We start from the raw sequence: 54,443 nt of genomic DNA, 5'->3' as shown, positions 1-54,443 counted from the left end.
GAGTTGCCTACGCGTCACGACCGACTTCCTACCGGATCCGCCTTCCATGCGGATCCGGGTCAGCAAGATTGATCACGACGTCACACAGGCCCTAGCAGAACTGACCGGACGAAGGTGGGGGTCTCTAAATCCGGTCCGTAGCTCGTGCGGGCGCCGTTACCTTCGCGCCATGCCTTCCAGCGACGGCCCCAGCGCGGCCGACCAGCAGCTCATCGACCACGCGGCGCGTCACGGACTCACGGTCACGGCGAAGCAACTCGCAGGCTGGCGGCGTGCCGGGCTACTGCCGGGCAACGTCCCCGGCGGAGGCCTCGGCCGTGGCAGGGGCAGCACTTCCTCACCGCCGCCCGAGAGTTTCGACCTGGTCCTCGCTCTCGCCCGCTGCGCCGGCCGGGGCAAAAGGCCGACGGACCTGGCGCTGCTGCTGTTCGCCGACGGTCTCCCGGTACCGGAGGCGACGGTGCGTGCCGCCTTCCGCGCCGCAGTGGACACCGTCGCGCTGCCCGGAGAGGACGACAGTCCGGGCGACGGTCCGGACCTGGACCTCGTCGCCGACCGCCTCGCCGAGACCGGCCAGACCGTCACGCTCGTTCCCGCCCGGGCGAGGCGTATCGACGAGCGCATCGCCCGCGCTCTGGGCGAACCTCCCGCGGAACTGGCCGAGCTGGACAAGAACACCGAGCCGTCGCCGATGACTCCGCAAGACGCCTCGCTGGCCGCCGTGACGGCGACCCTCGGCGGCACTATGTCCGTGCAGGAGATCGGGGACCTGCTGCGCGCGATGAACCCGGGCTTGGCGGCTCATCCGTTCGCCTCGCTCGTCGAGACCACCCAGCAAGACGTCCCGGAGGCCGCGGACCTGGTTCTGGCCGACGACGGTTCGCTCACCTTCATCCCCGAAGGCGACGCCCGCGACCTTCTGCGGGGCCTGGCCGAGACGGCATCGCTGGAAGACCTCACCGTCGGCTGGCGGACGGCTCAGCAGGTGCGGGAGTGGGCCCTGGGCCTGTGCGAGCGGGTCGAAGCCGAGCTGGATGCCGGACAGCCCGGGGAAGCCGTCACAGAGTGGCTGCACGGGAGGGGGCTGCCGTCCGGGGTGTCTGTCCTGGAAACCCTGCGCGATCGCCGCTGGTCGCCGTCCAGCGGTGCCCTCTCGGCGCTGGGGTTGCTGTTCCAGCGTCAGATGTACGCAGTGCTCGATGGGCTGGTGCCTGGCTGTCAGTGGCACGTCCTGGAGATGCCGGCGGTGCTGCCGCCGCCCGTCCGCGACCTGATCCTGACAGCCGTCCGGCGGGAGACAACCCCGGCCGAAGAGGCTGCCGACTGAGCCGAACCGGCACCACGCTGCTGGCGGGCGGGCCCCAACAGCGCCCGGGCGTGCTCCGTATCCCACGACGGAAGGTCAGGCTCCGAAGAGAGGCAGTTGGTCGAGGGTGAGGTCTTCGCACACCCGCAGGAAGCGCACGGGGTGGCGGTAGCGGCCGTCGTCGACCGCGGTGTCCGCGAGGAACTCCACCACGACCTCGGCGTGTACGGGGTGGAACTCCAGCTCGTCGCGGGTGCCCCAGCCTGCGCTGAAACGGCCGAGCCCCAGCAGACCGATGACTTTCCGCCCGCGCCGGCGTCTACAGGCGCAACAGCCTGACCAACGGCGAGACGAGGCGACGAGACATGAGCACTGAGCAGACCACCGCGGCCAACGGCTTCTCCTACACGCTGACCCGAACGCTGGACGCCCCTGCGGCGAAGGTGTGGCGGGCGTGGACCACCCCCGACCAGTACGCGCAGTGGGCCTACGCCGCTGCCGGCTCCGTCGAGATGGACGTACGGCCGGGCGGAGCATGGAAGGCCACGATGGTCACACCCGACGGCGGGCAGTTCCCACTGACCGGCACTTACCTCGAGGTCGTCGAGAACCGTCTCCTTGTGATCGGCATGGACGTGCCCGGCAAGGCCGCGCCCGCCGCCATGACCATGGAACTCGACGAGCAGGACGACCACCACGCGCAGATCGTGCTCCGCCAGACCTGCGACACCGCCGAGGAACGCGACATGGCCGAGCAGGGCAGCACCATGCTCCTCGACAGCCTGAGCGCTTTCCTGGCCGAAGAGACAAGGGACTGAACGTCTCAAAAGCTCACCAATGAGCCGCTGGATCACGGGGCAGGCCGGGGTAGCCCGGTCCTGCCCCGGCCGACCGGCTTTGCAGTCTGGCCCTGGACACCGTCACCGGCGGGCACGTCGACTTCGCCCCCCGCTGCAAGGGCGACCGCACTTTGACCGAGTTGTCGTGGCGCATCTCCGACCACTACCCCCGGGGGTCGAATTCGTGATCGCCGCACAGTGACTCCAGCAGGCTCCAGAGGTGCTCAGTTCGAGGATGGTGGAAACGGACATGCGGACGCGGCTCCTGCGTGATCGAAGGCTTCGGACACCTTGATCGCCAGAGGTCGCGTCATGCGTCCCGGGACCTGCACTACCTCAATGAACCAGGACGACCACGGCCAACTGCCCATCGCCAGGCGAGAAGGCTTCCGCCCCGCCGAGAGCATGGTGCCCGCCGCCAGCCCTGCTGGAGTTGCAGGACACCATCCGCTACCCCGGTTGCTGACGCGATCCGAAGCCGTCATCACGGGAACGCCCGCCGGGCAGCGTGCAGTGGAGAGCCCACGGTCCTGGCTGGACGGGGGAGACCAGCAGGGCCGTGGGCGGTGACGTGCGGAGGGCGGTCGCCTCTCGGCGGAGGGCTCCATGGGGCTTCAGCCGGACGATCGTCCCCATGGGCTATGGGTGAGGCCCGGGGACACTGTCCCCTCCGCAGCCACGTATAGGTGAACGGTCAACCGTTCAGGCTTGTTCCCAGCCGGTTGTGGCTTCCGCTGTGAGCTGCGGCATGTTCTTCGCGGAAAGGGTCAGTGGACGAAGTCGGCGATGAGGGAGGCGAATTCGTCCGGGGTGGCCAGGCGGATGCCGAGGGTTTCGGCCTTGGCGCGCTTGGATCCGGCGCCGTCTCCGGCGACGACCAGGGCGGTCTTCTTGGAGACGCTGGAGGAGGCGCGGCCGCCGGCGCGTTCGATGAGTTCGTTCATCTGGTTGCGGCTGAGCTTCTCCAGTACGCCGGTCATCGCGCCGGTCACCACCACCGTCATTCCGGCCAGGGGCACCGCCCCGTCGGCCGTGACGGGGCTGTTGTCGGCGGTGTCCGCGGTCGCGGGGGAGGGCGGGGTGGCGCCGGGTTCGGTCATGTTCACTCCGGCCGTGGCGAGTTTGTCGATGAGCGGGGCGAGTTCGGCGAGTTCGGCGACGATGGGCGGGGCCTTCTCGGTGCCGATGCCCTCGACCTGCTGCATCGTTTCGGCGTCCGCGGCCCGGATGTGATCCATCGTGGCGAAGTGGCGGGCGATGCGGCGGGACATGGACCGGCCGGTGCCCCGCACCCCGAGCGCGCACAAAACCCGGGACAGCGGCCGGCCCTTGGCGGTGGTGAGGGCGGCGAGGAGATTGTCGGTGCTGGTCTCACCCATCCGCTCCATGCCCAGGAGCTCCTCGCGGGTGAGGGTGAACAGGTCGGCGAGATCGGCGACCAGGCCTGATTCGACGAGCTGGATGACGCGGGTCGCGCCGAGGCCTTCGATGTCGAGCTGGTCGCGGCCGGCGGCGTAGGAGAGGGCGGCCACGAGGTGGCAGTTGCGGCCGTTCTCGCACCGCCAGCGCTGCTCGCTGGTGTCGATGCCGGACCCGCACCGCGGGCAGACCTCGGGGAATTCGATGGGCTGTTCGTCGCCGGTGCGCAGGTGCGCGACGGGTGCTTCGATGCGGGGGATGACGTCGCCGGCGCGGTGGACCATGACGTGGTCGCCCAGGCGCAGGTCACGGCGGGTGATGTCGGCCGGGTTGTGGAGGGTGGCGTAGGTGATGGTGGCGCCGTCGATCTCGACGGGGTCCAGCACGGCGCGTGGGGCGATGATGCCGGTGCGGCCCACGTTCCACTCCACGTCCAGCAGCCGGGTGATCTTCTCGACGGCGGGCAGTTTGTAGGCGATCGCCCAGCGCGGGGCACGCGAACCCGAGCCCGCGGCCTGCTGGTCGGCGGCGAGGTCGGCCTTGATGACGATCCCGTCGATCCCGAACGGCAGCTCCGCCCGAAGGGCGGCGATCTCCTGAACGCGGGCCAGGACCTGCTCGACTGTATCGGCGGTGATGCCGGGCACCGCGGTGGCGGCGGTGGTGTTCATCCCGTACGCGGTGGCCTGCACCATCAGATCACTGTGCGCGAGCTCGAGGAACTGCTCCGCGAGCTCCGCCTCGGTGCCGGGCACGGGGAGGAGTCCGTAGCCGAAGAACGTCATGGGCACGGTGTACGCGCGGTCCCTGGCACGCAGGCTGCCCGCCGCCGCGCTGCGCGGGTTGGCGAACAGCTGCCCGCCGTGCGCGGTACGTATCTCGTTGGCGTGCTCGAACTGGACGGTGGTCATCAGGACTTCGCCGCGTACCTCCACCGTGACGGGCTCCGCCAGTTCCTGCGGCAAGCCCTCCATGGTGCCGATCGCGTGCGAGACGTCCTCCCCGGCCGTCCCGTCACCACGGGTGATCAGCCGGCTCAGCCGGCCCTGCGTGTAGCGGGCGGCGACCGCGAGCCCATCGAGCTTCGGCTCGACGCTGAACCGGGTGACATCGTGGCCGATCCGCCGGGACAGCGAGGCGGTCCAGGAGGTGAACTCCTCAGGGGAGAAGACGTTGTCCAGGCTCAGCATCGCCATTGTGTGGGGGACGTCCCCTCCACCGCGCCGCCGGCCACCTTCCCGGTCGGCGAGTCGGGCAGCACCTGGTCGGGATGCTCGGTCTCCCACGCTGCGATCCCGCGCACCAGCCGGTCGTAGGTCTCGTCGTCCAGCGGGGAGGTGCCGGCCTCGTAGTAGGCGGCCGCGGCCTTCACCGCATCCTCGACCGCCTGCGCGTAGGCGGCGGCGTCCACGATCTGAGCAGCTGGTGTCGTCATGCCCGTCATCCTGCCTGCCACCACTGACAATGCCCCGGCGCGCTATCGGCCACCGTGTCAGTCCCCGACCCTACGAAGGCCCTGACGGTGCGGCGTCGGGTCGGGGGGTCCGGGCCGGCCACCGGCTCGTCCCCGGCGCTTGCATGCCGCTTGTAACGCTGAGAGGCCGGCAGGCGGCCCATGTCGAGGCGGTTGAGGATGCGCCAGACGCCGGACTCGCTGATGGTAGTTCTGCCGCAGGTAGATGATCTTCTCGACCACCTCGACATGGGTCGCATTCGAAGAGGTCTTCGGTGCCTTGGAGCGCGTTCGCAGACCCTCAGCGCCCTCGGCCTGGTAGCGGCGGTATCAGGTGCAGTAGGTCTGCCGGCTGATCCCGAAGTACCGGCAGGACATCGCGACGTTCCTGCTGACCTCTTCGATGTGGCGTATCACCGCCACCCCGCCGCTTGGCCTCACGGTCAAGCGGCGGAATGGCGGGGGTGGACTTCGACATGTGGATCTCCGTAGTGATCGGAGACCCAGGTGTCAACAATGATCGTCAGTTTTGGACCACACTGGGTGCCGGTGTTGATGGCGGTAGTGCCCAGGACATCCTCTGGTTGATCGGCGGCCAGGGCGTTCGCTGCGGTGACCCGCAGAGTGCCTGGGTGCACGGCATCTTGCACGTGACCGCGTACGTCACTGCGTCACTCAGTGTGGTTTGGCGCCTGGCGCCTGGCGCCTTACAGGCCGAGCAGGCCGCCGAGCAGCCCGTGGCGGTAGTGGCCCTTGTCGTGCTCATGCTTGTCGTGCTCGTACTTGTCGTGTTTGTCGTACTCGTGCTTGACGTGTTTGTCGTGCTTGTCGTACTCGTGCTTGTCGTGTCCGTACTTCTTGTGCTCGTGCTTGTCGCCGTAGTGTTCGCTGCCCTTGTCGTCGGTGTAGGCCTTGGGGCATGCGCGCTCGGTGTACGCGCCGGGGAAGTCCGCAGAGGTGCCGTACGAGGAGCTGTCAGCGGAGGCCACGCCGGAGGCCATGAGCAGGACAGGGGCAGTGAGGGCGCCGGCTATGGCGACGCGGATGAGAGAACGCTTCACGGGGAGCGCTTCCTTTCGGTGAGTGCGGCCCGCCTCTTTGGCGGCCTGCCGTACTCGACGTTGCCCCACGCGCCCACATCAGGCACCGCGCGAGTCGGTCACCATGACCGGGCGGCCGGTCATTGTCGCTGGCCAGCTTGCTTTTTCGGTGACCCATCCCATGGCTGCTGAACGGGTGACGCAGTCTCAGCCGGCAGCTGTGCCAGGTCTCTCACGCCCGCGCAGTCTTTCTCACCGGTTTCCGTGTCTGTAGGACATGGTCGGCCGACATCGGTGAGAGGTGCCTGTGCCTGTCCCGGACAGTCGCAGAGGCTGGCTGATCCACCCTTGCTTGGGCCGCCTGGGGCCTGTGCATCGTCGTGTACTGCGACTTGGTGGCCTGTGTGGTCCTGGCGAAGGTGTGGGTACTGCATCGCGCCCCAACAGGACTCGGCTCCTGGGCGGCGCGAGGTGCTTATCCGCGCATCCTGGGACCGGCGGCTGCGGTCTCATCGGGCTCTGTCATTGCTTGCAGTCTTTCTACGTCTGGAGGTGTACACGCCTGGGGCCTGGTCCACCGCCTCGTAGACAACAGAAAGGCAGGCTGGGTCACACACCGGCGCGAAGTCGCGGCCACGCACGGGGATACGCACGCCAGCCCACGCTGCCCAAGTCGGCCCGCGCGGCCCACGTCAGTCCACCTCGGCCCACCACACATTTTCACGGGCCTAGGTCACGGCCCCGGTCCTGGATCCGGTTGCACGGCCTCGGTGATTCCGGCCCGGGCCGCTTCGAGCTGTGCGGCAAACGCGATGCCCAGGAACAGCGCCACACCGGTCAGGTTGGCCCACAGCAGCAGGGCGACGAACGCCGTCAGCGGTCCGTACACGGCGCCGAATGATCCGCTCTTGGCAACGTAGAGCGCCAGCAGCCACGTGGCCGTGATCCACAGGACCAGGTGGACCGCCGAGCCGAAAGCGAGCCATGTGTAGCCCGGCTGGTCCCTGCGCGGAGCCCAGCGGAAGATCACCGCCGACGCGACCCAAGCGAGTACCACGCCCAGGGGCACTTCGAGGGGCCTCCACCAGTCGAGCCGCTCCCGGGGCCAGCCGAGGGCCTCCACCACCGCGTTCCCGACGGCATCCCCCGCGACGAGCACGAGGAACCCCAGGACCATCGGCATGCCCGCTGCGAGGGCGAGGAGCAGGGACCGCCCGTACTTGGTCAGGAACGGCCGGTCGCGTTCGATGCCGTAGATGCGGTTGGCGCCTCGCTCGACCTGCCCCATCGCCGAGGCGAGGTTGAGTACGGCGAAGGCCAGTCCCAGCCACATGGCGACGGCGTTCCAGACTCCGGAACCGGCGCTGCGCGCGGTGGCGCTCAGAGCGTCGTTGACCAGACTCGCACTGGCGCCCGGCACGATCTGGCCCAGGGTGAGTTCGATGATCCGCCCCACGCTCTCCGTGTGCACGGTGGTCGCCACGCCGACCAGCGCGATGGTGAACGGCACCAAGCCCAGGACCACTTGGAACGCGAGCGAACGGGAGTTGGTGAAGCCGTCGGCGTAGCGGAACCGGGCGAACGCGTCGAGGAGCAGCCGGCGGCCTCCGTAGTGCCTCAGCGCGGTGAGCGCCTCGTCTCCGGAAAGCTCGTCCCCGATCATGTCCCGCGTCTGCGGGACGTGCACAACGGTCCCCATCGAGAACGTCTCCTCCTGTCGTTCGTACGGCCAGATGAGGAACGCGATCCTGCCGCCGGGAGAACCGTACAGCCGGACGACTGCGGCGGTCGGTCGTCAAGTGGATTCAGGGTGGCTGCCGGGCCCGCTGGTGCGGTGGGACACAGGAGTGGGCGAAAGAGTGGTGTCCTCCTCGCCGGGCTCCAGGAGGGTGTTGGCGGCGCCGACGATGAGCGGATCGGGGGTAGCGACCGCCTCGGGATCCTTGCTGGTGTAGTCCATGCGCGACAACAGACTGCGCATGGTTTCCTGCCGGGCGCGACGTTTGTCGTTGTTCTTGACGACGCCGAGGTCAGAAGGGCATGCGGCCACGGGTGCGACGGCCGGCCGAGCCGCTGCGGCCCACGGCGCGGGAACTCGTGTGGAACGGCTTGCTGAAAAGCCTGCCCAGTACGCCGGGTGCCTTGCCGCCGGCCCGTGCGCCGGCGCCGAGCGAACGCTGCGTGCCGCGTTCGGGGTGGCGGGAGAGACGCGGGACGAAGAAGGCCAGCGCGGCCAGGACCACACACACTCCAACAACTGCGGCAATGATCACGATTCGGCTCCCTCGACTGGTCGGGAGGACACGAGTGCCCCGTCACGTTCCTCCTATGTGACTGGCGCCCTGGGCAGCTTCTGCCGGCCGGTCGACGGCGGCCCGGCGTGGGCAGCTCGGCGGGCACCTCAGCCGGGTCGGGATACCGCATCAGCGGAGTCGCTGCGGTGGCGACTATCGGTAGGTTCGGATATTCGTCGGTGCGAAGTAGAATCTCAGGCGTTGTCGGTGAACAAGGGCAGAATGATCACATGCTCGGGCGTACCGGCTCAGATCAGCCCGTTCTCGCGGGCGTACAGTGCGGCCTGGGTCCGGTCGCGCAGGCCCAGCCGGCTCAGCACGCGGGAGATGTGGTTCTTGACGGTGCCCTCGCTGAGAAAGAGCCGGGCGGCGATCTCCTTGTTCGTGGCGCCCGCGGAGATGAGCCGGAGCACCTCCGTCTCCCGGGGCGTCAGCACGTCGGGCGCGGGGATGCCGGCCGCCAGCGCGGCGACGACCCCCTGATCGAACTGGGCGACGCCCGCGTGCGCCAGACGGACCGCCTGGGCGAGTTCCGCCGCGGGCAGGTTCTTCAGCAGATAGCCGACTGCCCCCGCCTTCAGCGCCCGGCCCACGTATTCGTCGTCGTTGAAGGTCGTCAGCATCACGATCCGGCACTGGGGCAGTTGGCGGCGGAGCAGCGCCGTGGCGGCCACCCCGTCGATGCCGGGCATCCGGATGTCCATCAGCACCACGTCGGGGCGGCACTGCTGGGCCTTCTCCACGGCCTCGGCACCGTCCCGCGCGCTGCCCACCACGTCGATGCCGGGCTGGATGCCGAGCAGTGCGGCGATGCCCTCGCGGACGAGGTCTTGATCGTCGACTACGAGGACGCGTACGTCCGGCGCCTCCTGCACCAGGGGCCCGTTCACCACGGCACCTCCACCCTGAGAGTGGTGCCCCGGTCCGAACTGCGCAGGTCCACCGCCCCGTCGGCCAGCCGGACCCGCTCCCGCAGTCCGGTCAGGCCGAAGCCCTCCTCGGTCCCGCCCAGTCCGCTGCCGTTGTCCGTGACGCACAGGCGCGCGCCCTGGTCGTCGTAGCGGACCGTCACACGGATCTCTGTTGCGCCGGAATGCCGACAGGCGTTGGTGAGGCCCTCCTGCGCCGCCCGGTACAGCACCAGCAGTGGCCGCCGCTCGGTGCCCGACACGTCCAGGGAGATCCGGCGGCCCCCGCCGTCCAGGTGATGGACGAGGTCGGCCAGCGCCCAGGAGAGGCCGACCGGCTCGGACTCCGCCTCGGGGCCCAGGGTACGCACGGAGGCCCGTACCTCCTCCAAGGCCCGGTTCGCCGACCAGCGGGCGCGTGACACGGCCTGCGCGGAGCCTGCCGGATCGAACGCGGCGAACGCCTCGGCCTTCTCCAACTGGATGCCGATCGCGGTCAGATGATGCCCGAGGCTGTCGTGGATCTCGCGGGCCAGCCGATTGCGCTCGCGGGCCGCCGACAGCTGAGCCACCTGCGCGAGGGTGCCCTCCAGCCGGTCGCGGGCCTGCTGCTCCCGCACGGCCACCGCAGCGGTCACCAGCGCCAGTACGACTCCCAGGGCGAACATCAGCAGGTCCGAGATGTACTCGGCGCGCACCTCCCAGCCCGGCACCCACAGGGTGAACGCGCCCGCCAGCAGGACCACACAGCCCGCGCCCAGTGCGATCCCGGCGGCCGGTCCGAACGCGAAGAACCCCAGGAACGGGATCAGCACGAACAGCACGCGCGAGAGCCCGGAGGCGTCGAGAGCGGCCACCGCACAGAGCAGCGCGGCCCTGAGAGCGAACACGGCGCCCGCCGGGATCCGCCACCCCCGCCCGTCCAGGGCTGCCAGCGCGCACAGCAGCGCCGCGAACGCGGCCGTGCGCGCGTCGAAGCCTGGACCGATCGCGGCATGGTAGAGGCCACCGGTGAGCACCACCCCGTACAGGACGGCGGATATCCAGGGCACGGGACGCGGCATCGGGCCTCCTCCTCGGGATCCCATGTACACGCACGGTCCCAGCAGCGTACGCGGGCGCGGCGGCGCATCCGCACCAGGCGGTCGACGGGGCTGCGAAGTGTGGCCGAAGGTCATGTGCCCTCCGGTCCCGCCCACCCCTGCCCTTTCGTACTTACCCCCGATGACCTGTGGCTCCTAGGTTTCTCGGCGTCACCTCGCACGAGATGAGGACCTATGTACCTACGCTCTCTGGCCATCGCACCCCTGCTGATGGCAACCGTCCTGGCCGTCCCGGCGGCCGCCCGGACCGGCCCCGTCGACGTACGGGTCCCCGGCGCCGAGTACACCGTCTCCGCCCGCCTGGCCGATCTGACCACCACGGGCACGAGGCTCACCGGGCACACCGATCCCGCCGACTGGGCGGGCCTGGAAGCCCCCGGGACCACGACTCCGTCCGCAGTCCCCGGCGTCCAGGTCGACGGCTACTTCCCCGACACCTCCAAGACCAACACCAACCACGGCTGGAACCACGACAGCCAGTTCGTCATCCGGCTGCCCGACCACTGGAACGGCGGGCTTGTCGTCGCAGGGCCGCCGGGGCTGCGCGAGCAGTACGCCAACGACCGGATCATCAGCGACCAGGTCCTCGCGAAGGGCTACGCCTACGCGGCCACCGACAAGGGGAACACCGGCCCCGAGATCTACAAGGACGGGGACCGCCCCGGCGACGCCGTCATGGAATGGCATCGCAGGGTCACCGAACTCACCGTCGCCGCCAAGCAGGTGACGGACCGGCACTACGGCCGCACCCCTCGCTTCACCTACGCCGCCGGCCTCTCCGCGGGCGGCTACCTCGTCCGCTGGCAGCTCGAACACCGGCCCAGCCTCTACACCGGCGGCCTCGACTGGAACGCCCTCACCTTCACCGCCGACGGAGGTCTGCTCGCCACCCTCCCCCCGGCCCTGCGCGCCTACCCCCGCGCCAAGGAGGGCGACCGCTCCGCTCACGCCGCCATGCTCGCCGCCGGCTATCCCGAGGGCTCCGAGCGTCAGTGGGAATGGCACCACAAGAACCAGTGGGACCTCCTCCAGCGGGTGGTCCGCGAGGAGCTCGACCCCGGCTACGACGGGCCCGCCCAGGCGGGCACCCCGCTCTGCCCCGAAGGCACCGGGGCCGGATGCGACACCGACTACCACTTCGCGTCCCGCCCGCGCGCGGTGCACAAGGCCGTGAAACGGATCGCGCTCACCGGAAGCATCCGGCGTCCGCTCATCAGCATCCAGGGCAGCCTCGACGCCCTCACCCCGCCGGCCGCCTTCGGCGACGTCTACCACCGCATGGTCACCAACGCGGGCCGCGCCGGCCTGCACCGCTACGTCATGGTCCCTGGGGGTGCGCACACCGACGGCCTCGTCGTGCTCGATCAGGACCACCTGCGCCCGATGCTCGGCAACTTCACCGCGGCCCTGAGCGACCTCGAGGCCTGGACGCGGCCCACCTCTACCTCCTGACGGCCCGACCCACCCCCTGGAACGACCTCCAGATATGCGACACAGGCCCCGGCCGGATTGACGACCGGGGCTTGTGCCTGCGTACCTCCGGGAAACGACCTCCACCTCGAAGAAATTCAGCAAAAGCGCGCATGATCGCGATTCCCGTTCAGCTGTACGCAGGCCACCGAAGAGCATTCCGTGCGTCTTCACGAGATCCAGCCACGTCGATGCCCTTGCGCCGCAGGGCGCGGGTGATCCGGCGGGCGCCACACCATGGCATTCCGTCTCACGGCCTTGGCGCCCGCTGCGGAATAGTGAAGTCGGCGCCCACTTCTGGGCCGCCGTGAGGCATTCGGCATCGAGGTGCAGTGTGGCTGAATAGGTTCCGGGATGAATCGGATGGTGGTGGCCGCGTGGACACGTGCTGCCAGGGTGCGCAGTGCGGCGTCGAAGGAGGTAGCGGTGGCGCCGGGGCGTGCAGTGAGCGTTGCGCACGAGTCACACCAGATCCATGACCAGCAACTTCAGGATGAAGAAACCTCAGTGGGGGCTGGTCCGACGCTGTGGGCCGTCGCCCGCCGGGGCGCCGGCCCGTCGGCGCTAGCGGGTGAGGGCGTGTGCCTCGTCGAGCAGTTCCCGCAGCGTCGAGGTGGGCGGTGCGATGGCGGTGGCGAGCAGTGCCGGGCCGTTGGCCAGTGGTGCGAGGACGGCGCATCCGTCCTTGGTGCCTTCGCCGAGGAGTACGGGGTCTCGTCGGACGTCGAGGCGCGGGTCGACGACCAGGAGCTGGCCGACGGCGCGGTGCCTGTTCAGGATGGCCGGGCCGTCCCAGCCGGGTTCTGGTGCCCCGTACGCCGTGTGCTGGTCCAGTAGTGGGCGCCCGGCACGGCGGATCAGGATCCGGCTGACGAGGTGGCCTGGTTCCTCGTCGGCCCGGCCCAGGAGCTGCTCTTCCCGCAGCACCAGCCGTGAGGTGGCGGCGAGTTCGACAGTGTACGTCTGCCTCAGATTGCTGCCGGCGGCGCTGATCAGGGGCTGCGGCAGCCAGCGCAGATGGGCGTGTTCTCCGGCGGTGAGCCGCACGTCGTAGGTGGCCGCTTCGGTGGTGGGGCCGCGCAGGGCGAGCGTGGCGGCAGCCGTGGTGATCTCCAGCTCGGCCCGGTCCTCGGCGGTGATGTCGAGGGTGAGCCGGTCGCCACCGAGCGGGGCGCTCATCGCGCCGATGATCCCCACCGTGGCGGCGTTGCTGTCGGTGCGCATGCGCCGCAGGTGGAAGGGGCCGTCGCTGCGCAGCTGCGGGAGGGTGGTGACGCGTCCGTTGTGCGCGGCGCGGATCCGGGCCGTGGCACATACGCCGTCGGGGTGGCCGGCGTGCTCCTTGGCGCCGGCTGGGGGAACGTCGAGGTCGGACCTGGCTAGGGCGGAGGCGAGTGGGGAGGTGGGGCTCATACGGCTGCCCCGGCGTGCCACTGGGCGAGGTGGCCGGTTACCCAGTCGGCGACTTCGCGGATGCCGTCGTCGGAGGTGAGGTTGGTGAAGATGACGGGAAGGTTGCCGCGCTGTCGTTTCGCGTCGGTGGCCATGGTGTCCAGGTCGGCGCCGACGTGCGGGGCGAGGTCGGTCTTGTTGACGATGAGGAGGTCGGCGGTGGTGATGCCGGGGCCGCCCTTGCGGGGGATGTCGTCGCCGCTGGCCACGTCGATGACGAAGATCTGCACGTCGACGAGGCCCTTGGAGAAGGTGGCGGTCAGGTTGTCACCGCCGGACTCGACGAGCACAAGGTCGAGGGGCGGAGGGTCTCTTCCAGGTGCTCGACGGCTTCCAGGTTGGCGGAGATGTCGTCGCGGATCGCGGTGTGCGGGCAGGCGCCGGTCTCGACGGCGGTGATCCGCTCGGGCGGCAGGACGGCTTCGCGCAGCAGGTACTCGGCGTCCTCGCGGGTGTAAATGTCGTTGGTGACAGCGGCGATGCACCAGCGGTCGCGCAGGGTGCGGCAGAGCGCGGCGACGGTCGCGGTCTTGCCGGAGCCGACGGGGCCACCCAGGCCGACGCGGAGGGCACGGCGGCTGCCGTCGGGTCGGGTCGCCGAAGCGCTGGGGACGTGCTGGTGAGGCAGAGACTGGTCCAGGTGCATGGCAACTCCGTTGGGAGATCGAGGTGTTCAGGTGGTGGTCAGGAGGCGAAGAGCCGGACGGTCCAGGCGGCGTGCTGTTCCGCGGTGATGTCCAGCAGGGGTGAGGAGGCCGACGGCAGGGCGTCGATGCCCTCGGTCATGGCGCGGGTCGCGGCGTCGGCCGCGGCTGCTGCGACGTCGTCGGTTTCCGGGGCGAGGCGGGCCAGCAGCCCCGAGGCGTCGAGCGGGTCGAGGCTCAGCAGGCGCCCCGCTGCGGTGGCCGGGCCGCCGATGTTCTCGTACGCGGCGGCATAGGAGGCGTCCACCGGGGCGAGCCCGGCGGCGCGGGCGGCGAGGCCCACAACGATGGGCTGGTGGGCGCCCTGGGGACGCGCGGCGGCCAGGTGCTCGAGTTCGGCCGACGGGAAGGTGGCACGAGCCGCGCGCAGCATCTGCCGGCCGAGCCTGCGGGCGGCGGCACGTAGTGCGGGGGCGGGGGTGCGCGCGTCGGCGGCGTCGTCCAGCAGCAGCGGGTCATCCGCCGGCGGCTGCCGCGGCCAGCCCGGCCGTCGTCAGTCCGGTGGTGTGCAGACGCCCGCGGCAGAACGCCTCCAGGCTGTCGGTGTCGTGTACGGCTCCGTGGGCGACCGCGGCCTCGACGCCGCCGGAGTGGGCGTGCCCACCGGCGGGGAAGCGGCCGTCGGCCAAAAGGAGCAGGGCTGCGCGGCTCATGGGCGAGCGGGGCCGGTGCCGCCGCCGATGAGAGTGGTCACGCCCGAGGCCAGGGCCTCGTGGATCTCCTCGGGGCAGATGAAGTGAACGTGGGTGTCCACACCCCCCGCGGTGAGGATCCGGCCGTTGCCGGAGATGACCTCGGTGCTCGGGCCGACCACAAAGTTCGTCGGGTGGCGGGGCCGGCGCCGGCAACGGTGATCAGGTCCCGGCCGCTTTCGTCGGCGCCGAGGTGCATGGCCAGGACGGCTCCTGGTTCGTCGCGCGTGCCGGGCCGCAGCAGGACCGCTCCGGCACCGTCACCGAACATCGGCGGGCTCTCCCGGTCCTGCGGATTGACGATGGTGGTGCAGGTGTCCGCCGCGATCACGAGAGGCGTCGAGCAGGCGCCGCTACGGACGAGCCCTGTCGCGGTGGCCAGCGCGTACAGGAAGCCGGAGCAGACTGCGGACAAGTCCCATCGCCGGGACCGTGCCCAGGCCCAGGGTGGGCCACGTTGGGGGGCGGTAGTGGGCGGTGGGTGGTCGGGCGAGCTGGTGGCCGGCAACAGCAAGTCGGGCAGAGGCTTCCCGGCGGGGACCAGGGCTGCCCGGCCGGTGCCGAAGGCCAGGTCGTCGGTAGTACTGGTCTCCGGGCGGGCGTGGCGGCGCATGATGCCGGTCCGGTCGCGGATCCAGGTGGCATCGGTGCGCAGGGCACCGCGTGCGACGACCGCGTCGTCGTCCAGGACGTGGTCCGGGAGACAGGCGCCGATCCCGGTGACCACCGCGGTGATGGTCGTCGAGTTGCATGACGGTCCTCTCACCGCGGCATGCCGGCGGTTGGGACGCAGTCACGCCGGGGCGAAGGGCGAGGCGGGTTTGGGGTGGCCGGCCAGCCCGCCGTCCGGTATGGACAGCCCACCGTCGACGACGAGCGCGTGCCCGGTCACGAACGACGAGGCCGGGGACGCGAGGAAGAGCGCGGCGCCGACCACCTCGTCCGGGGTGGCCCACCGGCCGAGCGGGACGTGGCTGGTGAGCCAGTCCGACAGGGGGGCGGTCCCGGCGGCGAACGCGGTCATGTCCGTACGCACCCATCCGGGACACAAGGCGTTGACGCGGACGCCCCGGCGGGACCAGCCCACGGCGAGGCTGCGGGTGAGGGAGAGCTGCGCGGCCTTGGTGGCGGCGTACGCCTCCATCATCGGCGTGCCGACGAGTCCGGCGACGGAGGACATCAGCACGAGGCTGGCCCGCGTGGAGTCGGCCAGGTACGGGTACGCCGCTCGGCACAGGGCGGCCGTGGCGTTGAGGTTGACCGCGACCACGGCGTCCCATTGCTCCTGCCGCGCGTTCTGCAGGGGAGTCAGCACGGGGCTTCCGTCCTCGGCCATGGGGAGGGTGCCCGCGTTGTGCACCACGATGTCGAGGCCGCCCAGTGCCGACGCCGCCCGGTCCACGAGGCTCGTGGCTACGCCCGTCTCGGCGAGGTCTCCGTCGATGGCCACGGCTTTGCGGCCCCGGTCCTCCACCGTCCGCAGGGTGGTCTCGAGGGCGGTCTGCCTGCGGGCGGTGAGCGCGAGGTCGCAGCCCGCGTCGGCGAGGCCCTCCGCGACGGCCTTGCCGATGCCTCGTGATGCCCCTGTCACCAGGGCTCGTGCGCCGTCCAGGCGGAATTGTTCCAATGCGTTCATGGCAGAGTTCCTCCGAGTCTGAGAGATCATCTGGCCCGGCGAGAGCGGGCAGGGCCGAGTGCTGCGGGGGCGGTGCGGTGAGCGCCGCTGCTCCGCTCCAGGTGAGCGGGGCGCTGCCCCAGGTCATCACGGCGCCGAACACGGCGAGAAGGACGTGGTCGCTGGGGGCGCAGACTGTGCTGGCCTGCGGCGCGTGCGAGGGCGTACGGCGCGCAACGGCCCCGGATGTTGCCGACTTCGTCGCCGACGACGCTCAGCCGGCCGGCGGGAATCCCCAGGTCGTCTCTCGTCTGCCTGAGCAGTACGGGGAGGCTGGTGCGCGACGACGCAGTCGCTGTCCCCGATGCCCAGCCTGTTGCGGTGGAGGGCCTCGTTGACCAGCCGGGTGAAGATGTCGGTGATGAAGTGGCTGACCGCCCGCCCGTCCATGCGGATGCGGTGCGCGCCCGGCGCGAGCGTATGCGCGTCGGCCGGCAGGCGGCTGCCGCCGGCCGGGATCAGGACCTGGTGGGCGAGAGTGCCGTCCGAGCCGGGACTGAAGTACGTGAACCCGTGCGCGTGATCCACGGGAGCCAGGATCGCGGCGGCGGCGCCGTCGGCGAACAGGTCGGCCGTGCCCCGGTCGGCCGGGTCGAGGAACTTCGAGTACGCCTCGACGCCCAACACGGCCGCGTACCGGATGTCGGCAGCGCAGCGTAGCCAGTCGTGTGCCACTTTCGCCGCGAACAGCCAGCCCGGGCACGCCGCGCTGACGTCCAGGGCGACAGCGCGGGCGCCCACCGACGCCTGGACGCGGCACGCGGTCGACGGGCCCAATTCGTCGGGAGTGGAGGTCGCGCGGACCAGCAGGCCGATGTCGCGTACGTCGATACGGGCAGCGTCGGCCGCAGCCCGGACCGCACGTGCCGCCACGTCGAAGGCGGCCTCGCCGGGGCCGGCCACATGGCGCACGCGGACACCGGTGCGCTCGGTGATCCACCCCGGGGTCACTCCGGTCTCTCGGGCGACGTCGGCGTTCGTACGCAGCCCGGGCGGCAAGCGGGTTCCCATGCCGACGAGCCCGATGCGGCGGTCGGTACCGCTGCGGAGGTCTCCCGTCATGCCCCGCCCCCGCGTGTCCAGGTCAACGTGTCGCCCAGGGCCGCGGGGTAGTCCGCGGCGGCCAGCGGGGCTCCCGCGACGTCGGCCGGGTAGGCGAACGCCTCGGTCAGGAGCGGCAGGTGCGGCATGATCGCATCGCACAGGCCGTCGGCGGCGTCGGACAGCGCCTCGATGTCCGACGGCCGCAGCGTGCCCAGGGCGAGTAGCGACCCGGACCATCGGCGGGCCGTCGTGACACCGTGCAGAGCCGCCAACGGCTCCAGGGCGGCGAGCAGGGTGCGGTCCTTTGTCCGCGTCAGGATCGCCAGCACATCCTCGGCGATGAGCCGTGTCGCATGGAACTCGCCGAGCAGGCCGGCGTCCTCCAGCAGGGGGTTCCACACGGTGAACGGATCCGCTGAGTCGGTTCTGCGGGAGTCGCGCAACTGCCTGAGGCGACCGGTCAGCAGGTCGTGGTGCCGGCCTGCGAGCGCCGGCCACCAGCGGGGTGACGTGGGAGGTGCGTCCGTCGTCGGGGAGGGTGCGGGGGCGTGGGGCGGTTCGACGAGGGAACGCCCGACGTCGTAGAAGATGAGCCGGCTGTCCCCGCCGGCGGTGTCGAACGCCTGGAGGAAACCGTCGTATGCGGCCATGCGGTTCACGTCCAGGTGGCCGGAGAAGCCGCAGCGGCTCCTGCACTCGGCGGCGATGCGGGCGGCCATACGGACCGTGGCTGCCTTGTAGACGGCCAGCGGCTGGTTGACGGCGGCCCAGGGCGAGAAGCCCGGCGCATCGCCGTCGCGGCGCCCGTGCGCCGCCGCGGGGGTGGTGAGCGACTCGGACCAGAGCGCACGTGCCTGGTGGGCGGCGCTGGTCAGGGCGAACGCGTCGGCAAGCGCACCCAGGACGACGCGCTGCTGGGCCCGGTACCCGAGCAAGGGGGCCTCAGGCGCCAGGCGGCCCTGGGTGCGGCGGTGCCGCGAGTACTCGATGGCAAGCACCGCGACCTCGCGGGAGGTGGCAGCGGCGACCGCCGGCACAGTCGCCCACAGCCCCTGGCCCACGCGTAGGGTGCGCTGCAGGCGCAGGTCGGGCGATCCGGCAGGGTCGTGGAAGGTGCCGTCGCCGTCGATGCGGGCGCCGTCGCTCAGCCAGTGCGTGTACGGCACCCGAAGGTGATGGAAGCGCACCAGTACGTAGTCCAGGGGCAGGGCACTCAACTCCAGCCGCGACGACATCTCGATGCCGGGCAACGGACCACGGTCGTCGGCGAGGTCGACCATGAAGGCGAAGACCCCCCGGTCGGCACCCCCGACGGTCAGCCGGGCGAGCACCACGCCCGTGTGCGGGATGCCCGGCGTCCCGCAGTTGCTGAACTTCGCCGCGGCCGGGTCCGGGGTGTGCAGGACGAACCCGCCGCCCGCCGGGTCGAACTCGGCACGGGTCCGGGTGGCGAGGTGGCTGTTGGCCTCGCCCACCTCGGTGATCAGATAGGTGCCCTTGGCCCGTCCGGACTCCATGGCTGCCATGTGCACCTCGAGGCGTCCGGGATCGTCCGAGAGCTGGGTGAGCGATCCCAGGCACAGCAGGTGATGGACCATTGTCGTCATACACAGGGAAGGGTCGGCCACCGCTGCCCAGGCGTTGAGTGCGGCGAGCTGAGCCGGATCGTCGAGCAGGCGGCGTGCCGGAGGCAGGCTCTCACCCAACTCCCGCAGGCGGGGCAGAAGGAGTTCGCGGGGGCTTTCGGCCGGGGGCTGGGAGGCGAGCGCCTTCTGCAGAGCTGAGAGGAAGGACGAGTCGCAGGGACCGTGGATGAGTTGGCGCAGTTCGTCGCGGGCTGCGGCGGACAGGGCAGCGAGAGGTGTCACCGATGCTCCAGGGAGAGGAAGGGGGGACGGTCACCAGGAGAAGCCGGGTTCTGCGAGTGGGGCGTGCACGGCCGGCACGGCGATGTCGGAGGGGACCCTGCGGGCACTGGAGGCAAGGGCGCTGCCGGTGCCGGCCTCGAACAGCACGTCCGGCCCATGCGCGGTCACCACCTGGTGCAGGGGGGCGGCCGGACCAGGCAGTCGGCGAGCCGCCGAGCCAGGTCGTCGATCCCCTCGTAGGCGCGTCCGGCCACGGCGACAGACAGGGCAGAGCGGCTCGGCCCGGTGGTAGGCCCGTACGGCCTCGGCGAAAACCGCGGCCTCGGCGGCGAGCGAGGGGTGGTGAGAAGTGAGGGGCAGGTGCGGTCGTACGGCGGTCACGCCGACGCCGGCCGCCGCTTTCTCCACGCACGTCAGCGCGGGCAGTGAACCGGCGATGACCACGGACTGGTCGTCGTTGACGACGGCCACCGCCGCGTCCAGCGTCTGTGCGCCCGCCAGTAGGCCGTGCGCCGCGCGGGTACCGTCGCGGATCGTGAGGATTCCGGCGGCGGTCAGCGTCGTGATCTCGCCGAAGCTCCCCCCGACGACCGCCGACGGCGCTCCCGTCGATGTGGCACAAGGCCTGATGCTCAGCCAACGGCGCACGGGACACGGCGAGTTGGGCTGTCCCGACGCGTGCACCAGCGAGGCCGCGCCCGCTCGGGGGCGCCGGACCCAGCAGCCGAGGGCCGAGAGGGCCCAGTCCTCGCTCGACCGCGATCTCGTCGCCCTCGTGGAAGACCGCCGGACCGCCGTCCGTACGCCCCGGGCAGGGCCACATCGGGCATGACTTCTGCGCCCCGCGGTCGGGGGTGTGCGGGACGAACTCGTCGGCCTCGGAGTCGTACACCGCTTCGGTGCGTACGGCGATATGGCTGCTGCCGGTGCCGAGTTCGGTGATCAGGACGGCCCCGATGGACTCCATGGAGGTCAGGCGCTCCACGTGGCGGGCGAGGTCGGGGAGGGCGGCGGCCGCCTGGGCGAAGCCGACCAGCACCGCGCAGTGGTGGACGTTCACGGGCAGGGACAAGGCCGGGCAGGCCACCGCCGCCCAGTCGAGCACGGCGAAGAGCCGGTGCGAATCGTCGAGGAGGGTGAGGCCCAGGGGCACTCGGCGGGTGACGAACCGCATCCGCTCGTAGGTCAGCCGGTGGTTCTGCTCCGGTGTGACGTCCGGGCGGGGCTCGGAGATCTCGTGCCGGAACACCTCGTGCAGGTGCGCCCGGGTCTTCTCGTCGGTGGGCCTGGGTACCAGGTCGGCCAGGCCCTTGCGGGACTTCTCCGACAGGGGTGCCATGGTCTCCGCCTTCTCGCAGTGGTGTCTCAGGACGGTGTCTGGGATCCACGGCGCCGGGCCGGTACGCCCCCAGGGGAGGCACTTCGCCCCTGGCCATCGGGCGCCCCGCTCTCTTCGTTGCCGGCCTCGGGCGCCGGCTGTTTCCGGTACCGACGGTCCTTGACGGGCGGCCGCTCGTACCTCGCTCGTGCTCCTCGTCGCTTACGGCACCGCGGCGCCCTGCGCAGACCGCGGGGCCGCGCCGACGGCGGGCGCCGCCCGCACTCCGATCAGGCGCGCCAGCAGGGTCCCGTCCGGCGCCGCGGCCCAGGCGGCGCCGCGGTCGTCCACCGCGCTCAGCGTGATCCGGCCCGGGCCGTGCAGGCGCAGCAGGCCGGTGTCGTTGTCCGTGGTGAACAGCTCCACTCGGCCGATGGCCGTCGGTACCCGGGCGATGCCGGGATCGGCGTCGGGCTCGGCGCTCCGGCCGTCGATGAGCAGGGCGATCTGGGTCAGCGCGTCGATGAGCAGGACGGGCAGCCGGCAGGCGGCGAACCTCTCGCCCCACTCGCCGACTTCGGGCGCGAACCGGGCGGTGGCGCTGCCTGCACCGACCCACAGGTCCGTGAGGGAGGCGAACGGGCCGGAGAGCCGGATCGGCGACCGCGGCCGGTAGAACACGGGTGTGCCGGGGCGGGCCGCCTCCCGGCCGGGCACGGCGGGCGCGTCCACGGTAGGTGGTGTGCGCGGTCCGTACTCCACGCCCAGCTCGGCGTGGACGACGTCGGCCCTCAGCACCCGCCCGTCGGGGGCGGTGATGTCCCCGAGGACGCGCACGGTCTCCAGGCCGGTCCGGTCGGCGCGCAGGCTCCGGGTGCGGTAGACGCTGTTCGGCGCCTCTTCCCGGGTGGTGACGGGCCGTTGGAAGACGAGCTGGTGCAGGGCGGTCACCACGGCGGCGGGCTGCTCTCGGGTCACATGCTCGGCGGCCAGCTCGGCGATGAGCGAGCCCGGGAGGGTGGGCAGCCCGCGCAGCGTGTGGTGGCGCAGATAGCCGTCCCGCCCGGTGCACGGGCGCCAGGTGAGCCCGGGCTGTCCTCCGGTGGACCGTTTCGCCGGGTCGGAGCTCCGTGCCCCCGGCTCTTCGGAACGGAAGAAGGTGCCAACTCGCTGAGCGGACGGCCCCGGCCGGGCACCGGGCCGCGGTCGACCGTCGAGCAGGGCGCGCTCGGCGGGGCCGAGGTAGGTGATCTCCGGGTGGATCCGCGGGGCGGTCAGCTCGGCGAGGAACGTCCTGGTGCCCTCCTCGTCGCTGATGCCGGTCAGCAGGTCCTGACGGCGCAGCAGCTCACGGGTGACCGGCTCGGCGGCGAACCCGGACTCGTCCCACAGGGACCACCCCAGAGTCGTCTGCACGCCCTCACCGAACCTGTGCTCCCAGCGGGCGGCGGCGGCGAGCAGGTCGTTGCCGGAGCAGTAGTCGGCCTCGCCCGGCCAGCCGAGCACCGCCAGCAGTGAACCGAAGTCGAACCAGCGCCGGGGCGCACGCCCGGCGAACGCGCCGCGCAGATTGAGCAGTCCGAGCAGCTTGGTGTCGCGGACCCGCCGCACCCGGTCGAGGGTGAGTCTGCCCACCGTGCCGCCGTTGTGCAGTCCGGCGGCGTTGAGCAGCAGGTCCACCCGCGGGTGGGCGGCGTGCACCTGGTCGACCGCCGCCCGCACGGCGGCGGGGTCGGTGAGGTCGCAGACGATGTGGTGCACGCGCTCGGGCCCGCAGTGCCGGGCCAGGCGGTCCAGGGTGTCACGGGTCTGCGCGGCGGCCGAGCGCCGGTCGTACTCCGCGCAGAGCCTGGCCACGCTCCAGTCGGGGTGACGGCGGCGCTCCTCGGTGAGGAAGGCCGCACGGGAGCCGATTCCCGGGCGGACCGCGGGCCGCTGGCGGCCCAGGACCCAGATGGCGGGTGCGGCCTGCGCCGCGATCGCCTCCAGGACGCGTGCGGTCAGCCCCCGGCTGCCGCCCGCGGCCACCACCACGCTGTCCCGGCCGATCGGCAGCCATGCGGGCGGCCGCTCTGGCACTGGGGCATCGACCAGCTCCGGAGCGAACCGGCCGCGGCTGTCGTGGACCGAGACCGCCAGACGCTGCTCCCTGGCGGTCTCGGCGGCGAGCAGCTCGAGCCCCGGGTCAAGGCCGGAGTCCTCGGTGAGCACCGCGATACTCAAGGCGTCGGGCTCTTCCCGGGCCAGGGCCTTGACCAGGCCGGTGAAGACACCGGTGGCCGGGTGGGGCACGCCGTCGCGGACCGCGTCGAGGAGCAGCACCGCACAGGAGGCGGGGGAGTGCTCGCTCCACCGCTGGGCGGCGAGGAAGGCCAGGTCGTGCAGCGCCCTCAACCGGTCCACCGCGGAAAGATCGTGCGGGTCAACGGTGTTCGCCTCGACGTCGGCGATGACCCGTAGGTGCTCGATCGGCACATCGAGGTCGGGCAGCAGCCGGGCGAGCTGGTCGGGATCGGGCAACTGCCGATCTGCGCCGCCGTCAGGCGGCGGGGGAGAGACGACCGTGACGCCCTCTGGGACCCGGTAGCCGTTCAGCAGCGCTGGGTCGGCGACGGCGACCAGGGTCCGCGGCGGGAACGCGGGCAGCCCCGGACGCACGTCGCGCGGTGGCGTCGGGGTGAGCCTGACCTCCACCCGCTCGCAGCTGCGCTGCCCGTTCGCAGCGGCGGGCGGGTCCACGGTCGGTGCCGCCTCGTCCTTCGGCACCGCCTCGCGTTCCGGGGCCGCGTGGTCTTCCCGCGTCGCCGGGTCTTCCGGCGGCGCATCGGCGACGTCGAGGTGGAGCTGGGGCCCCCAGTCGGCGCAGCTGCTGATGGTGCGGGTACCGCTACCGCCTTCCAGGCAGGCGAGCACCGCCAGGACCGGGTCGGCACCCAGGTAGGTGCGCCCGGCGCCGGAAAGGGGCGGCATCCGCCGGGCACATGTGTCCGGGTCCCCGGCCGCCATCCGGGTGCGCACCCTGGCCAGCACGGGCAGCCGCTCGGCGCGGGCGGTTGACTCCCGGGCGAGGACGAGCAGGAACGCCCCTTCCGAGATGACCTCGCCGTCGCCGTCGAGTACTGCCCGCAGCTCCTGGGTGCTGTTGCCGTGGACACCGGCGACGACGGCCAGGTCCAGGTCACCGTGGCGCAGGTAGCCCTCGGCGGCCCGCAGCGCGGCCAGGCCGGCGTCCGGACCGGTGTCCACGGTGACGTTGAGACCGTGCATATCGGTGCGGGAGGCCAGCCTGGCGGGGATGACGTTGGGCATGATGCCGGGAAAGGAGTCCTCGGTACTCGCCGGAACGAGGCCGCGCACCTCTTCGCCGACCGTCGCGAGCGCCTCCTTGACCTGCGGATCCCGCTTCGCGCCCGCCGGCAGGGCCCGTTCCAGGTCGCCGAGGTAGCAGCGCAGCGCGTAGTGCACCGCCCGCCGGGTCGGCCCCATGTGGCCCGCGATGACGCCGGTGGTGTCGTGCAGACGCCGGCACGCGTCGCGTACGCGCTCGTCGAGACCCGCGAACGCCCTCAGCGTCATGATCTGGGCCCGGTCCATGTTGCGCAGGGTGGCCGGGGGCAGCGGCACCTCCTGGAAGCCGGGCAGCGGGTAGTCGTCGCCGAAGCCGGGGTCCGGGGCTGGGGCCTGACCGCGCAGCCAGGCCGACAGCCGTTCCCGGTCCTGTGCGCCCGGCACATGGGCGGCCCCCGCCACGATGACGATGCCGTCGTCGTGGATCCGCGGCCCGTCCAGCCGGTCGGGGCAGTCCTCGGTTTCCTCCCGCAGGAGCAGGTGGGCATTGGTGCCGCCGAAGCCGAACGCCGAGACGGCCACCGTACGCGGGCTGCGGTCGGGCAGCTTGATCCGCTCGGGCGGCGGGACGAACCGGCTGTCCTTCAGCGCCGGGATCGGATCACTGAGGTAGCGCTGGGGCGGGACAGCGCCCTGTCGCAGGCCCAGCAAGGCCTCGACCACCGAGACGGTCCCGGCCGCCCACCCGGTGTGACCGATGATGGCCTTGTTGGACGACAGCAGCGCGGGCGGCCCGGCACCGGCGACCTGGTGAAGACTGGTCAGCTCCGCCTTGTCCCCGGCTGGTGTGCCGGTGCTGTGCGCGATCACCCAGTCCACCTCGGCCGGGTCGACCCCGCCCTGCCCGTAGGCGCGGCGCAGCGCGAACTCCTGGCCCTCTTCGTTGGGCGCGTAGATGGCCTTGCCGGAGCCGTCGCAGGACAGGCCGACGGCGGTGACGACCCCGAAGACCTCGTCGCCGTCCGTGCGGGCCCGCTCCAGGCGTTTGAGCACCAGCACCCCTGCCCCGTCGGAGAACAGGACCCCGCTGGCACCCTGGTCGAACGAGCGCACCTCACCGGTGCGGGAGAGCCCCTGCAGCTTGGAGAAGAGCACCAGGTTGCGGGCGCTGTAGGCGAACGCGCCCCCGCACGCCGCGATGTCGCAGGTCCCCTCGCGCAGTGCCTTGACGCCCAGGTCGAGGCTGTACAGGGAGGAGGAACAGGCGGTGTCCACCATGACCAGCTCGGTTGCCTCGGGCAGGATGCCGGCGATCGCATTGCGGCCGACCCGGTGCGGCAGGCACTCGTGCGGCGGCGCGTCACCGCGGTCGTAGCGGTGGGCCAGCCACTCCAGCACCTTCGGGGCGAGGGCGTCGTCCACCTTCCTGGACAGCCGCTCCCCGTAACCGGCCAGCACCAGGTGCTCCTCCAGGTCCTGGCTGCCGTCCGCGGTGTAGCCGAAGGCCGCCAACCAGCGGTCCTCCGGGAGCTGCCGCACCTTCTCCAGCGCGCTGTACAGGCTGTGCCGCAGCCACAGCGTGGTGGACTCACAGCTGCCCACCCGCCCGGCGTCCAGCTCTGCCCGCAGCCTGCGGTGCGGCCGGAAGTCGGTGATGAACCCCGACTCCCGGGTGTAGGAGCGGTCCTCCACGTCCGGGTCGGCGGAGTAGAACGAGGTGGCGTCGTAGCGGTTCGGCTGCCCGAAGGTGTTCTGCTCGCCCTCCAGGGTGTGCCACAGCTCCTCGGGGGTGTTGGCGCCGGGGGTGACCACCCCCATCCCCACCACGGCGATCAGCGCGCCGGGGTCGGCCGGCACGGGCGGCCGGGGCCGAGCCGCAACAGAGGAGGAACGGGACGTGCGGGCCGCCCCGCCGGTGGCGGCGGCACCGGACGGCTTCGACCGCTCGACCGTACCGGAGCGCTCGGGCGGGGCGGCGGAGAGCAACGAGGCACACAGCGACATACCGCCGTCGGCCACCACGTTCTGTCCGGTGATCCAGGAGGCGTACGGAGAGGCGAGGAAGACCACCAGCTCGGCGAACTCGTCCTGCCTGCCGAGCCGGTGCCCCAGCGGAGTGGCCTCGCGCACCCGGTCCATCAGGATCCGGGCGTTGGGGAACCGCCGTACGACGGTGGAGTCCAGCACCCCGGGGGTGGCCGCGTTGACCCGGATGTTGCGCGGAGCGTACTCCACCGCCAGGTACCGGGTGAGCGCCTCCACCGCCGCCTTCGCCCCGGCGCAGGCGCTGTACTGGTGCAGCACCAGGTTGGCGCCGATCGAGGAGACGTTGACGATGGCACCGCTCCCGCGCCGCTCCATCAGGGGAGCCGCGTGCTGGGCGCACCACCGGGCGCCGTGCAGGTCCGTGTCCCAGGACCGCTGCCAGTCGGCGTCGGTGAGCTCGTCCACCGGGCCCAGCCGGCCGGCCCCGGCGTTATGGACCAGGATGTCGAGACCACCGTGCCGTTCGGCCACCGTGTGGAACATCCGTGCCACATGGTCGGCCTTGGCGACAGACGCGCGCACCACCTCCGCCGAACCCCCGGCCGCCTCGATATCCTCGAGGAAGCCTGGTGCCTCGTCGTGCCCGTGGAAGTAGTTGGCGATCACATGCGCACCGTGGGCGGCGAACGCGCGGCTGATGGCGCGTCCGGTGCCGCGGACGCCACCGGTGACCAGGACCACCTTTCCGCTCAGGTCGCCACTGCGGGACTCGGTCATGAGCTGGCCCCCCGTGCAGGCTTGGCCAGGACGTGCTCGGCAACGTCGGACAACGTCTCGAACGTGCTCAAGTTCAGGCTCCCGGGGGCGTCTCCGAGGTCGAACTCCTCGACCACCCGGCGCAGCAGGGCCGTCTGCTTGAGCGAGTCGACGCCGAGGTCGGCCTCGAACCGCGCGTCCTCGGTGAGGACGTCCGGCGGGTACTCCAGCGCCGCCGCGTACAGTTCGCGCAGCCGCTCCAGGACCTGCTCGCGCGAAGCGACCTGCTGCGGATCGGGGGCGGATACCGTGTCGGGTGCCGGATCCGGCGCGGTGCCCTGCGCGATCCGTTCGTGCACGGCGGGATCGACGGGCCGGGCGGGCTCGGTGTCCTGCGCGAACTCAGTGGACTCGTTGGACTCCATTGACTCGGCGGGCTGTGCGGGCTCGACGGGCGCGGCCTGTCCCCGGCCCGCGGCCACGGCTTCGCGCAGCGCCTCGGGCTCCCGCTCCGGGTCCTCCAGCGGAGCGAACGTCCGCACCGCCGGAACGGTCAGCTGCACACACCGGGTGAGCGCACGCATCGCCCCGGTCTCGATGAAGGTGTCCGCGCCGCGCGCGTGCAGGGAGCGCACGGCGTCGGTGAACCGCACCGGGAGCACGAGACACTCGCCGAGCAGCCGCACCAGGTCGTCGTCATCGGTGTAGCGGCGGCCGTGAACCGGGGAGACGACCCGGTCACGCAGGGGCTGCTGGCGGACCTCCCGGGCGAGTTCGGTGAACCTGTCCACCGCCGCGCGCATGGACGGATGGTGGGAGGCGTACGGGAGGTTCAGCCGGGTGCAGGACAGATTGAGCGCCCGGGCCACGCTCTCGGCCCGTTCGATGTCGCCGACCGGACCGCTCAGCACGGTCTGCCGGGGCGCGTTGTAGCAGCCGATGACCAGGTCGGAGTCGTCCAGCACTCCCATCAGGTGCCGGGCCACCGACTCGTGCGTGGCGACGGCGGCCATGGCCCCGTTGCCCTCGAACTCCACCAGCGCCGCGGTGCGCGCGCACACCAGGCGCGCCCCGTCGGCGAGGCTGAACGCGCCGCCCGCCACCAGTGCTGCGATCTCCCCGAAGCTGTGCCCCACCAGGGCGACCGGCTCCACACCCCCCTCCGCCAGAACTCGGTGGACCGCCACCGAACCACCGAAGATCGCCAGTTGCATGACCTCGGCGCGCCGTCCGAGCATCTCCTGCACGGAGGGCGACTGTTCGAAGAGCAGTTCCGACAGGGCGGGGACGCCGTACTCCACCGCGACCGTGTCGATCTCCTTGAAGACCTCGCTGATCTGCGGGTGGGTCCGGTTGGCCTGGCGCAGCATCCCGGCGGAGTAGGCGCCGAGACCGGGAAAGAGAAGGACGGTGCGTGAGCGCATGAAATCTCCCTGATCGAGGGCATTGCCTTGCGGCTCCCGGGCGGGGGAGCGGGCGGGCCGGTGAATGCCCATGGGCATCGGCGACCAGGAGGTCCGGCAGCGCGGCGGCGTGCACGGTGGCGCGGATGTCCGCCTCGTGCTGGGCTCGCCGTCCACGGCGCTGCGGTCGACGTGGTGAGCAGTTCGGCGGTGCGCTGTCTGGACCGCTGGTGGATCACGTCGTACCGGCTCACTGCGCCGACTGTCCTCCGGACGTCGCGGCCGTCAGTGCCGCCGGCCACCCCTCCATTGCACCGGTCCGTGGCCGGATCGGGGGCAACTGCGGTTGGCCGCAACAAACTCTGGTTATGTGCGCGGAAGGACCAACCGCGTTCTTGCGCCACCCGCAGTGGGCGGACCCGGCCAACTCAGCCCGCACACTGGCCCGACTCATCGGAACGGGGCCCGACCATGGCGAAGCTGAGGGTCCGGCTCGAGGGCGGCCCGCGCGAACTGCTCGACTCACCCGCTGTCCGGGAGACGGCGAGCCTGGACGAGGAGATCAAGCTCCCGTACCGCGGGAGATACGAGCACCTCTCCTCCGGGGGAGACGCTCATCCTGCACGGCGAGCGACTGCCGCTGCTCCAGTGGAACGGCCGGACGGCGATGGCCGAATGACGCGGTCACGGCCGGTGCCCACCGGGCACGCCTGGTGGGCACGGCGTGACCGGCTGCCGCTCCGGGGCCGCTGGTCAGAGCAGGCCGGCCCGCTCGGCCAGCGCCCACAGCTCGTGCCGGACTACGGCGTCGTCCTGGAGCAGCACGGCCTGCAGGACCTCCCGGGCCTCGGCGTTGAAGCTCATCTCCTCGGGGCACGCCTCCTCGGCCTGCGACAGAGCCCACGTGGCGCCCACCGCCTGGCTGCTGCGGGCATACGCCCGAGCGAGGCAGACGTAGTACTGCACCCGGCGCTCTTTGGTGGGCAGGCTGACCACATCCACCTTGGCCGCCTGCTTCAGCGCGTGCTTGTCGTTGCCGAGGATCAACTCGATGCGGATCGAGTGGGTGTCCACATCCGTCGAGTTGAAGGGCAGGACGGGACCGTCGTGCTCCTGCACGACCCGGTCGGCAGCCCTGTGCGCCCCCTCCAGCAGCCGCCATGCGCGGTCCTGGTCGTTGTTGACCGCGGCCACCTCGGCGGCAGTGAGGTGCATCGCCCCCCAGGCACGGAGCAGTTCCGGAGCCCCGTCCGCCGCCCGGTGTCCCACGTGTCGCAATATCGCGAGGCAGAACTCCATTGCCTCGTCCGGGAAACCGTTGTCCAGTAGAGCTGCCCCGTAACAGGCGGAACAAGCGACCTGTGTGGCTTCGTCCCTGCTCATTCTGGAATCCAGCATGCCGCGCTCGATAGCCAGCAGGGCGAGCGGATAATCACCGAGCTGCCGCAGTAGGAGCGAGGTGAGTCGATGGGCGTGTGCCAGGACCTTGCAGGCTTCCCGGTCGTCGTGCCGGTCCAATTCCTTTGCGTAATTCAGGAGTTCGCTGACATCGTTGAGAACGCGGCTGTAGCGTCGTGCGGAATCCCGCCAGACCTCGAACGCCTCCATGAGGCGACTGTGCAGCCATTCGGTCGCCACCCGGTCCGAAGAGGGGGCTGCCTCCACCGGCGACCAGCGGTGGAGCAGTGCATCGCGAACCGACCCACTCGCCGGACCGTTCTCCTGAACGGACTTCGCGCGGTCGGCCGGGATTCCCAGGAACCGCGAGACATCCTTGACTTGGAGCACTTCCGCTAATCGTATCAGTACGGAAAGGCGGTCGACCTGTATCTTGCCCTTTTCCACTTGACGCAGCCATTCCGGACTGTATCCGACAAGTGAGGCAAGAACGCGCCGTGAAATGCCTCTCCTGTGGCGGAGCAACTCAATCTTCCGCCCCAGGGGAAGATTGGAAACCTCGGGCATACCTGTCCCCCAGTGGGGCGGAATTCGCGTGAAGACGAAAAATCGATGTACGTTGCCGGTTCTATTACCCTTAAACTGTTGGGTCAAACAGGCGGTTCACCATGTGCACGCGGCAACGACCTGGGGATACATGGGAGTTGACCGACGACGCGACGGCTCTCGTCGAATGGCGGCTGCCCGCCGGGGCGGCCAAGGATCGCAACATCGACGCCGCTGAGGCGATGGGCCTCAGCTGTGGCGAGTGGCGGCTGCCCGCCGGAGCGACCGAAAATCCGCAACGCGGATCGCGACATCACGGGCTTCGTGGACTCCGCGGTGGCGGCCCCCTCTGAGGCCGTCGAGGACCGCGACGTGGCGTTCGATTGTGCCGCCCACCTTCGACTCCGTAGTGACGGTCGCCCTCAGAGGACCGACCGCCACGTCGCGCCCGCGTTTGGGTAAGACAGGCGGGTACCGGGTGGCCCGCGCGGGCGATGGTGCAGTGACGGGAGACTGGGTCGCAGACGGCGTACAGGCAGGTGGCCTCGATGTCACCGTTGGTCAGGTCCGTGCTCTCGGCCCCGCCGGCCACGCGGTTGACCAGGTCGTGGAGGTGGGTGAGCAGTTCGTCGGAGGGCCGATGTCGGCGAGTGTGCGTACGGCGGTGCGTAGCCGCCCCATGGTGGCCGAGGCCTGGGTGCCGGCGGGCAAGTAGCGGGAGGCGACGTCCAGGGCCGACTGTTTGAGCAGGTAACCCAGCGCTGTATCGACCAGATTCGCCGCGTCCCCCAGCTCGCGCCGCTCCAGCGCGGCCTCGTCCCCCGAGGCTGCCGCGAGCTGCCCGGCCTGGTTGTTGTCGTAGGCCGCCAGCACCTTGTACGCCGCAAGCCTCCGCAGCTCGTGCGACGGCAACCACGACGACGCAAGCTACGGAAACGCCCGATCTCCCGGACGGCCGGCTACGGCCATCACCGGCTTGTAGTTCAGCCACGACCAGGCATCGATCATGAATTGGCGCAGGCCCATCAGCGGCAGTCTCCCGTTGTTGGCCCCGCGCCATCCTGATCAGAGTAGTAGGCGCCTCAACACGCCTGCCCACCTCGAAGCAACATCGCGTCGGCCGCAGGCAGCCACGGTCATCCCACTCCTGTGCCACTTTCGCCTCACTGCCTCAGCGGCATCCAGCGACCGGGGCGGCGATCCAGGCGGGGACGGGACGGCGCGGGCCGATGTCTTCACCTCGGCAGCTGCTTTCCCACTCGTTGGCCTCGGCCGGCGTCTGGTGGAGGGCAGGCCACCTATGGGCGCGGGAGGAGAACTCGCGAGGACCCGCGGCGACATCCACCACCTGTCCGGCAAGCCCAGCACACGTGTGCCCCCTGGACATACCGTTGAGAGCCACGAGCCGTCTTCCGACGCCCGTCAGCGTGTCACTGGAGTTCGCTGAAGCGTTCGGTCTGGCGGGTGCGTCCGGCGACGATGATGGTGTCGTCGGCTTCGACGACGGTGTCGGCGGTGGCGTAGGTGAAGTCTTCGCCGGGGCGTTTGATCGCGACGACGGTGATGCCGTAGCGGGAGCGTACGCCACTGTCGGCCAGGCGTTGGCCGACGATGTCGGTGGGTGGCGTGGTCTTGACCATGGCGAAGTCGTCCTCGAACTCGATGTAATCGAGCATCCTGCCGCGCACCAGGTGGGCGACGCGCTGACCCATGTCGTGCTCGGGGTAGACGACGTGCTGGACACCGAGCTGGGAAAGGATCCGGCCGTGGGCTTCGCTGATCGCCTTGGCCCAGACGTCCTGGATGCCGAAGGAGACCAGCAGGGAGGCGGTCAGGATGCTGGCCTCCAGGTCGGTTCCGATGGCCACCACGGCGCGGTCGAACTCGTGGACGGCCAGCTGACGCAGGACGGCTTCCTTGGTGGAGTCGGCGCGCACCACGTGGGTGAGGGAGCCGGACAGCAACTGCACGACCTCCGGGTCCTCATCGATGCCCAGGACCTCGGTCTCCTCATCCGCCAATTCCAGTGCCAGGGCACGCCCGAAGCGGCCCAGGCCGATGACCACGACGGAGTTGTTGCGGGCGATACGGCGGGTTTTGTGGCTGCGGTTCCTAGCCAATGACGGGTCGCTCCTCGGGCAGGTCGTACATGCGGACGCGCTGGCGCAGGGCGAGCGCGGAGGCCACGGTGATCGGGCCCAGCCGGCCGATGAACATCAGCACGGTCAGCAGGACCTGCTCGCCGGCGGGCAGGTCGGCCGTGATGCCGGTGGACAGGCCCACGGTGGCGAAGGCGGAGACGACTTCGAACAGCGACTGGTCGAGGTTGATGTCAGTGAACACCATGAAGACCACCGTCGACGTCACCACGGCGGCCACCGACAGCAGGACCACGGTCAGCGCCTGGCGCTGGGTGTCGCCGTGCAGGCGGCGGTGAAAGATGTTCACCGCTCCTTCGCCGCGTACCTCGGCGTATATGACGAAGAACAGCACGGCGAAAGTGGTGACCTTGATGCCGCCCGCCGTGCCCGCGCTGGCTCCGCCGACGAACATCAGCACGTCCATGCCCAGCCAGCTGGCCGGGTTCATTTCTGCGGTGTCGATGCTGTTGAATCCCGCGGTGCGGGGCATGACTCCCTGGAAGAAGCCGGCCAGCAGTTTGCCGGGCACATCGAGCCGTCCCAGGGTCGCCGGGTTGGTCCACTCGATCGCGGTGATGAACACCGAGCCGCCAGCCAGGAAGACGACGCTCGCCCAGATCACGATCTTGGTGTGCAGTGACCAGCCGTATGGCCTGCGCCAACGGCGGCGCAGTTCGAACAGCACAGGAAATCCCAGCCCGCCGGCGATGACCGCCAAGGCGATCGGCAGGCAGATCCACCAGTCGGTGACGAATCCCATCAAGCTGTCGGAGTAGAGAGCGAACCCGGCGTTGTTGAATGCCGAGACGGCGTGGAAGACGCCCAGCCACAATGCCCGTGGCCAGGAGTTGTCGTAGCCCAGGCCGAAGCGCAGCGTGAGCACCAGCGCGGTGATCGCTTCCAGGGGCAGGCTGACCTTGACCACGCCGGAGACCACCGACCGCACCTCACCCAGCCCCAGCGTCTTGGTCTCTGTCGCAGCGGTCAGGCGGGCCCGCAGTCCCATCCGGTGGGAGATCAGCAGGCCGAGCAAGGAGGCGAAGGTCATGATGCCCAGCCCGCCGAGTTGGATCAGCACCAGGATCACGCCCTTGCCGAATCCGCTCCAGTAGGTGGGGGTGTCCACCACCACCAGCCCGGTCACGCACACGGCCGACGTCGAGGTGAACAGCGCCTCCAGCAAGGTCGCACCGCCCGGCCCCGCCTTCGCGACCGGAAGCATCAGCAGCCCGGTACCCGCCAGGACCGCCGTGGCGAATCCGGCCACGACGACCTGCGCCGGATGCCGCAGCCGCGGCCACCGTTGGCTCACCACAGGCGGCCTGGCCCGGATTCTGAGTAGTCGCCCGACGTCCGGTTCGCGATGAAGTGTCAGTTCGGTGGGGTTCCGGGGACCTGAAAGGCACGGGCTTCCAAGATCATGGAGTTCTCTACGCCCCGTGACCTGTGTGGAAGACCGTGCCTGCCGATGCGTCATCGCCGATCCCGCCTGTCTTTGACCAACTCCACGAGCATCCTGAGGCCGTACCCGAGGAGATCCCGGACCTGCTGGAGAGGCTTGCCGAGGTGCCCGACCCCCGAGATCCGCGCGGTGTTCGCGCGCTTTGGTCGTTGTACTCGCGTTGGCCGCATGCGCGGTGCTGGCCGGGACGACGTCTTTGCCGGCGGTCGGCGAGTGGATCGCTGACGCCCCGCCGCATGTCCTTCAACGCCTCGGTGTGCGGTTCGATCCGTTGTGCCCAAAACGGTGCCTGCCCGCGGAGACGACAGTCCGGCGGCTGGCCCGTATCGACGGCGACGAGTTGGACCGGGCGGTGGGCCGTTGGCTGGCCGATCGGCGCGTCAGCAGCGACAGCCACCTGTGCGAGCTCGCGGTCGACGGGAAAAGCCTGCGTGGCGCGGCCCGGGCCAGGTCCGCAAGATCCACCTGCTTGCCGCGCTGGACCACGCCGCCGGCCTGGTGACGGCCCAGCTCGACATCGGCGAGAAGACCAACGAGATCACCTGCTTCCAGCCTCCGCTTGAGACCATGACCGACCTGGAGGACGTGGTGGTGACCAGCGATGCGATGCACACCCAGCACGAGCACGCCGACTGTCTCCTCGGCCGGGGCACGCACTACATCCTGGTCGTGAAAGGGAACCAGAAGAAGCTCCGCAAGCAGCTCAAGTCACTTCCGTGGAAGCAGCTTCCGCTGCAGAACCGCACCCACGGCGCCGGGCACGGCCGGGGCGAGATCCGCAGGATCAAGGTGTGCACCGTGAACAACCTGCTTTTCCCCGGCGCTCGTCAGGCCGTCCAGCTCAAGCGCCGCCGAGTGGACCGCAAGACCGACAAGATCAGCGTCAAGACTGTCCACGCCGTCACCAGCCTGACCTCCGAACAGGCCACGCCCGCCGAGCTCGCCCGGCTGATCCGTGGTCACTGGAAGATCGAGGCCCTGCACCACGTCCGAGACGTGACGTTCGCCGAGGACGCCTCCCAGCTGCGGACCGGCTTTGCACCCCGCGCCATGGCGACCTGGCGCAACCTCGCCATCGGCGCCCTCCGCCTCGCCGGGAAGGCCGACATCGCCGCCGGCCTCCGGCACAACGCCCGCGACGCCAGCAGGTCGCTGGCCCTCCTCGGACTCACGTGATCACGAAACGGACGTCACTCGACTGAGCCGAAGCCCTGAGGACGGTTCCGACGCCGCAGTCACTCCAGCCACGACAAGATCATGGCATCGCGTCCAGCAAGCCATGGCGGACGGGCCGACGGACGGCCGGGTCAGGGATATTCTCGGACGGTGTCGAATCGGGCGGTAGCAGCTGGAGTAGGTCTCGCGCGGGTGATGGCGCACTGCGGGGGCAGCCCAGCGGCAGCCGTGCAGTATCTGGCGGGTGCCATCGCCTCCGCGCCTGAGAACCCCGAGCCCCCGTTCTTGCCGAGTTGTGGAGGGACAAGCCGTCGGAGCTGGCCGAACTCGTTCAGGGGGCCAGCTCCTTGAGGGCGGTCCTGGCGCAGTCGTACATCAGCTTCCTTGAGGACGACATGGACGGCGCGGCGCTGGCGATCGGATCGGTCACGGGTGTGCAACCCGACATCGCATGGGCCAAAGCCCCCTGGTTCAGCGATGCACGATTTCTCGGTGCGGTGAGTTCCGGCGCGCTGGCCGAGGCCGCAATGCGGACGATGGACTATGGCCATGATCTGGACACCGAAAGCATGCGGGAACGGTTCCGGCCCTGGTTCCATGCCATCGATGTGGTCTCTGCCCGCCAGCCGTTGCCGGAGGCGTTGGCCAAGATGGCGATCTTGCTGCGGGCGTGCGGTCTTACCGATGCGTCGTTCGCCCTCTGCGACCAGGCGGACTCCGCTGAGCGGATCATGCTGACGGAAGTCGTGCGAGCAGGCACGTGGCGCAAGCTGGGTGATCCTGAACAGACCGCGGCGGCGTTCGAGCGCGCTCTTGCCCTGGACCCGGCCAACTGGTCGCTCTATCTCGACCTGGCCGACGTGCGAGCCGAGCAGGGCGACTTCACGGCTGCGGTCCGGCTGCTCGATCAGGGAATGAAGCACGAGCCGACTGAGCTCACACTTCGCGCGGCCGGGGCCGCCTACCGCGCACGGCTTACCGGCTCGCCTGCCGAACTGAGCAAATTCATCGAACTGGCGCCGCATCTGCCGAACGCCTCGTACCGGGGCCTGCTGATTGATCACGCATGTGCTGGTCCCGCCCTGCCTGCCGACCTCGTGGCTGCGGCTCGCCGCATCCAGAACAGCTGAGGCTCCGCTGTGGGCCCGCACGGTCCCACTCAATGATGACGGCTCCTCACAGGTCACGGGGCGTAGAGAACTCCATGAACCTTGGAAGCCCATGCCTTTCACGTTCCCGGAGCCCCAGCGAACTGACACTTCATCGCGAACCGGACGTCAGGCGACTACGCCGAAGCCCTGCCTGGCGGACCGCCTGGGCGTCTCGACCCGCACCGTGCAGCGCTACCGCGCAGGACAGTTGACGAAGCCCCAGAAACGACTCCCGGCGGCCTTGGTGGAGGAGACGGCTTCCGAGTGGAAACCGCAGGTCAGGGCACGCGTGAGGGAACGCGCGGCCACCTTCAGCGGCATGATGGTGGAGGTGGCCGCCTACTTCGGGTTCACCTGCTCGGGCAGCTCGGACGATGGCTGCGAGCGGTTCATCAGCACACCGATCCCGCCCACCTACGCCTCCCAGATCTTCCAGATGCAGGAGGCCGGTGCGACGGAGGAGGACCTGCATCCGGTCTTCGCGGAAGCCATCACCGAGTCGTATTTCACGGATTGGGGCACCCGAGCGGACGGTCTCCGCGCGGATTGACACGCGTGCGGCCGATGGATTTCCAGTTCTGACCACACGGAATTCATGGCCTGCTATAAACCGTATTCGCGGGCCGCCGCACAGCGCTCTGGCGGCGGCCCGCACCCTTACAGCGCAGCGACGAAGCGAGACCCTGATGGACACCCCCTGGCCGCCCCGGCGCACTGTCCGCCGATCCGCTCCCCGCGCGGCCGCTCCCCGCGAGCCGGTCGACCACGCCCGCATCGGCCGGGGATGGGTCCGTGGGCTCGCCGGGGGCATGAACCACGACCAGGCGCTCGCCGCGCTGGAGAACGCGCGCTTCGATGCACGGCAGGGCTCCCGGCACGAGGACCGGCCCGGCCGCGCGGAGCGCCGGGCCGCGGAGCTCGCGGAGTGGGACCGCCTGGTGCAGCTGCTCGCCGACGGCGGCACGTACGACCGGGACACCGACACCGTCGTCCATCAGGACCCCGCCGTCGAAGCCGCGGCCGCCGAAGCCCGGGAGGCTGAGCAGTTCCAGCGCCAGCAGCTCGCCGACCGCGCGGACACCATCGAGCGCCTGGCCCAAGCCGACCAGCTCGCCGGGATCGTGCCGCGCGACGGCGACGAAGCCGTCCGCATGGAGCTCCTGCGGCGCGACAGCTTGCGTATCGAGGCCGTCGACGCGTGGCTCGCGCACGCCCTGGCCGCGGACCTCGGGCACTACCGAGACCCTGCCGCCCGCGAGGCCGCCGCCGGTCTCCTGCCGCCGCCCCTGCTCGCCCACGCAGCGCTGCTCGCCGCGCTCGCCCGCCTCGCCCCCAGCTCGGACACCGGCCAGCTGGCGTTCGCGGCCCGGCTCACCGCCGCCGACCCCGAGGCCGCCGCCGACCTCGCCGACTTCCTCACCCGCGCCATCAATCCCTCGGGGAGCCCGGCATGAGCGGTCGCCAGGAGCACGAGGAACGCGACTTCTGGCGAAGCCAGGAGCAAGCCCGAGTCCGCCTGAAAGGCAGAGGGACGCCGATTACTCCTTGGAGTACGCCCAGTGCTGGAACAGCAAGGGGCAGACGGCGCCGACCTTCGGCATCAATCCGGGAAGCAAGGGACCAGTGCGCGGCGTCTTCCAGATCCCGAGGAACGAGAAGCCCACCAGCGTCTGGGTCACGTCCGGCACGGCCGTCACGACCATCGACGGCGTTCAGCCGGGCTACCTCGTGCTCCTCAACTGATGCGTGCATGGGCGAGCCAGGTACGCGAGAGACCACGCCACGCTGGATCCCCGGACGCCGCAGGTCAGTGCTGTTGGCGGTTAGCACGTCACGCCGCTCACGCTTCGGTGACACGAACTCACCAGTCATCAATCCTCGATGGCAATGATCAAGGTTCGATGGCACAGGACAGGCAGGACGAAGGACGGGCCATGACTGATCCTTACATGGAATCGAGTCTCCGTTCGGGCCGGGGCGGTTCAGTGTCACAGGACCTCTGACCTGGACGTTTGTCGGACTGCCTGGACTGTATGGACCCTCTGACCTGGGCGTCAGCTTCTGGGGGTCAAGGGATCGCGGGTTCAAATCCTGTCGTCCCGACTTGCGGAGCAGCAGGTCAGAGGCCGTATCGGGGCATACCGATACGGCCTCTTGGTCATTCCTGGGGACCAGTCGGGGACCAACGGGTCAAGGCGGCTCAGGGCCGGGCGAAGTCGAAGCGGGCCTGCTCGCCCCGCCCTCGTACGGCGTGCCCGGCCGCGGCTGTCAGCGGGCCGTCACTGCCAGGGTGACGAGCCGGTCCCACACCCCCGGCTGGTACGCGTGGATGACCGGGCGCGGTTCACCGTCCGGCCAATCGAAAGCGATGCCCGGATTATGATAGTTCGTCCCGTCGGTCAGGAAGAGGTGCGGGCTGCCCCGGACGGCGTCCGTGGCCGACACCTCCCACTGCGTGAACAGCGCCCGGCGGTACGTCCCCGAGCGCAGCGCGTCGTCGAGGGCGTCGCTGTCCACCAAGGAGCAGCGACGGGCGACGGCGATCAGTTCGGAGTGCACGCTGACGCACCGGGATTCGGTGTAGAAGGCGGCGCGCAGCGCCTCGTCGAGCTGATCGCTGCCCTCCAGTCCGCCGATCCGGGGATCCTTGGCGGCCTGGACCGCCTCCATGGCAGGCAGCGTGGTGTCCGGGTACGTGGACGGCGGCGCCTGCCACCCCGTCCAGCCCAGCGCCGGTTCCCGTTCGGCCACCGCGGCCACCTCGGGGTCCAGGATCTCCTTCGGCGTCGGCCTGGAGTTGAACAGCTCCAGGGGGAAGGCCCGGTGGTCGATGGCGAGCGGGGCCTCCGCCCGCCTGATGGCCCTCCTCAGGTGGTGCAGGGCCAGGGTGGCCCACGGGCAGCCGATGTCGGAGTAGACCACCACGGTGCCGTCCGCCGCCGCGAGGTGCGGTACGTCGGGCGTACGCCCCTCCAGGGGCTCGGCGGACGGCTTCGGTGCCGCGGTCGGGGTCATCGGGCGGCCAGGGCCGGATCGGCCGGGGCGGGCCGGGCGAAGGTCCGGTCGCAGTAGACCAGTGGCATCCCGCCGCCGGTGTGGGCCGCCTCCGCGCGGCCGATCAGGATGCTGTGGTCGCCGCCGTCGGCGATGTCGTGCATCGAGCAGGCCAGCCGGGCCGACGCCCTGGGCAGACCGGGCAGGCCGAGTTCGCACGGCGCCATGTCACCCGCGGCGAACCGGTCGGTGCCCGACTTGGCGAAGCGCAGGGCGACATCGGACTGTTCCTCGGACAGCACGTTGATGAGGAACCGGTCGGCCTCGAGGAACGCCTGGTGGGTGCTGGCGGCCTTGTCCAGGCACACGAGGACCAGCGGCGGACTGAGGGACAGGGAGCTGAACGAACTCGCCGTGAACCCCCAGGACTGCCCGGACGGGCTGACGGTGGTGACGACGGTGACGGGGCCCGGGACACGGGCCAGGGCCTGGGTGAAATCGGTGGTGTCGAGAGACATCGGGTCTTTCCTCCTCCTGGCGGTCGGCCGTACGCGGGGCCCGGGCGGGCTGCCGTGCCGCGGGGCGGCGGCCCGCCCGCCCGGACCGCGGGCTGGGGTCAGACAAGTGCGGGGCTGGCGTCCGGCGTCTCACCTCCGTCGGCCCGCGGTGCGGCGCCCGCTCCGCCGACTGGCCGGACGCTCGGCTCGGCCTCCAGCCAGACACCGCTCGGCGTGCCGAAGACCGGGTCGTGACCGCGCCCGTCGTAGATCACCTCGCCGCGGCGCACGGTGACGTCGGGGCGTCCGGTGAAGGTCCAGCCCTCGTAGGCCGACCAGCCGCACTTGGCGTGCACGTCGGCGGCGGACATGATCCAGGTGGCTTCCGGGTCGAAGAGGGCCAGATCGGCGTCGTATCCGGGCGCGACACGGCCCTTGCGTCCAGCGATGCCGAACAGCTCGGCGGGCCGCTGCGAGCTGAAGCCCGCGACGCGGGTCATCACCTCGTCCAGGGGCATCTCCGGGAACCGGCGGCGCATGCCCGTGAAGACCGCGGTGACCAGTTCCTGCACGCCGGGCAGTCCGGGCGGCGAGTCCTGTACGGACCTCGACTTCTCCTCGATGGTGTGCGGTGCGTGGTCGCTGCCGATCGTGGCCACCGCCCCGTCGACCAGGCCCCGCCACAGCCGGCTCTGGTCGGCGACGGTGCGGATGGCGGGGCTGAGCCGGATACGGGCGCCCAGCCGCTGTGTGTCGTCGGCCGAGAACGACAGGTGATGGGCCGTCACCTCGTGGGTGACGGGCAGTCCGGCGTGGTGCGCGGCCCGCAGCAGTTCGGACTCCTCGGCGGAGGAGACGTGCACGACGTGCACGGAGGTGCCGTGCCTGCGGACCAGTTCGATCACCTTGGCCGCCGCCACGATGCCGCCGCTGCGGGGCCGGGAGGGCTCGTAGTCGCCGTATCCGGCCGGGGGACCCAAGAGGCCGTCCAGGAGGGAGAAGACCGCGTCGTCCTCCGCGTGCAGCAGCAGCCTGAGGCCGCGCTCCGCGGCGATCGCGAAGATCCGGTCGAGAACCAGCGGGTCCCGGATGACGTGCGGAGCCGTGTGGTGGCCCGTCATGAAGACCTTGACGGACGTGGCCTCGCGGGGGGTGAGCCGGTGCAGGTTCTCCACGGTGGACTCGGTGACACCGAAGTGGAACCGGTAGTCGACCAGCGACTCGCCGTCGATCAGCGCGGCCTTGCCCTCCGCCTCGCCGGGATCGGTCAGCGGCGGCTGGGTGTTGGGCATGTCGATGACCGTGGTGACACCGCCGGCCGCCGCCGCACGGCTTCCGTGGGCCCAGTCCTCCTTGTACGTCAGACCGGGCGTCCGGAAGTGGACGTGCGAGTCGATCGCGCCGGGCAGCAGGTAGCGGCCCTGGGCGTCGAGGGTGCGGCGGGCGAGCGGCACGGCCCCGCTCGCGGTGACCGCGGCGATACGCCCGCCGCGCACGGCGACCCCGCCGCCGACCACCCCCTGCGGGGTGACCACCCGCGCGTTGGTGATGTGCAGGTCGAATCCGTCGGCCGGCACGGCGCCCGGCCCTGTCGTGGTCGAGGTCATGTTCTCCGCCTTGTTGTCGTTCACCGGGCCCATCCCGCGCTCACCAGGTCCCGGCACAGATCGTTGGTCGGGCCCATCAGGCCGACGGCACGTGCGTCGCGTGCCAGCTTGTTGAGCTGGTGGCCGCGCAGGAAACCGGCGCTGCCCAGCAGCCGCAGGGCCTCCTGGCACACCTCCTCCGAGACGGTGGAGGCTATGACCTTGCTGTACAGCGTGGTGGTCCCCGGGTCGTCGGCGTCCTTGCGGCCGGCCCGCTCGACCAGGGCCCGCGCCGCCTCGACCCGGGCGCCGAGGTCGACGAGCCGGTGCCGGGCGGCCTGCTGCCGGGCCAGGCCCCGGCGCTCGGCGTGCGCCATGACCAGGCGGTAGGCGGACTCGGCGATGCCGGTCGACACCGCGCCGAGGGTGGCGCCCGACTCGCGGACACCGGCGATGATGGACGTCGCCCGGCCGACCGGGCCGAGGACGGAGCCGGAGTCCACCTGGCATTCGTGCAGTTCCACGAAGCCCGTGGCGGAGGCGCGCATGCCCACCAGGTCCATGCCGGTGTCGGCGACCAGCCCCGGAGTGCCGGACTCGACGAGGAAGAAGGTCTGCCCGTCGCTGCCGTAGGTGCTGTCCGTGTCACCGGGCTCGGAGGACTGGGCGAGCACCAGGTAGAGCTGGGCGATCCCGGCTCCGGTGGTGAACGTCTTGGCGCCGTCCAGCACCCAGCCGTCATCGCTGCGCCGGGCCTTCGTCGACAGGTTGCGCTTGTCCGCTCCGGCGCCGCTCTCGCTCCAGGCGGAGGCGGCGATCCACTCGCCGCTCGCCAGCAGGGGGAGGTAGCCGCCCCGCTGCTCGGCGGACCCCCACTCGCCGATCCTGGCGCTCACCGCGTAGTGCTGGAACAGGATGATGGCCAGGGACGGGTCGGCCGCCGCGACCAGTTCGATCAGCCGGTTGGTCAGGACCGCGTCACCGCCGAGGCCCCCGTGTTCCACCGCGATCGCGGCACCCAGGATCCCGGAGGAGCGCAGGGCCGCGAAGACCTGCGGCGGCAGTTCCCCGGCTTCGTCGGCCTCCGCGGCCGCCGCGCGGACGACGTCCAGCAGCGGGGCGTAGCGCTCGGCGAGCTCCTCGTGGGAGGGAATGGGCGTCAGACTGTCAGTGGCAGGCATGCGGAGTCCTCCTGGTAGTGGTAGTCGCGCAGCGGGGTGATGTCCGCCGGGCTGGTGAGACGGGCCAGCTTGCGGCTGACGCTGACCCACTGGAGTACGTCATCGGAACCGTCGCCGGAACCGTCGGACGCGGGGGTGACGAACGCCTTGGCGGCGGTGCCGCCGGAGGCCGTGGCGATCTCGACCACGCTGTCGTTCAACCCGGCCTGCCGGGCCAGCCGCGCGGGCAGCGCACCGGGGACCCCCGCGGCCGCCGCCAGGCAGATCGTGCCGGTCAGGGCCACGCTGGGGTGCCACTTGGGCACGGACACGGCACGCACCGTCAGGCGGCCCGGCTCATAGGCGCCGAGTGCGGCGACCTTCGGGAAGGCTCCGCTGCGGGGCCAGTGGAGCAGGTCGGCCGCCGCCTCGCGGATCCGCAGCAGGCGCTCGTACACCTCGTCGCCGGCGCCGAACAGCTCCTGCTCTCCGGTGATGCCGAGCTCCCGGGCATCGACGAAGACGTACGGGTTGCCCATGGAGACCAGCGACGCCTCGTACACGCCGGAGTCGGTGAGTAACTGGTCCGTGGGCCGGCCGGTGAGCAGCAGGTCCCGCATCCGCACGCCGGCGTCCTGGAGGAAGTGCACCGTGAAGCTGCCGCTGCGGCGCCGTGCCTCGTCCACCTCGCAGACCACGTGGTCGCCGTTGTTGAGCACCCGCACCCGGACCCGCCCGCCGGGGGCGAGCCGGGGCAGCCAGCCCCGCTCCTCGGCGCAGACCACCGAGGCGAGGATGGAGTGGCCGCAACTGCCCCGGAAGTCGAAGCTGTCCAGGGCGTCGGGCAATGCCTGGACGAATCGGTAGTCCAGGTCGAACAGCGGGTGGTCGGACGGGGACACCAGCGCCATCTTGAGGACGTGCGCCTGGCCGTTGCCGGCCAGCCACTCGCGGGCCACCGTGAGCACGGGACGCAGCTGCGCCTCCTCGCCCGGCAGCCGTGTGGCGTCCAGTACGACGGTGGGAGTGGGGGCGCCTTCCACGTGCGCTATGTGGCCGATCACTTCTGCCCCTCCAGAGTGCGTTCGCCGGCGGTCATGGACGCGGGCGGTCCGCAGAACTGCTCGAGCCACAGCTCGTGGACCATCAGCGACCAGATAGCCATGGCCGCCTGGTCGTTGGGGGCGCTCGCCTGGGTCTCGAAGAGGGCGTCGACGCGCTGCGGGTCGAGCTGGCCACGGCTGCGCAGCCGGTCGGCGGACAGCGCGTCGCGTGCGAAGTCCATCAGCGGCTGGCCGGGCCGCAACATGGCGGTGATCGGCAGGGTGAACGGCTGCTTGGGACGGTTCAGCACGGAGTCCGGCAGCAGGCCCTCGGCCGCCGAGTACAGGACCTTCTTGCCCTTGCCGGGCGCGATCTTCAGATCCCGCGGCAGGGAGCGGGCGTGCTGGACGACGCTGGGCTGGCAGAACGGCAGCCGCACCTCCACGGAGGCCGACATGCTCAGGTGGTCGACGCGGCGCAGGTGGTAGGCGGGCAGCCGGCTGCCGATCTCGAAGTCCGTCAGGACCTCCAGGGTGTCGCCCGACGCGGCACGCAGGTGCTCCGCGATGAGGTCGGAGGACGATCCACTGGCGGAGACGAAGGCGCGGTACTCCGGGGAGTACAGCGATTCGCGCAGGGACTTCGGCACGGCGGCCAGCGCGTCGACGTACGGCGTCACCCAGTCGGTGCCGAACGGGGCGCTCACCGCCTTCCTGATGCGGTCGTAGCCGCCGAACAGCTCGTCGGCCGCGTCTCCGGTGAGGGCGACCTTGAAGCCCGCGTCGCGGACCGAGGCGAACAGCGCGTAGGTGCTCAGGGTGATCGGGTCGGCGTTGGGCTGGCCCAGGTGCCAGACCACGTCCGACAGCAGGGACGGGAACGACGCGGGGTCGAGCTCGATCTGGTGGTAGCGCGTACCGCAGCGCTCGGCCACTTCCCGGGCGAACGCGCGCTCGTCCGACGGCCAGGTTCCGCGGTAGGCGATGTTGAAGGTGTGGAGGCCTGGGACCTTCTCCGCGGCCAGGGCCGTCACGAGGCTGGAGTCGAGTCCGCCGCTGGTGATGGTGGCGACGGGTACGTCGGCCAGGGTGAGCCGGTGCACCTCGTCCCGCAGCCGGTCGCGCACCTGCTGTGTGGCCTCCGCCTCGTCGGCGGGCGTGCCGGCGGCGCGGGTCACCTCGCGGCGGGTGATGTGCAGACCGGCCGAGAGGGTGACGCGGGCGGTCGCCGCGGGCGGCAGCACGCTGATCCCCTCGAACATCGTCTGCTCGCCGAACGGCGTCTTGGTCGCCAGATAGGCGTCAAGACCGGCGTCCCAGGGACGCGCGGTGACGTTGCGGAAGGACAGTAGCGCCGGCAGCTCGGAGGAGAAGTACAGGTGCCGCGAGGAGGCCTCCCAGTGGTAGTAGAGAGGCTTCATGCCGACGTCGTCGGTCGCGAGGACCAGGGTCGGCTCGTCGCGCAGGTCGACGAGGGCGACGGAGTACATGCCGTCGAGCTGCTCGGGGAACCGCATCCCGTACTCGGCGTAGAGGGCGGGGATGACGGAGCCGTCGCAGGTGTCCGCGAAGCGGTGGCCCTTGGCGGAGAGCCGGTCCCGCAGCTCCTGGTGGTTGTAGATCTCGCCGTTGAACACCGCGACGATGTCCTCGCCCAGCCGGTACGGCTGGTCGCCACCGTCGAGGTCCATGATCGCGAGTCGGTTGTTGCCCAGTGCCCATCCGGCACCGGCGGCCTGGGTCTGCGCGTCGGGGCCGCCGTGCCGCTGGAGCGCGGCGACGGACTTCAGTTCGTGGGGGGTCGCTTCGGCATCGAAGTGGCCGAATATCCTGCACATGACTGGATCACCGAACCTTTGGAAATGGCTGTGCTCAGGGAGAACGTCGGTCGAACAGGTGACAGGCGCCTTCACGGCGCGTATTTTCTAGAGCTCGGAAGCCAGCTTTCCCCCCTTGCCCCAGTAGCTGGTCTCGACTTCGCGGATAATGACCGTGACCGCTTCCAGCGGGCATTCGGCAATGCGGGAAACGGTGGAAGAAATCTCGTCGACTGCTTCTCGGCGCCCGTCCTCGTTGCTTCCGGACCACCAGTCGATGGTGACTACAGGCATATGCCTATCCTTACTACTGTGGGGTAACGTTGGAGTGTGGACGGCAGCGACTCTGCTACCTGCGAAGGCGTGGGTGAGCAGGAGGCTCTGCGAGGCGAAGGGAGAGGTCAGGCGTCGCATGTCGACTGGTATGGCGCCAGCCTCAAAACCGCTGTGATCAGCGTGAATGTCATTGATCCCCCGGATTGCGCTCGAGGTGTTCGCACGCCCTCGGGCTGCCTTTCCTGCGTAGCGGCCCCCTTTGGCCGCGGGTTCTCCCAGAAATGGGAGCCGCCTTCGCGGAACGTCTGACGTTGGCCGCGCCGACGACAACACGGAAGCACATCGGCAGCACCGTCAGCAACCTGATCCTGTCTTTTTCCACGCCTTTTACCTGGCAGTTTTCGGGCATGCGAAAACCACAGGCCGGCTGCATTTTCGTGTCGGTCTGACGGGGGGAAACGCGATATGAAGTTTGGCTTGGCGGTGACAGGTCCGGACGGATTCCGGGATTCCGGTCGTGGACACCCCGGTCCGGACGGGTCCTGACGCCGGACCGGCGCCGGGCGCGCCGCCGGTGGATCAGTGGGGCACACGACGGGGCGGGTGCGGGTTCGTGGGGTTCGGGATGTGGGCCTGTGTCTGGTCGGAGACCGTCGTGCCTGTGCTCGCGCACGGCCCGGGTTTCTTGCTCAGGGGGCGCCTTGCCCGTGGCGGGCTCGTCGTGCGGGTGCCGGTGGCGGCGCCTGCACCCGAGGCGATGCGTGCCGGTAGCGGTACCGGCGGTGCGGACGCGTCCGGGGTCATGCGTGCCTGGGCGGACTGCGGCGCCGTGCGGGCCCGATGCCGGTAGCGGTACCGGCGGTCCGGGCACGTAGGGCCCGTGGCTTGTCCGGGCGGAGTCGCGATGCCTGAGCCCGTGGCGGCGCCAGGGCTGGAACGCGCACTCGGAGCCCTGGCGGTACGGGCGGTCCGCGCCCGTATGGCCCGTGGCATGCCTGAGCGGGATCGCGCTGCCCGTGGCAGTGCCGAGGCCGGACGCGCCCCCCCGAGCCCGTAGCCGCACGGGCAGACAGGACGCGTACAGGTCCCCGGCATGCCCGGAGTAGGGGCAGTCAGGACGCGCACGGACCGTGGCACACCTGGGCAGGACCGCGATGCCGCCGCCCTTGCCAGGTGCGGACCCCGTGCCCGGGCGGAGACCCGGCCCTGGGGCCCGCAGCCGTACCGTCGCCTTGGACGTACGGCCACACACCTCCGCGCCAGGCCTGCCCGGACACGGCTGAGCCTGGCCCGGGTGGGCCAGGCTCATGGGGCGTCAGACGGTCTTGAGCTGTCCGCCGTCGACGACCAGGTCGGCACCGTTGAGGGCACGGGTGCGTCCGTTCGCGAGCATGCGGACGACCTCGGCGACCTCCTCCGGCTCGGTGAGCCGGCCGGTGGTCAGGCCGGCGGCGGCCGGGAAGCCCTCGAGGAACTCCTCGAGGCTCTTGCCCGAGGCGGCGGCCAGGCCGGCGCCGAAGCCGTCGGAGTCGAGCCAGGCCGGGGTGCGGGTCGGGCCGGGGGAGACGGTGTTCACCCGGACGCCCTTCGGGCCGAGTTCCATGGACAGGGCCTTGCTGAAGTTGGTCAGGGCCGCCTTCGCGGCGCCGTAGTCCACGGTCGGCGGCTGGGGGCCACGCGCCCGGGCGGACGAGACGTTGACAATGGCGCCCTGACGCTCGATCAGCTGCGGCAGCGCGGCGCGAATGGTGCGTACGACGCCGAAGAAGTTCAGCTCGAACGTGCTCTGCCACTCCGCGTCGTCGATCGCGGCGAAGCCGCTGGTCCTCGGCGAGAAGGCGCCGACGTTGTTGACGAGGACGTCGATGGCGCCCACGCCCTCCTGGGCCTGCCTGATGAGTTCGGCCGGTCCCTCGGGCGTGGACAGGTCGACGGAGACGGTCAGGGACGCGGCCTCCTTCAGCTCGGGGGTGATGGTGCGCGCCGCGCCGACGACCTTGAAGCCGTCCTCTTCCAGAGCGCGGGTCACCGCGAGCCCGATGCCCTTGCTCGCGCCGGTCACCACAGCTGTCTTCACCGTCATCGGTTGAACTCCTTGAAATGCGTGTCGGTAGGTACCCGGGAGGTCCCGGGAGAGGGGCCGGTCCTGTGACTCAGCGACCCCGGGCGTAGTCGTAGGAGGCGAGGAGGATCTGCCAGACCACCTCGATCTCGTCGCGGTCGCGCGGTCCGAAGACCAGCTCGGTGTTCTGGATGGGGTGCGGGATGCCCCAACCGGCCTCGGTCACCAGCTTCTTGGTGTCCTCGGGAAGGGTGAGGTGCACGCTCCCGTCCTGGGGCGGGTGCTGGTGGGCGAACTCCCGGCTGTTACGGATGAACGCGTCGTCCGGGCCGGTCCCGAACTCGGGCGCGAGGTGGATCGCGCGCGCCTCCGGGTACGGGACGTGGGTGGGAGCCAGATAGACCCCGCTCAGCGAGCGCATGCGCTGCCAGAGTTCCTCCTGCAGCGGAGTGGGTGCCACCTGGTCCAGCTGGCCGTGCGGGACGGGGCCCCTGGTACGCGGGGCGGGTCCCGGCCTGTCGGAAAGGTTCACGGGGACTTCTCCTGTCGGGTTCTCAGACGGCCTGCACGTCCGCGGACACACCCGCGGCGCGGTACAGGGCGGGATCGAAGGGGGTCGGGCCGCCGCAGGTGATGAACTCGGCGGTGTCCTGCCCGTCGCCGCCCGGCTTGCGGGCACCGTGCGGTACCCCCGGCGGGGCGAACAGCACGTCCCCGGCCTCGACGTCGTTCCACTGGTCGTGCATGTAGAGCTGGCCGACGCCCTGGAAGGCGATGAACGCCTCCTCGCTGTCCGGGTGGACGTGCACGTTGAACGTCTGTCCGGGCTGCTGCACACCGCAGTGCAGGCACAGCCGGGGGCTGCCGGTGCCGGGCCAGAAGACGAAGTTCATGACCGCGCCCTCGCCCTCGGTGGGGGTCTCGCCGATGCCCGAGAAGCCGCGCAGCTGGACGTCGTCGTCGCTGAGGGCCCCGGCGAGCTTGGGCGAGTCCGCCCGTGTCTCGCCGCCGCCGAGCTTGGTGCGCCAGACGTAGGCCGTCATGCCCTCGTCGTCGGCGGCCAGTTCCAGGGTCTTGCCGGTGGGCGAGTAGACCGAGGAACCACGCCCCAGCTGAAACCTTTCTCCAGTGACATCGCCATGGCCGGCCCCTTCGAGGACGACCACGGTGTTCTCCTCCTCGAAGGCCCACCCCAGCCGCCACACGGCTCCCGGGGCGATGTCCACGACGTTGAGCTTGACCAGCTCTGCGCCCATCGCGGGCCCCACCGGTTCGGCGACGGACCCCCAGTCGAAGGAGGAGAACACGAACTCGGACCGCCGGATGATGCAGCCCTTGGCGTCGGTGACAGACATGCGTTCCTTTCCCGAGCGGGCAGGGGTCGGCCGCGGGTCGGCCTGTGCCCGCTCGGCTGTGTACGGACTATGCGGCGCTGGGGCCCGTCACTCGGGCAGTGCCTCCAGCGCGGTGTCGATGATCGAGGTGAGCAGGTCCCGGTCCGGGACGGAGATGCTCATCACGCGCAGTCCCTGCACCATCGTGGTGAAGAACGCGGAGATGCTCGCCACGTCCGCCCCGGAGGGGAGCTCGCCGGATGCCCTGGCGGCGTGCAGGGCCGAGGCGAACGCGGCCTGCGTCGCGCTCATCGCGTCATGCGCAATGCGCGCCGCCGTCGGGTCGTGCGCGGCCCGCTCGACGATCGCTCCGACCAGCAGACAGCCGGGGCGATCCTGTGCCGACAGCGAGTCCTCGACGCGCTCCATCAACAGGTCGCGCACGACCTGGCGGATGGGCACCTGACGGGCCAACTGGTCCCGCAGGCGCCGGTTCGTGACGTCGACATAGCGGCGCAGCGAACGCTCATACACCTCCTGTTTGGTCCCGAAGGCGGCGTAGAGAGAACCGCGTCCCAGACCGGTCGCCTCGCACAGGTCCGAGACCGAGGTCGCCTCGTACCCCTTCGTCCAGAACACCTGCATGATCTTGAGCAGGACCTCATCCTCTGCGAAGCCGCGCTGTCTCGTCATGTCCCGAACGTAGGCAGCGTCGGACCGATCGGTCAAGAAAGTGATCGCTCGGCAAGCTCTTGTTCGGCCAGTTCCCAAGCACTTTGAAACACAATGCGGCTTTTATGCGGCACTCGACTGTCTGAAAGTGGACCTCTTACTGGACCGATCGTCCCTGAATGATTAGCGTGGCCGACGTATCGCTGGAGGATTCCGCGGGTCTACGAGCCCGTCGCACGGTCCGCCGCTCACTCCGCCGCCCATCGCCGGCGGCCGCATCCCCCCGGAATCGCGCGCTTCATCGCGGCATTCCGGCGTTCAGCGCCAGGTGGGGACCGCCGAGGTGGCCCGAGGTGGCCCTCCGTAGCGCCCCGTGGGGGCTCCTCCTTCCGCCACGCCCGTTTGGAGCGTTCGCTGTGCCAATCGCACTCTTCGTACTCGGTCTGACGATCTTCAGTCTGGGCACGACCGAATTCATGATCGCCGGGCTCCTCCCGGAGCTGGCCCAGTCCTTCGGGGTCTCCATCCCCGCCGCCGGACTCCTCATCTCGGCGTTCGCCGTGGGTGCGGCCGTCGGCGCGCCGGCGGTGGCGCTGCTCTCGACGCGGCTGCCGAAGAAGACCACCCTCGTCGTACTGCTCGTCGTGTTCCTCGTGGGCCAGGTCATGGCGGCGACCGCACAGACCTACGAGGTGCTCCTGGTGGCCCGCGTGGTGACCGCCGTCGCACAGAGCGCCTTCTTCGGTATCGGCGCCGTGGTGGCCGCGGATCTCGTACCGCCGTCGAAGCGGGCGAGCGCCATCGCGATCATGTTCGGCGGACTCACCATCGCGACCATCGCCGGTGTGCCGCTGGGCGCCTTCCTCGGGCAGGAGTGGGGCTGGCGGGCCCCGTTCTGGGTCGTCAACGGACTGGCCCTGATCGGGCTGATCGGCGTCATCACCCTCGTACCGCCCCACCGTTCCACCGAGGAGGCGAGCGTCCGCGGCGAGCTGGCGGCCTTCCGCAGCGGCCGGGTGTGGCTGGGACTCGCGACCACGGCACTCAGCCAGGCCGCGCTGTTCGGCTGCTACTCGTACATCGCGCCGCTGCTGACCGACGTGACGGGCTTCTCCGAGGGAGTCGTGCCCGTCCTCCTCGTCCTGTTCGGTGTGGGCACCCTCTGCGGCAGCGTGCTCGGCGGCCGGTTCGCCGACATGAACCTGATGCGCACCCTGTGGGTGGGCATGGTCATCCTCGGCGTGTCCCTCGCGGCGTTCTCCGTCACCGCGCACGACAAGGTCCTGATGACCGCCATGCTGATCGTGTTCGGTGTGGCCGGATTCCTCATCAACCCGGGCCTGCAGACCCGGGTCCTGAACGAGGCCAAGGGCGCGGCGACCCTGGCCAGCGCCGGCAACATCTCGGCGTTCAACATCGGCAACGCGGTTGGACCGTGGGCCGCCGGACTGGCCATCAGCGCCGGCCACGGTTACCTCTCGCCGAGCTGGGTCGCGATGGCCTTCGCCGGTTGCGCACTGATCACGGCCCTGGCCGGCAGCGCGGTCGACGCCGTCGAGCGCCGCCGCACGCCGGTGGCCTACCGGACCGCCCCCGAGGCACCGGTGACGGAGGCGGATGCCGGGATGACCGACGAGCTCCGGCCGGCCGCCGCCACCGCCGAGCGGTCCTCCCAGTGAGGAGCACACGATGAAAGCGTCGGCACAAACGGCACAGGTGCTCGTCGTGGGCGGAGGCCCCGTCGGCATGCTGCTCGCCGCCGAACTGGCCGAACGCGGCGTCCACACCGTGGTGCTGGAGGCCGAGACCACGCCGCGGGACGTGCCCCGGGCCGGCACGCTGCACGCCCGCACCGTGCAGACCCTGCTGCGCCGCGGCTACCTCAGCGTGCCGGACGCCACGGACCCCGGAGACCCGCGCGCACGGCGCTCCACCGGCTTCCACTTCGCCGGCATGCCCCTGCTGCGCATCTCGGCACCCACGGCCGAGGGCCCGCCCATCCTCGGCGTCTCCCAGTCGGCACTGGAGGAGACCTTCGCAGCACGGGCCAAGGAGGCCGGTGCCGTCGTCCTGCGGGACCACACGGTCTGCGAAGTGCGGTCGTCCGAGCGGTCGGTACGGGTCACCGCCCTCACCGGCGACGGGACCCGCACCTTCGACGCGGACTACGTGGCCGGCTGTGACGGTGCCCGCAGCGTGGTCCGGACGCAGGCCGGGTTCCCGGTCACCGAGACACCGGCGACCTTCAGCGGTCTGATCGGCAGCGTCCGGCTGGCCGAACCGGCCGCCGTCCCGGACGGCTGGACGCGCGGCGAGGGCGGCTGGACGCTGATCAACGTCAATCCGTACGGGCACAGCCGGGTCCTCACGCATGACTTCTCCCGGCCGCTGCCCTCGCGGCGGGAGCAGGTCACGCTGGCGGGGCTGCGCCGGGTGACGGAGCGCATCCTGAACCGCGACGTGCCGATGGACCAGCCCGTTCACCTGTCGCGGTTCAGCGACTTCTCCCGGCTGTCCGACACCTACCGCAGCGGGCGCGTCCTGCTCGCAGGCGACGCCGCGCACACCCACGCCCCGCTGGGAGGCCAGGGGCTGAACACCGGGATCCAGGACGCGGTCAACCTCGGCTGGAAGCTCGCGTCGGTGGTCCACGGCCATACCACGCCGGACCTCCTCGACACCTACGGGGCGGAACGCCGCCCCGTGGCCGAGCGCGTCATCGCCAACACCCGGGTGCAGGCCAGGCTGATGGATCCGGACGCCGAGGACGGTCCTCCGTCAGCCTCTCTTGGGGAACTCATCCGGGTTCCGGAGGCGGGCCGGCGGGTGGCCGACGAGATCAGCGGGCAGAGCGTGGCGTACGCCATCCCCTCCTGCCCGCACCCGTGGGCGGGCCGTTTCCTGCCCAACCACCGGCTGAAAGCCGACACAGGCGACCACACGGTGGCCGAACTGCTCGGCGCGGGACGGCCCCTGCTGGTGCTCACGCCCGAAGCCGAGGGCGCCCTGGACCGTACGGCCCTCGGCTGGCGGGACCGGCTGAACTCCGTACGCCTGCGCGGTGGCCCGCCGCCGGGCTGGCCCGCCGAGGCCCTGCTGTGCCGGCCCGACGGTTACGTGGCCTGGGCCGCCGAGCCCGGCACGGCGACTTCGGCCCGTCTTGCCGAGGGCCTCACCAGGTGGCTCGGACCACCGGCGGCACATGTGCCTGAACTCCTTCGACCTGATCAGACGTCAGCCGCTCCCGAACACGACCCGTGCCCGGGCCGGGCATGACAGAGAGGGAACAGATGAGTGGAACAGACCGCCGCACGCTGATCACCCGTGCCGGCACGCTCGCCGGCGCCGCCTCGGTGACCGCGCTGTCGCCCCGTCCGGCGCAGGCCGCCCCGTCCGGCGCCATCGCCACCGGCACCGGGGCGGTCATACGGTCCGGTGACCTCAGGTACGCGACGCTGACCACCGGCAACAACCAGCGCTTCGTCGCCAGGCCTGAGTACTTCAGGATGATCCGATCGGCCGCGGACGCCGAGTCGGCCCTGCGGCGGGCCGTCGACGACGGCAAGAAGGTTTCCGTACGCAGCGGTGGCCACTGCTTCGCCGACCTGGTCTGCAATCCCGGGGTCGAGGTACTGCTCGACTTCTCCGAGATGACGGACGTGTCGTACGACCCGTCGATGCGCGCCTTCGCGGTGGAGCCCGGCGCCCGGCTGCTGAACGTGTACGAGACGCTGTTCAAGGGCTGGGGCGTCACTCTGCCCGGCGGCATGTGCTACAGCGTCGGCGCCGGCGGGCATGTGGCCGGTGGCGGCTACGGCATGCTCTCCCGCGCGCACGGACTGGTGGTGGACCACCTGTACGCCGTGGAGGTCGTGGTGGTGGACCGGTCGGGCGGGGTGCGCACGGTCGTGGCGACCCGCGAGGAGGACGACCCCCACCGCGACCTGTGGTGGGCCCACACCGGCGGCGGTGGCGGCAACTTCGGCCTGGTCACCCGCTACTGGTTCCGCTCGCCCGGGGCGCGGGGAGCCGAGCCGGACCGGCAGCTCGTACGGCCGCCCGCGGGTGTGCTGGCCAGCGCGCTGTCGTTCCCGTGGGAGCAGCTGAACGAACAGCGGTTCGGCCGGCTGCTGCGCAACTACGGGGCCTGGCACGAGGCCAACAGCGGGCCGGACTCCCCGAGCCGCGCGCTCAGTTCGGTGTTCAACCTCTGTCACCGGGCGCACGGCACCCTGGACCTGTTCACGCAGGTGGACGCCGGCGCCCCCGACGCCGACAAACTGCTCATCAACTTCCTCAAGGCCATCACCGCCGGCACCGGCCTGACGGCGACCACCCTGTCCAAGCCGTCCGGCGATCTGGCCGCGATGCCCCACCTGGCCACCCCACGGCGCCTGCCCTGGCTGAACGCGACCCGGCTGCTCGGTACCAACAATCCCACTCTCACCCACCCTTCTTTGCGCGCCGACCACAAGTCGGCGTACATGCGGACCGGTGTGGACGACCATCAGGTCGCGACCCTCCACCACCACCTCACGTCTGAGGCGCACGCCAACCCGGACGCCATGGTCGTCCTGCTCTCCTTCGGAGGCCGGGTGAACGCCATCTCCCCCAGTGAGACGGCCAGTGTCCAGCGCTCCTCGGCCTTCAAGATGCTGTTCCAGTCCTTCTGGGGGGATCCGGCACAGGACGAGGCGAACATCCGCTGGGTCAGGGAGCTGTACGAGGATTTCTTCCACGCTGCGGGCGGCGTCCCAGCACCGGGGGAGCGCTACCAGGGCTGCTACATCAACTACCCCGACACGGACCTGAGGGACCCTCACCGCAACCGGTCCGGCACCCCGTGGCACACCCTCTACTACGGAGACAACTACCAGCGCCTCCAGCGGACCAAGCGGCTGTGGGACCCGTCCGGCTTCTTCCACCACTCCCTGTCCGTAGAGCCCTGACACTCCAGGCGCGTGTGCGGGCGCGGCGCGACTCGCGTGGAAGATGGCTGACGATCGAACCACCCGCGCTGATCATGTGGCGAAGGGCGACGAGCTGCAGCCGTACGACGCGGCGGCGCTGAGGTCCCTCAGCTGAGGGGCCCTCAGAGGTTGCCCATCGG

General features: G+C 70.7%; 41 protein-coding genes and 9 pseudogenes. 16 read left to right on the top strand and 34 right to left on the bottom strand.

The features are described from left to right. Positions 1 to 169: 169 nt before the first annotated feature. Both ABT063_RS43510 and ABT063_RS43505 read left to right on the top strand, forming a co-directional pair. The gene (locus ABT063_RS43510; protein ID WP_351066494.1) at positions 170 to 1,327 is read left to right on the top strand and encodes a hypothetical protein; all 1,158 of its coding nucleotides are present in this window, start codon (positions 170 to 172) and stop codon (positions 1,325 to 1,327) included. A gap of 344 nt (positions 1,328 to 1,671) precedes the next feature. Then, positions 1,672 to 2,124: an SRPBCC family protein gene (locus ABT063_RS43505; protein ID WP_351066493.1), complete on the top strand. Its 453-nt coding sequence runs from the start codon at positions 1,672 to 1,674 to the stop codon at positions 2,122 to 2,124. Positions 2,125 to 2,912: 788 nt separating this feature from the next. On the opposite strand, the pseudogene ligA reads toward ABT063_RS43505, so the two are convergent. From ligA to ABT063_RS43470, 8 genes and pseudogenes are all read right to left on the bottom strand, one after another. Beyond that, a pseudogene (gene ligA / locus ABT063_RS43500) lies at positions 2,913 to 4,999 on the bottom strand (NAD-dependent DNA ligase LigA). 143 nt (positions 5,000 to 5,142) lie between these two features. Then, positions 5,143 to 5,495, bottom strand: a pseudogene (locus tag ABT063_RS52460) (helix-turn-helix domain-containing protein); the annotation flags it as partial. Positions 5,496 to 5,724: 229 nt separating this feature from the next. Beyond that, entirely contained in the window at positions 5,725 to 6,078 is a 354-nt protein-coding gene (locus ABT063_RS43495; protein ID WP_351066492.1) for a hypothetical protein, read from the bottom strand. 712 nt (positions 6,079 to 6,790) lie between these two features. Further along, entirely contained in the window at positions 6,791 to 7,756 is a 966-nt protein-coding gene (locus ABT063_RS43490) for a YihY/virulence factor BrkB family protein (RefSeq protein WP_351066491.1), read from the bottom strand. Positions 7,757 to 7,852: 96 nt separating this feature from the next. Beyond that, a pseudogene (locus ABT063_RS43485) lies at positions 7,853 to 8,080 on the bottom strand (polyphosphate kinase 2); the annotation flags it as partial. A gap of 7 nt (positions 8,081 to 8,087) precedes the next feature. Beyond that, entirely contained in the window at positions 8,088 to 8,330 is a 243-nt protein-coding gene (locus tag ABT063_RS43480; protein WP_351066490.1) for a DUF6411 family protein, read from the bottom strand. A 269-nt stretch (positions 8,331 to 8,599) separates the two neighbouring features. After that, positions 8,600 to 9,244: a response regulator transcription factor gene (locus ABT063_RS43475; RefSeq protein ID WP_351066489.1), complete on the bottom strand. Its 645-nt coding sequence runs from the start codon at positions 9,242 to 9,244 to the stop codon at positions 8,600 to 8,602. Further along, positions 9,238 to 10,323, bottom strand: a complete 1,086-nt coding sequence (locus ABT063_RS43470; RefSeq protein WP_351066488.1) for a sensor histidine kinase — start codon at positions 10,321 to 10,323, stop codon at positions 9,238 to 9,240. Before ABT063_RS43470 ends, ABT063_RS43475 begins: the two co-directional genes overlap by 7 nt. A 213-nt stretch (positions 10,324 to 10,536) precedes the next feature. Between ABT063_RS43470 and ABT063_RS43465 the strand changes: the two genes are divergently transcribed. Further along, positions 10,537 to 11,814 carry a tannase/feruloyl esterase family alpha/beta hydrolase gene (locus ABT063_RS43465; protein ID WP_351066487.1) on the top strand — a complete coding sequence of 426 codons (1,278 nt, stop codon included), beginning with the start codon at positions 10,537 to 10,539 and terminating at the stop codon, positions 11,812 to 11,814. Between the two features lie 582 nt (positions 11,815 to 12,396). Here the strand turns inward: ABT063_RS43465 and ABT063_RS43460 are convergent. The 9 genes and pseudogenes from ABT063_RS43460 to ABT063_RS43420 all read right to left on the bottom strand — a co-directional run bounded on the left by ABT063_RS43460 (position 12,397) and on the right by ABT063_RS43420 (position 19,915). Next, positions 12,397 to 13,245: an urease accessory protein UreD gene (locus ABT063_RS43460; RefSeq protein WP_351066486.1), complete on the bottom strand. Its 849-nt coding sequence runs from the start codon at positions 13,243 to 13,245 to the stop codon at positions 12,397 to 12,399. Next, a pseudogene (ureG, locus tag ABT063_RS43455) lies at positions 13,242 to 13,930 on the bottom strand (urease accessory protein UreG). Before ureG ends, ABT063_RS43460 begins: the two are co-directional and overlap by 4 nt. A 38-nt stretch (positions 13,931 to 13,968) precedes the next feature. After that, a pseudogene (locus ABT063_RS43450) lies at positions 13,969 to 14,641 on the bottom strand (urease accessory protein UreF). Positions 14,642 to 14,646: 5 nt separating this feature from the next. Then, a pseudogene (locus ABT063_RS43445) lies at positions 14,647 to 14,808 on the bottom strand (amidohydrolase family protein); the annotation flags it as partial. 113 nt (positions 14,809 to 14,921) lie between these two features. Beyond that, positions 14,922 to 15,293, bottom strand: a pseudogene (locus tag ABT063_RS43440) (ketoacyl-ACP synthase III); the annotation flags it as partial. 180 nt (positions 15,294 to 15,473) lie between these two features. Continuing rightward, positions 15,474 to 16,316 (bottom strand): SDR family NAD(P)-dependent oxidoreductase, encoded by an 843-nt coding sequence (locus tag ABT063_RS43435; RefSeq protein ID WP_351066485.1) that lies wholly within the window; start codon positions 16,314 to 16,316, stop codon positions 15,474 to 15,476. 126 nt (positions 16,317 to 16,442) lie between these two features. Next, positions 16,443 to 17,417, bottom strand: a complete 975-nt coding sequence (locus ABT063_RS43430) for a 3-oxoacyl-ACP synthase III family protein (protein ID WP_502991004.1) — start codon at positions 17,415 to 17,417, stop codon at positions 16,443 to 16,445. Further along, the gene (locus ABT063_RS43425; RefSeq protein WP_351066484.1) at positions 17,414 to 19,267 is read right to left on the bottom strand and encodes an acyl-CoA dehydrogenase family protein; all 1,854 of its coding nucleotides are present in this window, start codon (positions 19,265 to 19,267) and stop codon (positions 17,414 to 17,416) included. Before ABT063_RS43425 ends, ABT063_RS43430 begins: the two co-directional genes overlap by 4 nt. A gap of 30 nt (positions 19,268 to 19,297) precedes the next feature. Beyond that, positions 19,298 to 19,915 carry an ACP S-malonyltransferase gene (locus tag ABT063_RS43420; RefSeq protein WP_351066483.1) on the bottom strand — a complete coding sequence of 206 codons (618 nt, stop codon included), beginning with the start codon at positions 19,913 to 19,915 and terminating at the stop codon, positions 19,298 to 19,300. Positions 19,916 to 20,166: 251 nt separating this feature from the next. Here ABT063_RS43420 and ABT063_RS43415 point away from each other — a divergent pair, with 251 nt between their 5' ends. Continuing rightward, positions 20,167 to 20,451, top strand: a complete 285-nt coding sequence (locus tag ABT063_RS43415; protein WP_351066482.1) for a hypothetical protein — start codon at positions 20,167 to 20,169, stop codon at positions 20,449 to 20,451. 356 nt (positions 20,452 to 20,807) lie between these two features. Here the strand turns inward: ABT063_RS43415 and ABT063_RS43410 are convergent, their stop codons facing one another. Next, positions 20,808 to 26,636, bottom strand: coding sequence for an SDR family oxidoreductase (locus tag ABT063_RS43410; RefSeq protein ID WP_351066481.1), 5,829 nt, complete (start codon positions 26,634 to 26,636; stop codon positions 20,808 to 20,810). Beyond that, positions 26,633 to 28,039 (bottom strand): acyltransferase domain-containing protein, encoded by a 1,407-nt coding sequence (locus ABT063_RS43405; RefSeq protein WP_351066480.1) that lies wholly within the window; start codon positions 28,037 to 28,039, stop codon positions 26,633 to 26,635. Before ABT063_RS43405 ends, ABT063_RS43410 begins: the two co-directional genes overlap by 4 nt. A 450-nt stretch (positions 28,040 to 28,489) precedes the next feature. Here ABT063_RS43405 and ABT063_RS43400 point away from each other — a divergent pair. Then, a pseudogene (locus tag ABT063_RS43400) lies at positions 28,490 to 28,606 on the top strand (DUF5988 family protein); the annotation flags it as partial. A 165-nt stretch (positions 28,607 to 28,771) separates the two neighbouring features. On the opposite strand, the gene ABT063_RS43395 reads toward ABT063_RS43400, so the two are convergent. Beyond that, the gene (locus ABT063_RS43395) at positions 28,772 to 29,983 is read right to left on the bottom strand and encodes a helix-turn-helix domain-containing protein (protein WP_351066479.1); all 1,212 of its coding nucleotides are present in this window, start codon (positions 29,981 to 29,983) and stop codon (positions 28,772 to 28,774) included. Positions 29,984 to 30,120: 137 nt separating this feature from the next. Here ABT063_RS43395 and ABT063_RS43390 point away from each other — a divergent pair, with 137 nt between their 5' ends. Continuing rightward, positions 30,121 to 30,315 carry a hypothetical protein gene (locus ABT063_RS43390; RefSeq protein WP_351066496.1) on the top strand — a complete coding sequence of 65 codons (195 nt, stop codon included), beginning with the start codon at positions 30,121 to 30,123 and terminating at the stop codon, positions 30,313 to 30,315. A 104-nt stretch (positions 30,316 to 30,419) separates the two neighbouring features. Here ABT063_RS43390 and ABT063_RS43385 read toward each other — a convergent pair. The 3 genes and pseudogenes from ABT063_RS43385 to ABT063_RS43375 form a co-directional block, all read right to left on the bottom strand. Next, positions 30,420 to 30,796, bottom strand: a pseudogene (locus ABT063_RS43385) (SpoIIE family protein phosphatase); the annotation flags it as partial. A gap of 596 nt (positions 30,797 to 31,392) precedes the next feature. Further along, positions 31,393 to 32,082, bottom strand: a complete 690-nt coding sequence (locus ABT063_RS43380) for a potassium channel family protein (RefSeq protein ID WP_351066478.1) — start codon at positions 32,080 to 32,082, stop codon at positions 31,393 to 31,395. After that, positions 32,075 to 33,415 carry a TrkH family potassium uptake protein gene (locus ABT063_RS43375; protein ID WP_351066477.1) on the bottom strand — a complete coding sequence of 447 codons (1,341 nt, stop codon included), beginning with the start codon at positions 33,413 to 33,415 and terminating at the stop codon, positions 32,075 to 32,077. Before ABT063_RS43375 ends, ABT063_RS43380 begins: the two co-directional genes overlap by 8 nt. A gap of 325 nt (positions 33,416 to 33,740) precedes the next feature. Between ABT063_RS43375 and ABT063_RS43370 the strand changes: the two genes are divergently transcribed. From ABT063_RS43370 to ABT063_RS43345, 6 genes are all read left to right on the top strand, one after another. Beyond that, positions 33,741 to 34,067, top strand: a complete 327-nt coding sequence (locus tag ABT063_RS43370; RefSeq protein ID WP_351066495.1) for a transposase family protein — start codon at positions 33,741 to 33,743, stop codon at positions 34,065 to 34,067. Next, on the top strand, positions 33,965 to 34,741 hold the full coding sequence (locus tag ABT063_RS43365; RefSeq protein WP_351066476.1) for an ISAs1 family transposase: 777 nt from the start codon (positions 33,965 to 33,967) through the stop codon (positions 34,739 to 34,741). Before ABT063_RS43370 ends, ABT063_RS43365 begins: the two co-directional genes overlap by 103 nt. Positions 34,742 to 35,088: 347 nt before the next feature. Beyond that, positions 35,089 to 35,871: a tetratricopeptide repeat protein gene (locus ABT063_RS43360; protein WP_351066475.1), complete on the top strand. Its 783-nt coding sequence runs from the start codon at positions 35,089 to 35,091 to the stop codon at positions 35,869 to 35,871. Between the two features lie 91 nt (positions 35,872 to 35,962). Beyond that, positions 35,963 to 36,442: a telomere-protecting terminal protein Tpg gene (tpg, locus tag ABT063_RS52455; protein WP_502991003.1), complete on the top strand. Its 480-nt coding sequence runs from the start codon at positions 35,963 to 35,965 to the stop codon at positions 36,440 to 36,442. Positions 36,443 to 36,578: 136 nt separating this feature from the next. Then, entirely contained in the window at positions 36,579 to 37,346 is a 768-nt protein-coding gene (locus ABT063_RS43350; protein WP_351066473.1) for a hypothetical protein, read from the top strand. A gap of 91 nt (positions 37,347 to 37,437) precedes the next feature. Next, a complete protein-coding gene (locus ABT063_RS43345; protein ID WP_351066472.1) occupies positions 37,438 to 37,635 on the top strand; it encodes a hypothetical protein in 198 nt (65 codons plus the stop codon). Between the two features lie 525 nt (positions 37,636 to 38,160). Here the strand turns inward: ABT063_RS43345 and ABT063_RS43340 are convergent. The 7 genes from ABT063_RS43340 to ABT063_RS43310 all read right to left on the bottom strand — a co-directional run bounded on the left by ABT063_RS43340 (position 38,161) and on the right by ABT063_RS43310 (position 45,283). Beyond that, a complete protein-coding gene (locus tag ABT063_RS43340) occupies positions 38,161 to 38,907 on the bottom strand; it encodes a DsbA family oxidoreductase (protein ID WP_351066471.1) in 747 nt (248 codons plus the stop codon). Next, complete coding sequence (locus ABT063_RS43335) at positions 38,904 to 39,404, bottom strand: flavin reductase family protein (protein WP_351066470.1); 501 nt, start codon at positions 39,402 to 39,404, stop codon at positions 38,904 to 38,906. Before ABT063_RS43335 ends, ABT063_RS43340 begins: the two co-directional genes overlap by 4 nt. Before the next feature lie 98 nt (positions 39,405 to 39,502). Then, on the bottom strand, positions 39,503 to 41,014 hold the full coding sequence (locus tag ABT063_RS43330; protein WP_351066469.1) for a dihydroorotase: 1,512 nt from the start codon (positions 41,012 to 41,014) through the stop codon (positions 39,503 to 39,505). Next, the gene (locus ABT063_RS43325; protein ID WP_351066468.1) at positions 41,011 to 42,150 is read right to left on the bottom strand and encodes an acyl-CoA dehydrogenase family protein; all 1,140 of its coding nucleotides are present in this window, start codon (positions 42,148 to 42,150) and stop codon (positions 41,011 to 41,013) included. The genes ABT063_RS43330 and ABT063_RS43325 overlap by 4 nt, the downstream gene beginning before the upstream one ends. Next, positions 42,129 to 43,193 carry a PrpF domain-containing protein gene (locus ABT063_RS43320; protein ID WP_351066467.1) on the bottom strand — a complete coding sequence of 355 codons (1,065 nt, stop codon included), beginning with the start codon at positions 43,191 to 43,193 and terminating at the stop codon, positions 42,129 to 42,131. Before ABT063_RS43320 ends, ABT063_RS43325 begins: the two co-directional genes overlap by 22 nt. Continuing rightward, positions 43,190 to 45,010, bottom strand: coding sequence for an asparagine synthase (glutamine-hydrolyzing) (gene asnB / locus ABT063_RS43315; RefSeq protein WP_351066466.1), 1,821 nt, complete (start codon positions 45,008 to 45,010; stop codon positions 43,190 to 43,192). Before asnB ends, ABT063_RS43320 begins: the two co-directional genes overlap by 4 nt. An 87-nt stretch (positions 45,011 to 45,097) precedes the next feature. Continuing rightward, positions 45,098 to 45,283: a tautomerase family protein gene (locus tag ABT063_RS43310; RefSeq protein WP_351066465.1), complete on the bottom strand. Its 186-nt coding sequence runs from the start codon at positions 45,281 to 45,283 to the stop codon at positions 45,098 to 45,100. Between the two features lie 263 nt (positions 45,284 to 45,546). Between ABT063_RS43310 and ABT063_RS43305 the strand changes: the two genes are divergently transcribed. Then, complete coding sequence (locus ABT063_RS43305; protein WP_351066464.1) at positions 45,547 to 45,714, top strand: hypothetical protein; 168 nt, start codon at positions 45,547 to 45,549, stop codon at positions 45,712 to 45,714. An 866-nt stretch (positions 45,715 to 46,580) separates the two neighbouring features. Here ABT063_RS43305 and ABT063_RS43300 read toward each other — a convergent pair. From ABT063_RS43300 to ABT063_RS43285, 4 genes are all read right to left on the bottom strand, one after another. Beyond that, positions 46,581 to 47,348, bottom strand: coding sequence for an oxidoreductase (locus ABT063_RS43300; RefSeq protein ID WP_351066463.1), 768 nt, complete (start codon positions 47,346 to 47,348; stop codon positions 46,581 to 46,583). Between the two features lie 70 nt (positions 47,349 to 47,418). Continuing rightward, the gene (locus ABT063_RS43295; RefSeq protein ID WP_351066462.1) at positions 47,419 to 47,859 is read right to left on the bottom strand and encodes a luciferase domain-containing protein; all 441 of its coding nucleotides are present in this window, start codon (positions 47,857 to 47,859) and stop codon (positions 47,419 to 47,421) included. 22 nt (positions 47,860 to 47,881) lie between these two features. Next, positions 47,882 to 48,682: a cupin domain-containing protein gene (locus tag ABT063_RS43290; protein ID WP_351066461.1), complete on the bottom strand. Its 801-nt coding sequence runs from the start codon at positions 48,680 to 48,682 to the stop codon at positions 47,882 to 47,884. An 87-nt stretch (positions 48,683 to 48,769) separates the two neighbouring features. Then, positions 48,770 to 49,354 (bottom strand): TetR/AcrR family transcriptional regulator, encoded by a 585-nt coding sequence (locus ABT063_RS43285; protein ID WP_351066460.1) that lies wholly within the window; start codon positions 49,352 to 49,354, stop codon positions 48,770 to 48,772. A gap of 395 nt (positions 49,355 to 49,749) precedes the next feature. On the opposite strand from ABT063_RS43285, the gene ABT063_RS43280 reads away from it, so the two are divergent. The 3 genes from ABT063_RS43280 to ABT063_RS43270 are packed head-to-tail and all read left to right on the top strand — an operon-like array spanning position 49,750 to position 54,282. Beyond that, positions 49,750 to 51,012: a Cmx/CmrA family chloramphenicol efflux MFS transporter gene (locus tag ABT063_RS43280; RefSeq protein WP_351066459.1), complete on the top strand. Its 1,263-nt coding sequence runs from the start codon at positions 49,750 to 49,752 to the stop codon at positions 51,010 to 51,012. 10 nt (positions 51,013 to 51,022) lie between these two features. Then, entirely contained in the window at positions 51,023 to 52,609 is a 1,587-nt protein-coding gene (locus ABT063_RS43275; RefSeq protein WP_351066458.1) for an FAD-dependent monooxygenase, read from the top strand. Between the two features lie 14 nt (positions 52,610 to 52,623). Then, on the top strand, positions 52,624 to 54,282 hold the full coding sequence (locus ABT063_RS43270) for an FAD-binding oxidoreductase (RefSeq protein WP_351066457.1): 1,659 nt from the start codon (positions 52,624 to 52,626) through the stop codon (positions 54,280 to 54,282). Positions 54,283 to 54,443: the final 161 nt, after the last annotated feature.

This window comes from Streptomyces sp. NPDC002838, from assembly GCF_040295365.1.
Taxonomy (GTDB): domain Bacteria; phylum Actinomycetota; class Actinomycetes; order Streptomycetales; family Streptomycetaceae; genus Streptomyces.
The sequence above is the reverse complement of the archived record's forward strand: the minus strand, read 5'-3'. Positions and strand labels throughout refer to the sequence as shown.

Coding starts and splice junctions, on each gene's coding strand:
- ABT063_RS43405 (WP_351066480.1), bottom strand. CDS start 28,039: ATGCGCTCACGCACCGTCCTTCTCTTTCCCGGTCTCGGCGCCTACTCC.
- ABT063_RS43290 (WP_351066461.1), bottom strand. CDS start 48,682: ATGTCTGTCACCGACGCCAAGGGCTGCATCATCCGGCGGTCCGAGTTC.
- ABT063_RS43270 (WP_351066457.1), top strand. CDS start 52,624: ATGAGTGGAACAGACCGCCGCACGCTGATCACCCGTGCCGGCACGCTC.
- ABT063_RS43285 (WP_351066460.1), bottom strand. CDS start 49,354: ATGACGAGACAGCGCGGCTTCGCAGAGGATGAGGTCCTGCTCAAGATC.
- tpg (WP_502991003.1), top strand. CDS start 35,963: ATGCCTTTCACGTTCCCGGAGCCCCAGCGAACTGACACTTCATCGCGA.
- ABT063_RS43350 (WP_351066473.1), top strand. CDS start 36,579: ATGGACACCCCCTGGCCGCCCCGGCGCACTGTCCGCCGATCCGCTCCC.
- ABT063_RS43410 (WP_351066481.1), bottom strand. CDS start 26,636: ATGACCGAGTCCCGCAGTGGCGACCTGAGCGGAAAGGTGGTCCTGGTC.
- ABT063_RS43305 (WP_351066464.1), top strand. CDS start 45,547: ATGGGAGCCGCCTTCGCGGAACGTCTGACGTTGGCCGCGCCGACGACA.
- ABT063_RS43490 (WP_351066491.1), bottom strand. CDS start 7,756: ATGGGGACCGTTGTGCACGTCCCGCAGACGCGGGACATGATCGGGGAC.
- ABT063_RS43435 (WP_351066485.1), bottom strand. CDS start 16,316: ATGAACGCATTGGAACAATTCCGCCTGGACGGCGCACGAGCCCTGGTG.
- ABT063_RS43310 (WP_351066465.1), bottom strand. CDS start 45,283: ATGCCTGTAGTCACCATCGACTGGTGGTCCGGAAGCAACGAGGACGGG.
- ABT063_RS43465 (WP_351066487.1), top strand. CDS start 10,537: ATGTACCTACGCTCTCTGGCCATCGCACCCCTGCTGATGGCAACCGTC.
- ABT063_RS43275 (WP_351066458.1), top strand. CDS start 51,023: ATGAAAGCGTCGGCACAAACGGCACAGGTGCTCGTCGTGGGCGGAGGC.
- ABT063_RS43335 (WP_351066470.1), bottom strand. CDS start 39,404: ATGTCTCTCGACACCACCGATTTCACCCAGGCCCTGGCCCGTGTCCCG.
- ABT063_RS43325 (WP_351066468.1), bottom strand. CDS start 42,150: ATGCCTGCCACTGACAGTCTGACGCCCATTCCCTCCCACGAGGAGCTC.
- ABT063_RS43470 (WP_351066488.1), bottom strand. CDS start 10,323: ATGCCGCGTCCCGTGCCCTGGATATCCGCCGTCCTGTACGGGGTGGTG.
- ABT063_RS43460 (WP_351066486.1), bottom strand. CDS start 13,245: ATGAGCCCCACCTCCCCACTCGCCTCCGCCCTAGCCAGGTCCGACCTC.
- ABT063_RS43300 (WP_351066463.1), bottom strand. CDS start 47,348: ATGACGGTGAAGACAGCTGTGGTGACCGGCGCGAGCAAGGGCATCGGG.
- ABT063_RS43505 (WP_351066493.1), top strand. CDS start 1,672: ATGAGCACTGAGCAGACCACCGCGGCCAACGGCTTCTCCTACACGCTG.
- ABT063_RS43340 (WP_351066471.1), bottom strand. CDS start 38,907: ATGACCCCGACCGCGGCACCGAAGCCGTCCGCCGAGCCCCTGGAGGGG.
- ABT063_RS43430 (WP_502991004.1), bottom strand. CDS start 17,417: ATGACGGGAGACCTCCGCAGCGGTACCGACCGCCGCATCGGGCTCGTC.
- ABT063_RS43510 (WP_351066494.1), top strand. CDS start 170: ATGCCTTCCAGCGACGGCCCCAGCGCGGCCGACCAGCAGCTCATCGAC.
- ABT063_RS43395 (WP_351066479.1), bottom strand. CDS start 29,983: ATGCCCGAGGTTTCCAATCTTCCCCTGGGGCGGAAGATTGAGTTGCTC.
- asnB (WP_351066466.1), bottom strand. CDS start 45,010: ATGTGCAGGATATTCGGCCACTTCGATGCCGAAGCGACCCCCCACGAA.